A 42,230-nucleotide genomic window follows, 5' to 3' on the forward strand; every position below is an offset into this window, starting at 1 on the left:
GTACTACAGAAGGATTTGTCAACAAATTAAAGATGATTAAAAGAATGTGTTATGGACGAGGAAGCATAGAACTACTCAAAAGAATGATGATTTGTGTATAAGGCAGCAAAAGTGAACAAGACCCAATGAATTTTCCTGCAAGGGTAATATTTTTTAATAATCTTATATATACTATAACGCTGATTGTCAACACTCTTTAAATAAGCCGTTTTTGAGGGGGATATTGTCGGTTTTAACAATTCGGAAGGGGCAAGGCAAAGGTGGCTTTCGGTTGTTTTTATATATAAATGGAACAATTTATTATTCATATTGACCTTTCCGAGGTTGCCTCGCCGGGATAATTTTGCCTTTAAATAAATACACTTAAATTATGAAACGGATTTATTTGATTTTAGCAGGCATTCCCTTGATATTTTTTATTTCTTGTGCCCGGCCGGAGAAGGGGACAAAGGAGTTTCAGACAGTCAAGACCGATACGGTCGTTTCCGCCAGCGGCCAGACCGCCCTCCAGTTTCCGGGAAAAGTGAAGGCGGCGCAGGATATCAGCCTGGCCTTCCGTGTGAGCGGGACAATCCGTAAAATATATGTGGAAGACGGCGCCCGCGTGCGGGAAGGACAACTGCTGGCCGAGTTGGATCCGGCGGATTACCAGGTGCAGCTGGATGCTACGGAAGCCGAATACAAGCAGATCAAGGCGGAAGCCGAACGTGTCATGGCGCTTTATGAAGAAAACGGGACGACGCCTAACGCCAACGATAAAGCCGTGTACGGCCTGAAACAGATCACCGCCAAATATCAGCACCACAAAGACCAGTTGGAATACACCCGGCTGTATGCTCCTTTCGGCGGTTTCGTACAGAAAAAACTGTTCGATGCGCATGAGACGATCGGAGCGGGTATGCCCGTGATCTCGATGGTCAGCGCCGGCATTCCGGAGGTGGAGATCAACCTTCCGGCAGCCGACTATATCCGGCGGGACCGGTTCGATGGCTACCGCTGCACGTTCGACCTCTATCCGGGAGAAACTTATCCTTTGAAATTGATCAGCGTCACTCCGAAAGCCAACGCGAACCAGCTGTACACGATGCGCCTGCAAATGGTTCCCGGCAAGTTGCCGCTCCCTTCGCCGGGAATGAATACGATGGTCACGATCTATTGCAATGAGGGCGATTCGCAGCCGGTTTCCGTTCCGGGCGGGGCACTTCTGCAAAAGGATGGCAAAACGTATGTGTTTGTCTATGATCCGTCCGCGGGGAAAGTCCATAGCCGCGAGGTGACGGTTCTGCGCCTGTTGTCCGACGGACGTGCGATGGTCGTTTCCGATACGCTGCATGCCGGTGAAATCGTGGTTGCTTCCGGCGTGCATCATATTGAAGATGGAGAAAATGTCCGGCCTTTGGCTACCGGTTCTAAAACGAATGTAGGAGGATTGTTGTGATGGATATAAGTAAATGGGGATTTCAGAACCGGAACCTGGTCTATTTCCTGGTTGCGGTTTTGCTGGCGGGCGGAGCTTTGGCCTGCTATCAGATGAGTAAGCTGGAAGATCCGGAGATCAAGGTGAAGCTGGCGATGGTGGCGACGACCTATCCGGGCGCCTCGGCCCATCAGGTGGAGCTGGAAGTGACGGATGTGCTCGAAAAAAGCATCCGTAAGATGGACAATGTCGATAATGTCGAAAGCTATTCGTTCAACGATCTGTCCCTGATCCAGGTCGAACTGCTGACGACCGTCAAGGATGACGACGTGGAGCAGCATTGGGACCTTCTCAGGCGGAAAGTGAACGATGCCTCCGCCTTGCTTCCTTCCGGAGCCGATAGACCGATCGTACAGGACGATTTCGGCAAGGTGTTCGGTATGTTCTACGCCTTGACGGGCGATGGCCTGTCCGATCGCGAGATGTCTGACTACGCCGAGTTGATCAAACGGGAAGTTGTCGAAATAGAAGGAGTGGACCGGGTGGATATTTATGGCGAACGCCCCGAATGCATCAACATCTCCCTGCTGCAGGACCGCATGGCCAACCTCGGCGTGAAACCGGCCGAAGTCCTGGCCACCTTGAACGGACAGAACGAGACGACCTACAGCGGCTACTACGATAACGGGGACAACCGTATCCGCGTGACGGTGAACGACCGTTTCAAGACCGTGGACGACATCGGCAAGATGCTTATCCAAGGCCATGACGACGACCAGTTGCGCCTGCGCGACATAGCCCTGATCGAGAAGGGGTATGAAGATCCTACCCGTAACGAGATGTTCTATAACCGGGAGCGGTCGATCGGTATTCTGGTAGCCGCTTCGAGCGGTTCGGATATCGTGAAGGTCGGCAAAGCCGTGGAAACGAAGCTGGCGGAATTGAAAGACAACCGCCTGCCGGCCGGAGTGGATTGCCATAAGATATTCTATCAGCCCGAACGTGTGGGAGATTCGCTGGGGACGTTTGTCGTCAACCTGATCGAATCCGTCGCCATCGTCGTGTTTATCCTGATGCTGGCGATGGGGTTCAAGAGCGGCCTGATCATCGGCGTCAGTTTGGTGGTGACTGTTTTCGGATCATTCCTTTTCCTGCAATACGCCGGGGGAACGATGCAGCGCGTCTCTCTGGCGGCTTTCGTGCTGGCGATGGGGATGCTGGTGGACAACGCCATCGTGATCATCGACGGCATATTGGTGGACTTGAAAGCCGGGAAAGACAAGATGGAGGCGATGACCGCTATCGGGCGGCAGACGGCGATGCCGTTGTTAGGGGCGACCCTGATCGCCATTATCGCCTTCCTGCCGATCTATATGTCGCCGGATACGGCAGGGGTTTATACGCGCGACCTCTTCATCGTACTGGCGGTTTCGCTGCTGCTGAGCTGGGTGTTGGCATTGCTCCACGTCCCGTTGATGGCCAACCGGCAGTTGCATCCGGCGGTGGAAGCCGGCAGTTCCGGCAAACGTATATATAAAGGTAAGATATACGCAGTGCTGCGGGCTGCTTTGCGTTTCGGATTGTCGCACCGACTCGGCTTCACGCTGGCGATGGTCGCTTTGTTGCTTTTGTCCGCCTACAGCTACCGGTTCCTGCGCCAGGGATTCTTCCCCGACATGGTGTACGACCAGCTGTATATGGAATACAAACTTCCGGAAGGCAATAATTCTACCCGTGTGGCGAATGACCTGAAAGAGATAGAATCCTACCTGAAAACCCGGAAGGAGATCACGAACGTGACTGCTTCCATCGGTGGGACGCCGGGACGTTACAACTTAGTGCGGAGCATTGCCAATCCTTCGCTGTCCTACGGGGAGCTGATCATCGACTTTACATCTCCCGGCGAGCTGGTCAAGAATATAGACGAGATACAGGAGTACCTGACCCGGCAGTATCCGGATGCCTACGTCAAGTTGAAACGTTATAACCTGATGTTCAAGAAATATCCCATCGAGGCCCAGTTCTTAGGACCCGATCCTGCCGTCCTGCACCGTTTGGCGGACAGCGCACGGCACATTATGGAGAATACGCCGGAAGTCTGCCTGATCACGACCGACTGGGAGCCGCAGGTCCCGGTCCTGACAATCGAGTACGACCAACCGGCCGCCCGTGCGTTGGGATTGAGCCGTAGCGACGTGAGCCTTTCGTTGCTGGCGGCTACGGGTGGTATCCCTATCGGTTCTTTCTACGAGGGCATCCATAAAAACAACATCTACCTGAAATGCCTGGACGGGCAGGGGAAACCGATCGAGGACTTGGGGAACACGCAGGTCTTTTCGACGCTCCCTTCGCTGAACGGCCTGCTGAACGAAGAAAACATGGTGAAACTGACAGCCGGGACACTCTCGAAGGAGGAACTGATCGAAAGCCTGATGGGCAGCATGCCGCTGAAACAGATCAGCAAAGGAATCGACGTGCGCTGGGAGGACCCGGTCGTCCCTCGTTACAACGGACAGCGCAGCCAGCGCGTGCAATGCTCTCCCGTTCCGGGTGTCGAGACGGAAAAAGCACGGTTGGCGGTCGCGGAGAAGTTGGAGCAGATCGGACTTCCCGAAGGCTATTCGCTGCAATGGCAGGGAGAGAAGAACGCCAGCGACCAGTCCATGAAGTATCTGTTCAAGAATTTCCCGCTGGCCATAATCCTGATGATCGCGATCCTGATCATGCTGTTCAAGGATTACCGCAAGCCGGCTATCATCTTCTGCAGTATCCCGATGGTATTTGTCGGAGTGGTGATGACGATGCTGGTGACCGGCAAGACGTTCAACTTTGTCGCCATTGTCGGGACATTGGGGCTGATCGGAATGATCATCAAGAACGGCATCGTGCTGATGGACGAGATCACTTTGCAGATCGGGCAGGGGACGGAGCCGGTCACCGCCTTGATCGACAGTGCCCAAAGCCGTCTGCGTCCGGTGATGATGGCGGCCCTGACCACGATCCTGGGGATGATCCCGTTGCTGACCGACGCCATGTTCGGTTCGCTTGCAGCTTCCATCATGGGCGGCCTGCTGTTCGGCACGGTGATCACACTCGTTTTTATTCCTGTCCTATACGCATTATTCTTTCATATTAAACATGTAGACTGATGAAGAAAATATCGATTATCCTGTTGTCTCTTCTCTGCCCGTCGTCTCTTTTCGCGCAGGAGACGTTGAGCTTGCAGCAGTGCCGGGAAATGGCGTTGCAATATAATAAGGAAATGGCGGCATCGGTGAAGCAGACCGAAAGCGCCCTGTACACGATGAAAAGCTATAAGGGGAATTTCTTCCCGAACTTCACCGCCGGCGGAACGGGCCTCTACAGTACGGCAGACGGCGGATTCGGGATTGAAGGCGGCAACCTGCCCGTTATCCTGCCTGATGTTGCCGGAAATTTTATGCCGACGGGCACATATGCTTATTTCCCCGGCATCAATCTCGATTATAAGGTCGGGACGGTCTATACGGGCGGCATCCGGGTCGAGCAGCCGCTTTATATGGGCGGCAAGATCCGGGCGGCCTACCGGATGTCTGTCTTGGGAAAAGAGATGGCCGAGATGAACGAGGTACTGACGGCGACGGAAGTGATCCTGAAAACGGACAAAGCCTATGCCCTCGTCGTGAAAGCGCAGGAGATGAAGAAAGTGGCGGATAAATACAACGCCGTGCTCCGGGAACTGCTGTCGAATGTCGAGAGCGCTCACAAGCATGGCCTGAAACCGAAGAACGATGTCCTGAAAGTGCAGGTGAAACTGAATGAAAGCGAACTCTCGATCCGTAAGGCGGAGAACGCCCTGCGGCTGGCGACCATGAACCTTTGCCATCTGATCGGCAAACCGCTTGTCTCCGACATCCGTATTTCCGGCGACTATCCGGCGGTCGGAAAGGGGCTGGATGTCCGGGTTTCCGATATCAGCACCCGTCCCGAATATGCCATCCTGGACAAACAGGTCGAGATCGCCGGGCAGCAGGTGCGGCTGAACCGTAGCGAACTGTTGCCCAAAGTCGGCATCATGGGGTCTTATGATTATGTGCACGGTTTCGAACTGAACGACCAGATGTTGATGGACAAAGGCAGTTTCTCCGTCTTGTTGAACGTGAGCATCCCGCTTTTCCATTTCGGCGAGCGGAGCAACAAGGTACGTGCCGCCAAAGCCAAGTTAGTGCAATCCCGCCTGGAACAGGAAAACATGAACGAACAAATGATGCTGGAACTGACACAAGCCGCCAACAACCTCGACGAAGCCCGGCTGGAAAGCGAACTTTCCGACCGTTCGCTCCTCCAGGCCGAAGAAAACATGAAGGTCAGCAAAAGCCAGTACGAAGTGGGCCTGGAGACGCTCTCGGACTATCTCGAAGCGCAGGCTTTGTGGCAGCAGGCTTATGAAACGCAGGTCGATGCGCGTTTTCAGTTCTATTTGAATTATGTCGGTTATCTCAAGGCGGCAGGGGCTTTATATGATTCCGTCCCTTCCCTGCCGAAGAAAAAATGACAAATCGGGAGCCATGTAATAAATATTACCTATCAGTTGATCGATAAACCTTATCCTTGCATCCGGTGTTAGTATATAATAAATGCTTACATTGCACAAAACTCATTTAAACCGGATATTCCATGAAAGAGAAAATCGATCAGTTAGCGGCTCTTAACCACCAGGCAGAATTGGGTGGGGGAGAAGACCGGATCGCCAAGCAACATGCGGCAGGAAAATTGACTGCCCGTGAACGTATTGAACTGCTCCTTGAAAAGGGAAGTTTTGTCGAAGTAGACAAGTTTGTCACCCACCGTTGCACCGAGTTCGGACTGGAAAAACAGCGTCCGTTGGGCGACGGGGTGGTTACCGGCTACGGGATGATAGGTAAACGCACGGTTTTTGTCTTCGCTCAAGACTTCACGGTCTTTGGCGGCGCCCTCTCCGAAACGTATGCGCGTAAGATTTGTAAGATTATGGATATGGCGATGCAGTTGGGAGCTCCGGTGATCGGTCTGAACGATTCGGGCGGGGCACGTATCCAGGAAGGCGTCCGTTCGCTCGCCGGGTATGCGGAGATATTCCTGCGCAACTCGCTGGCTTCGGGTGTGATCCCGCAGATCAGCGCCATCATGGGCCCGTGTGCCGGAGGAGCCGTCTATTCGCCTGCGCTGACCGACTTTATCTTTATGGTGAAAGATTCCAGCTACATGTTTATCACAGGTCCCGAAGTAGTCAAGAGCGTGACGCAGGAAGAGGTGACCATGAACGAACTGGGCGGATCGGAAGTGCACAGCACGAAATCGGGCGTCGCCCATTTCACCGCCGACAACGACATGGAATGCATCCTGAAGATACGCGAACTGATGTCCTTCCTGCCGAACAACAACATGGAGGAACCCCCGTTCGTCCCGACTACCGACAGTGCGAACCGCATCGACGAAAACCTGAACAACCTGGTCCCGACCAATCCGAACCAACCCTACGACATGCGCGAACTGATCCTTTCGGTGGCGGACGACAACAACTTCTTCGAAGTACAGGAAGAATACGCCCGCAACATCCTGATCGGCTATATCCGCCTGAACGGGAAGACGGTCGGCGTCGTTGCCAACCAACCGGCCGCTCTCGCCGGGACGCTCGATATCAATGCGTCGGTCAAGGCCGCCCGCTTCGTCCGTTTCTGCGACGCGTTCAACATCCCGTTGCTGACATTCGTGGACGTGCCGGGATTCCTTCCGGGCGTGAACCAGGAATATGAAGGCATTATCCGCCACGGGGCCAAACTGCTCTACGCCTATTGCGAGGCGACCGTCCCGAAAGTCACGGTGATCACGCGCAAGGCCTACGGAGGCGCCTACGACGTGATGAGTTCCAAGCATATCCGCGGCGATATCAATTTCGCCTATCCGACGGCCGAGATCGCCGTGATGGGGCCGGACGGCGCCGTCAACATCCTTTTCCGCAAAGAGCTGAAGAAAGCCGAGGATGTGGACAAGAAACGCAAGGAGTTGCAGGACGATTACCGCGAGAAATTCGCCAACCCTTACCGCGCCGCCGAGTTGGGATATGTCGACGAGATCATCGAACCGTCCGTTACCCGTCCGCGCCTGATCCGCAGCTTCGAGCTGCTGGCCAACAAGCGGCAGTCCAACCCGCCGAAGAAACATTCCAATATCCCACTTTAAAACGCAGCCGTTATGATTAAGAAAGTATTAGTAGCCAACCGCGGCGAGATCGCCATGCGTATCTTTCGTACCTGCCGCGTGATGAATATCCCCACCGTCGCCATCTATACCCATGTCGACCGTGGCGCCCTGCATGTCCGGTATGCCGAAGAAGCCTACTGCATCTCCGAGGATGCGGCCGACACTTCCTACCTCAAACCCGAACTGATCCTCTCGATCGCCAAGAAAACGGGAGCCGCCATCCATCCCGGATACGGTTTCCTGTCGGAGAATGCCGATTTCGCCCGCCGTTGTGAGGAAGAAGGCGTGATCTTTATCGGTCCGAGCGCCGACGTGATCGCCCGCATGGGAGTCAAGACCGAAGCGCGTAAGATCATGGCGGACGCCGGTGTCCCGATCGTCCCCGGAACCAAGGAACCCGTTGCCGGCCTCGAAGAGGTCCGCCGCGTGGCAGCCGAAATCGGTTACCCCATCATGCTGAAAGCCCTTGCCGGAGGCGGTGGAAAAGGAATGCGCCTGGTGCGCGACGAGGCAGGGCTGGACGAAGCCTTCCGCCTTTCCCGTTCGGAAGCAGCCAACTCGTTCGGCGATGATGCCATCTATATCGAGAAATACATCGAACATCCGCACCATATCGAGGTGCAGGTCCTGGGCGACAAATACGGCAATGTGATCCATCTCTACGACCGCGAATGCTCCATCCAGCGCCGTAACCAGAAAGTGATCGAAGAGGCCCCGTCGCCCTTCGTCAAGGAGGAGACGCGCCGGAAGATGTTGGAGGTTGCCGTCGAAGCCTGCAAGAAGATCGGCTACTACAGTGCCGGGACGCTTGAATTCATGATGGACAAGGACCAGAATTTCTACTTCCTCGAAATGAATACCCGTCTGCAGGTCGAGCATTCCGTGACCGAAGAGTGTACCGGTGTCGACCTCGTGCGCGACATGATCCTCGTGGCCGCCGGAAATCCGCTTCCCTATAAGCAGGAAGACATCGAGTTCCGCGGCGCCGCCATCGAATGCCGCATCTATGCCGAGGATCCGGAGAACAACTTCATGCCGTCGCCCGGCGTCATCAAGGTGCGCGAAGCTCCCGAAGGGCGCAACGTGCGTCTGGACAGCGCCGCCTACGCCGGTTTCGAAGTCTCCCTCCACTACGACCCGATGATCGCCAAGCTGTGCGCCTGGGGACGTAACCGCGAGTCGGCCATCTCCAACATGGTGCGTGCCCTCCGCGAATACAAGATCCTGGGGATCAAGACGACGATCCCGTTCCACCAGCGTGTGCTGCACAACGCGACCTTCCTCTCCGGCAACTACGACACGACCTTCATCGACACCAAGTTCGACAAGGAAGACCTGAAACGCCGCCAGAGCAATGATCCGCTTGTAGCCGTGATCGCTGCCGCCATCAAACATTTCGAGCAGGAGAAGGAAGCAGCCGCGCGGGCGACGACCGTCCCGCTCGTCGGAGAATCCCTGTGGAAGTATTACGGCAAGTTACAAATGACTGCCAATAATTATTAGGAGGAACTTATTATGTCAGCAAAAGCATTAGCGACCTATTTCGCAACAGTAAACGATATCCCCGATACCGAATTCAAAGTGGAAATTCTCGAAGACGGCCCCGTAAAGAAGGTCTCCGTCAACGGCAAGATCTACGAAGTGGACTACAACATGGGAGGAGATACGATCCATTCCATCATCCTGAACCACAAATCGCACGGTGTCCAGATTTCAAACGTAGGCAACGACATTTACGAGGTGAAGAACAAAGGTGATTATTTCCAGGTCCAGGTGATCGACGAATTGAAGAAAATGCGCCAATCCCGCATCCGTTCCGCCGCCGCCGGCCGCCAGGTGATCACCGCACAGATGCCGGGCGTGATACTCAAGGTTCACGTCAAGCCCGGCGAAGAAGTCCAAGCCGGGACTCCGCTCTGTGTCCTCGTCGCCATGAAGATGGAAAACGAGATCCGCAGCCCGATCGACGGCGTCGTCAAAGAAGTGTATATCAACGACGGCGACAAAGTTTCCGTAGGCGATAAAATGTTGGTTGTAGAATAGTTTTTTGTTCTTTTTGTGGTTTTCATGATGGTGAAAGGGAGGGTCTGAAAAGATTCTCCCTTTTGTTCGTTTTATTTTGTTTTGATCATTTTAAATCATTAACTTGCGCGCAGTTTGATATAGTTTAATAATTTAAAATGTGTATTATGAAAAAGAGTTTATTCTATTTAATGGCCTTATTTTGTGCCTTAAATCTTTTTTCATCTTGTGGAGACGACGATAATAAAGATGAACCAACACCGGAGGACACAACTTGGAAAGCTGTTGCTGGTTCGTATACCGCAGACAAACTTAAGTTGACTTATAATGGTCAAGAACTTAGTAATCAATCGGTCACGGTAGAAGCCGTTTCAGCAGAGAAAGCAACTGCTATTTTAAAAGGGATGGTTGCAGGTGTAGACGAAGTGAAAGTCGATCTTATTATGTCGAAAGCTACAAAAGCGGAAGAAGTAATTGCCAATTATAATCTGGAAGGAACTGCAACAGTGGAAGGTAGCCGTACAGTGTCTGTCACTGGAAATGTGAATGCAGGCGTCCTGACATTAGCCGTTGCCATCAAGGTTGATTCTCCCCTTGTTGGTACGTGGATATTCCCGTCTTATGTTCCGTCTGATGTAAATGGAGATGGTAAAATTGATGCAAATGATTATAATGTAATGGGAGGTAGTTTCTTCATGAACCTGGCTGCCGAATCAGGAGAGATAGCGTTTGGAGGACAAACTATTCCGGACTATCAATTCTGTGCGTTTGTCGATCAAAAAGCTGAGGCGGCTATTGCCGAAGTCGCACCGGAGATTACATTCCTTGAAAACGGCAATATAACAATTTCCTTTACGAAAGATGGAAAAGCAACTAAGTTAGAAGGTCTTATGGGGTATTACGTAAAAGATAAAATGTTATATGTAACCCTTGACATTACTGCATTGATGGGAATGCTTAAATCAGAAAACAATACATTGGCAGAGCTTATAGCGATGGCTCAAAATGGTATTCCTTTAGTTCTTGAAGAAGAGGATGGCGAATATAGTATTTTGATTAATAATACGCTCGCAACATCTTTGGGTACGCAACTGGCTCCTGTAATGGAATTAATAGCCGGTTTTATGCCTGACAAAGCAGAGATGATCGGTCAAATCGGAGCTTTACTTCCTGTTATTATGGCTGACAAAGATTTTATGGTAGGAATCAATTTGTCTAAAAAATAATCATACTATAATTGATCCAATATTATTGATTGAATTGTCTATTTTTATGATAACGCCGGTTATTGTTTCGGAATAACCGGCGTTAACTTTTTTGTGTTGTTTGTCTCATTCGGATTACTTACCTTCGCTCCGTTTTTATGTATAATTTAAAAAGAAGATTATGAAGAAAAATCTATTTTTTGTGTTTACGATGCTTTGTGCATTGAGTTTTTTCACTGCTTGTAGTGATGATGATGACAATAAGACTGATGACAGTTGGAAGACTATTTCTGCGACTTATACAGCGGAAACGTTGAATTTAAAGTTGGGTGATGCCGAAGTGACAGGCCAATCTGTAAAAGTAAATGCAAGTTCGGCTGAGCAAGCGGTTATTACATTAGCAAATCTTATTCCGGGTGAAGCAGAGGTGACGATTGATACAAAGATGGTGAAAACAGGTGAAAACTATACATTGGAAGGTAACAATGCGAATGATTTGCGTACTGTATCTGCTAAAGGTACTGTTGAAGCGGGAGTTCTGACTTTGGATGTGACTTTTAAAATCACAGCTCCTATTGCGGGAACTTGGAAATTAGCTGAAGTAGTTAAAGATGAAAACGAAACTTTTGTGTCGGGCCCTGTGTCTATGGTTTGGGAAGCTGCTGAAGGAACTATGCTTGGATTCTTGCCTGTGACTTCTATTCCTGCAATGGTTGAGGGCTTTGGGAGTGTAGCTTTGGTACAGGTTCTTCAGAGTATTACGTTTCAAGAAGATGGACAGATTGTAGCTTCTATTTCTAAAGCAGGAATGGATTTGACTAAACCGGTCACACCTGTTTGGGAAACGTCGGAAGCCGGATATGCTTCGTATAATGTGACAGATAAGCAAATCCTTGTCTTTTTGGATATAACGAAGATCATGGGAGGCCTAAAGAGCAAGGCTGGTATAGAAGATCTTCCGTTAGAACAAATTATGACTTTATTACAAAATGGTATTCCTGTTAATTATGAAATTGGTTCTGATGGTAAATCTGCTCGTGTGTATATTGATAAAGCGTTAGTAAGTCAGATTGCTCCTTTATTGCCTATATTGGCAGAACTTATCGGTGATGATGCTTTAGGAGGAATGGGACAATTAGTTAAGACAATGTTGACAGCTTTTCCCGAAGCGATGGAAAAGACAACAAAATTTGAAGTTGGATTGAAATTGGTAAAATAATTCATTAGTTTATAATGGGGGTGTGTCATTAATCTGTATATTAGAACACAGATAACACAGATGAGACGAATTCACACAGATTGATTATAAATCAATAAAATAAAAACCTGCGGTTATCTGTTGAATCTGTGTCATCTGCGTTCTATTTTATATTTTGACACACCTTCATTTATAATACGTCTTTTTATTGGGTTTAAAGGAATAAGCAGGGAGAACCAAACCAATAGGCACTCTTTTGTTTTGCGATAGGCAGCGGATTACCGAGCAGTCGGCATTCTTTTCTCCATACGGTATTTGAAGTCGGATTCCAGAAAAGCTATATAAACTGTAATAATTATTCCCGCTCCAATTTGAAGTGGGTTTCTGTAAGATAAATATATATTATGGGGGTAAATGTGTGATTTATAGTGATTTGATTTTTGTATTTGCAATTTGCCTTTATCTGACTTCCCTTTATCATGAATGTTTCACGGACAAAATATTTTTATTCACTATAAATTCAACATAAATGGGAGAATTTTGTCCATGAATAAGGAGAAAAAGTTTTAATAATTAGTTGTTTTTTGTTTGTAATTATTTAATTATCAGTTTATTGAGTGCATGTTCCATAAGGTGCGCACTCAAATTAAAGCGGTGGAAGATTTGGAGGTTTTTACAACTTTCAGTTCCGGTCTCTTATCTCGGTGCCTTCCGGTACAAATAAATCGCGATAAACGTGTACAGTATATTCGGAATCCAGGCGGCCATGGCGGGGCTGAGGCTGCCGTTGATGGCGAAGGTCGATGTGACGGTGGTGAAGAGGATGTAAGAGAAACTCAGGGCCAGTCCGATACCGATGTTCAATCCCATGCCGCCTTTGATCTTGCGGGAAGAGAGCGAGGCTCCGATGGAGGTCAGGATGAAGGCGGCCATGATGGCGGCAAAACGTTTGTGGTATTCGATCTGGAATGTCTGGATATTGCCGATCCCCCGTTTCTTCTGGCGGTCGATATAGGTGGACAGTTCGGGAGAAGTCATCGTCTCGCAGTCATTGACGGAGATCAGGAAGTCCGAAGGGACGATCGTCAACGTGGTGTCCTTGCGGCTTCCCTCGGTGATATGCTCGCGCATCCCGTCGAAATCGCGGATCATGTAGTCGATCAGGGTCCAGTTGTAGAGCGAATCATATTTGATGGAGTTTGCCGTGAGGCGTGAGATCATCTTCTTGTCCTCGAAGTGTTCCAAGGAGAAACGGTATCCCATTCCGGAACGCGCATCGTAGCGGTCGAAATAGGCGATTACGCCCGGCTCGATCTCCAGTTGGGCGGAACGGACATAGTCTACCTTCTTATTCTTGATATATTTGTTTTGAAAGTCGATACGCGTGGCGTTGGCAGGCGGAATGATATAAGCGTTCAGCGCAAACGTACTGAGCGCAATGATCCCTGCCGAAATCGCATAGGGCAGCATCAGCCGCCGGAAACTCATCCCGCTCGCCAGCATTGCGATCACTTCCGAATTGTCTGCCAACTTCGAGGTGAAGAAGATAACGGCAATGAAAGTAAACAACGGACTGAACAGATTCGCGAAATACGGGATGAAGTTCATGTAATAGTCGAAGACGATCGCTTTCAACGGCACGTCCGGACTCAGGAACTTGTCGATCTTCTCATTTATATCGAAGACAACCGAGATGGCGATGATCAGGGCAATCGCAAAGATGTAAGTGCCCAAGAACTGTTTGATGATGTACCAGTCTATCCGTTTCAGTTTGAATTTCATGTGACAGTTTGCTTATAACCGGTTTGATAACTGACGGACCATCTCACTCTTCCAGGTCGTGAAATCGCCGGCAATGATATGTTTGCGTGCCTCTTTGACGAGCCACAGGTAAAACGCGAGGTTATGGATCGATGCCAGTTGAAGTCCCAACATCTCGTTCACTTTGATCAGATGGTGCAGATACGCCTTGCTGTAGCGCGTGTCGATAGCCGAATGGGCGTCCGGATCGATAGGGGAGAAGTCGTTCTCCCATTTCTTATTGCGCATATTGATCGTGCCGAAACGGGTAAACAACTGTCCGTTGCGCCCGTTGCGCGTCGGCATGATGCAGTCGAACATGTCGACGCCCCGTTCGATCGCCTCCAAGATGTTGATCGGCGTGCCGACTCCCATCAGGTAGCGGGGCTTGTCTTTCGGCAGGATTTCGTTGACTATTTCGATCATCTCGTACATCTTCTCGGTCGGTTCGCCTACAGCCAGGCCGCCGATCGCATTGCCGTCCGCACCTTTTTCGGCTACATTCTCGGCTGCTTTCCGGCGCAGTTCCGGATAGACACAACCTTGTACGATCGGGAAAAGGCTTTGCCGGTAACCGTATTTCGGTTCCGTGGCGTTGAAACGTTCGAAACAACGGTCCAGCCAACGTTCCGTCAGGCCGAGGGATTTTTTCGCGTATTCGTAATCGGCATCGCCCGGACAACATTCATCGAAGGCCATGATGATATCCGCTCCGATGATCCGCTGGATATCCATCACCTTCTCCGGGGTGAACAGATGCTTCGAGCCGTCGATGTGCGAACGGAACATGGCGCCTTCCTCATGCAACTTGCGGTTTTCGGAAAGGGAGAAAACCTGGAAACCGCCGCTATCCGTCAGGATCGGACGGTCCCATGTATTGAATTTGTGCAGTCCGCCTGCCTGTTCCAATATTTCCAGTCCGGGACGGAGGTACAGATGGTAGGTGTTTCCTAAAATGATTTGTGCGTTGATATCTTCCTCCAACTCGGTCATGTGGACACCTTTAACCGTGCCTTGCGTGCCGACCGGCATAAAAATAGGCGTTTCGATTGCTCCATGATCAGTGGTAATCAGACCCGCCCTTGCATTTGATTTTGTGTCGTTATGTTGTAATTCGAATTTCATGGCTGCAAAGATAAAGAAAAGGCCTTACTTTCACAAATAAGGCCTCATAATATAGTCGGTTACAATCGTTAATCAGAAACCGAAATCGTCGACCTCGACTTCTTTGACTTCCTCTTCTTTAGGCTTCTCGACGAATTTGTGTTCGACGTTCGGTTTGACGATAATGGCACGCATCGGACGTACCGGGCAGATCGATTCGCATCCGCCGCATCCGATACAGAGGTCGGGATTGATCTGCGGGATTGTCAGTGTCCCTTTGTAGGGAACCATGTGCACGGCCTGTGTCGGGCAATGCTCTGCACAAGCGCCGCAATCTTTCTCTTCCGTATTAACGACACAACGGCCTTTGAAGAAAGTGGCGATGCCGACCTGTGTCGTCGTCTTCTCTTCGACAGTCAGAGGCTTGATCGCACCGGTGGGACATACGTCGGAACAAACCGTGCACTCGTAATTACAGTAACTGCTGATATAGGCCAGACGCGGTTTCAACATATAATCCAATCCGTATTCCAGTCCTGTCGGGCGCAAAACCTGGCTCGGACAGCGGACGACACATATCTGGCATCCCGTACATTTATCTTTGAAACGTTCCAGGCTGATAGAACCCGGAGGCGTGAGGGGAGGCCATTTTTTCCTGCCTTTTCTGTTCATTTTCCCTTTTCCGCCTCCGGCAATCGCGGATGCGACCGGCAGCGAGGCGGCAACGGTTGCGCTTGTGGCCAGGAATGTACGGCGGCTCTTGGCGACCGTCGGCTGGTCGGAACGCGATGCGCCCGGAAGTTGCAGGCGATATTGCAAGCCGCCTTTGGCGCAGGAAGAGACACAATTGAAACAATCTACGCAACGGGACGTATCGACCGTCAGGTTCTTGCTGTCGATCGCTTCCGCCTTGCAGGTATGTTCGCAGTTCCCGCAATGCGTACAGGCTTCCTTGTCGAAAGTTATGCGGAAGAACGAGTAGCGCGAGAAGAGGCTCAACAAGGCTCCGACGGGGCAGATCGTATTACAGAACAGGCGTCCGCGAAAAACAGTCATGACAATGAAAACAAGCAACGCGATGGCTGCCGCGGTCAGACCGGAAACCGTCACGGTGCTGATCGTCACATGGAACAACGAGTAGTTGTCTGCTTTCATCAGCAGGTCGGCGAGTATGTTATTCCCCCACATCACGACCGGACGGAACAGGCTTGCCGCAATACGTCCGAAGTTGCTGTACGGGTCCAGAAGCAGGCACAACCCGCTGAAACCGAAGACTGCCATGACCGCCGTGATCGCCAATAGCACGTAGCGAAGCCGGTTCATCGGCTTGTGGTAGGTAAAACGGCGGCTTCCTTTCTTCTTTTTCTTGCCGATGCAAAACAGGCGGTTGATGATATCCTGGAATACGCCTGCCGGACATATCGTGGAACAATAAATACGTCCGAATACCAGTGCCAGCAAGAGCTGGAACACGATCAGGCCGACCATCCCGCCCAACAAAGCCGGCATCAGTTGCAGGTGCAGCAAGCGGTGTACGCTATCCGGTAAAACTCCCGAAAAGTCTACGAAAAACAAAAGTATGGGTACAAAAAAGAGGATTGCGAGCAAAACTCTCAATCCCTTTAGGTAATTTCGTTTCTTCATCAGATCTTAATGCGTTTGATGTTTATTTTTTTCAGATCGGTAGAGCCTAATTTAAGCGCTTCCCCTTTGCCCAGATGCCCGACGGCGGCCAAATCCAACTTCTTTACCTGGTTGAACAAAGCGAGGGCGGCCGTGTCGACGGCGACGATATTCGGAGAAACGATCATCGACTTCAACGTGGCCACGTCGGCTGCGCTTTTTCCCTGCGGACCGTTCTGGTGCATCATACGGTAGGCGTCTACGATGTTCAGTACCGGCTTCTTCTGCCAGGTACAGATATCGGCGATACATTGCTGCAAGTCGTTCTGGTGGAAGAAGCGACGGTCCCAGACGATCCCCATCATGTTCTTCATCGCACATGACAGCTTGGCTCCCCCGTGGTTTTTCAGGATGGGAACGTTGATCCAGGCATCCGCTTCGATCAGCGACTCGTGTATCTTGGCCTTTTTCAGTGTCACGCCGCCGGGAATGTCTACTTCCTTGAAGTATTTCTCGTCGTTACCCGGCATGATGATACCGCCCGCTTCCTTTACGGCGGCGGCGATACCGCTTGTCTCGTAGCATTTCTGCCAGTTGTCGCACGTGTGGTCGAATACCGTCACCTTTTCGGCTCCAGCTTCGAAACATTTCTTTACAAGGGCCTTTATCAATCCCGGATTCGTATTGCCGGCCAGTTCCGGTGTACGGTCCCATCCGATATTCGGCTTGATAACGACTTTTTGTCCTTTCTTGATATATTTGCCGATGCCGCCAAGCGCTTCTAACGCCTTGTCGAGCATAACTTCCGGTTCGCCACCCATTACTGCTACCAGATCGGGCGCTTGTTCTACTGCAACTGTATTTGAAGAGAGGGCTGCCTGTAGTCCTTCAAAATTCAGAGATAAGGCTGCACCTGCTACAACACTGGTCTTAAGGAAATCACGACGTTTCATTTTGTTTTATTGGTTTTATGTAGTTTATAAAAGTTTTAACAAAGGTAGAGATTCTCTAATATAAAATGTATATTTGACCTCCAAAAAAATCATAATAAAGTATGGATTTATATTCCTATGTTTCAATAGAATCCTTTGTCCGCGGATGCAAAGAGACAAAGACGCCGGGAACTTTCACCTTGCGTGTTCCTAATTTGCTGTATGTCAGGCCGGACGAAGTGACCGGATATGGTTTGTCCCTGCTTCGCCGTTCGATCGTGTTGCATGAAGAGCAAAATGGCATCGGGCCGGAGTTTAGTAAACAAAATATTCCTTTTTTCCGGGAGAACCGCCGGATGCTTATCGGGCCGGAGATGGAGATGTACGCCCTTTCCCTTTACCAGAATCCGGAAATCCCTTCCGGCGTGGAGGAAGGGAAGGCTTCCTGTTTGCGGCTGGCTTTCGATTACGGGGCGTTGGGTGAATATAGTTTGTCGGGAGATAAATATTTGCTTCGCTGCAAATATGATGAGGAGGAGAACCTGAACGCGTTTGTCTCGCAGATGAGGCGGGAATATGACAAATTCTTTTATGATGAAGAGCATACCGGGTTCAAGCGGGATTCACGTTTCTTCTCGATGCTTTGCAATGCTTGCCTGGAAGTGCGGGAACCTCGTTGGGCCTCCGAACAGGAATGGCGGCTTGTGCAATTTTGTGGTCCGGCAGAGACGGGGTATGATTTTATAGGGGGTAGCCTGGTTCCTTACGTGGATTATGCGATCCCGTTCGAGTGTCTCCGCCGGATCGCCTTGACGGATCTGACGGAGAATCGTTTGACGTATAGCGCCCTGGCAGGATTCCTCCAGAGCATAGGGCTGGCTCCCGACCGTTATTTGGAAGGGATGTTGGAGGAGTAATTAATGTTGATTAACGTTATTTCGCTAAACTATTCGGGGGATGGTAGTGTTCACCATTCGAAGCGAAAGAATCATTTGGCTTTCTGAAAAAGTGGTGAGGAATAATATTATATCAAATAAGTGAGGTGCTATGACTAAGAATGATGTTGTTTCAGAGGCCGGTCAGATCTGGTCTTTGTTATCAGAAAGAAAAATTTTGTCAGTGAAGAGGATTGGGGAAATGACTCACTATCATGAGTCCTTTGTCTGTTTGGCTTTAGGATGGTTAGTAAAGGAAAATAAAGTCCGTCTGTTTGAAAAAAGCGGTGTACTGCATGCGGAGCTGAATACTTCGATTCCTGAAATGTATTATTAGGCAGGTGAAAATCCCAAGGCAAGTCTATGTTTTCCTTGGAATCGTAAAAACCCTCCGGTTATTTAAGTCAGCCGGAGGGTTTTTACTAATGCTTTATTTGATATGTAAGAAAGTTTCAACTTTTTTCTTTGGGTGAAAATTTATTTTCATGCCGAAGAAAATTTATTTTCCCGCGGGAGAAAATTTATTTTCATGCCTGGGGAACTTTTTTTCCCCGGTGAGGGATCTTCTGCTGCGTCGCGAACCTTTCCCTCTTTCTTCAGCAGCCCTTCCCGCCATCGGCATTGGAATACGGGGGGACGATAAACAGGTGCAAAATACTTATATCGGGGAAGGGCTGCCGGTTACGGGTGAAAAACGGAAAAGATCATAAATCCCCGGTTTGGATAATTCGTTAGCTATTTCATTCTTAGTCCGATAGCCTTCTGCATACGATGTAATTTTTTGTATTAAAGAGCGGAATACTAACATTTTCTTTAAATAAAATGGAAAGTTTAGCTATTGTGCTATAATTACTTTTCGTATCTTCACCGAAAAATAAATTTGCTTCTACGTTTTTTTAATTATTAAGTTGCTGAAAATATGGTAATAGCTTATTTAAGAGTAGGAACTTCAAACAAAGAGCTTCTGGAAGAACAGAAAAATGAGATTAAACGCTATGCTTCGGATCATGATATAAATGTCGATAAGTGGGTAACGGATATCACTGTCGACAAAGGGAAGGAAGATGAACGTAATCTTACTATGGTACTGGATCGTATGGAAAAAGGCGATAGCCTGATCTTGTCAGATATTTCCCGTTTGGGACGAACTTTGTCGGAAGTCATGGAGATTATGGGGCGCTGCATGGAAAAAGGCGTTCAAATCTATAGTATAAAGGATCGGTATATCCTGGACCGGACATTGAATCTCCCGGTTATGGGTAATGTGTTCAAGTTGGTAACGGAGATCGAACACAGTTTGATGTCCACCCGTACCAAAGAGGCCTTGAATCATAAGAAGAGCACGGGAGGTCCGTTAGGCCGTCCGAAAGGATCGGCTGCCAAACAGTCTTTCCTTGATGCGAATAAAGAAGAGGTGATCAGCATGCTTGAACGCGGCGACACCGTTATGGAGATTTGTAAACGTTTTAATGTTTCCAGAAATACCTATTATATGTTCAAACGGAACTACGGACTCTAAAACCGGTCCTTCTTCCGCATGTATAGCCCGGTCGGGATTGCTATCAGCAATATAAGTGACCGGGCTATACATGCGGGTAACGGTGTCTTGTTTGTTTTTATTCGAGTTCCACTACCGTAATGCCGGCGCCTCCGAACTGGACATGCTCGTCGTGATACTGGCGGACGCCCGGAACGGTGTGCAGGTAATCGCGTATCAGTTGGCGGAGTATGCCTGTCCCCGTCCCGTGCAGGATGCGGATACGTGCGGCACCTACCTGGATGGCATCGTCCACAAAGTAGGTGACGGCTTGTAAGGCTTCGTCTCCTCTCATTCCTCTGACATCTATCTCTTGCTTGAAGTTCAATCTCTTTTCATGCATGTCGTCTGCTGTCTGGACGCTGACGAAAGTACTTTTCTGGATCTCTTTTTTGATCTGGCCTTTGCTGACCTTTTCCAGTTGTTCCAACTTGACGGTGCTTTTGATCATGCCGAATGCGACGACTGCTTGCTTCCCTTGAACTTCCATGACGGTTCCGGCTGAAACCTGCCCTTTGAGACGGACATTGTCGCCTACTTCTATGACATCGCGGTTGAAGATCTGTTTGGAGGCCGGCGCGTTTTGTTTCTGTTTTTTACGTTCTTTGCGCTCCTGCAACTTCGCCATTTTGCGGGCGATCTTGTCGTCTTCTTCTTCGGCTGCTATCACAGAGGCCTTGAATTCTTCCAGGGCTTTACGGGCGAGCTTGGTCTGTTCCTTTTCTGCCTGCGCCTCTTTGATTTCGCGGATCGTGTTTTCGATCTTTGCGTTGGCTTCGGAAAGGATGCGTTGTGCCTCTTCCTTGGCGTTGCGCATGATCTCTTTCCGCTGTTTGTTCACGGCTTCCAGATCCTGCTCGTAGCGGGCGGTAATATCTTCCAGCTTCTTTTCCTGCTGGCGGATGTTCTGGCGTTTGCTTTCCCAATAGCGTTTGTCCCGAACGATATCCTGAAGATATTTATCCATATTGATATAATCGGAGCCGACATTGGCAGAGGCATCGGCAATAACGTCTTCCGGCAGGCCGATCTTGCGGGCAATCTCGACGGCGAAGGAACTTCCCGGATTACCGATCGACAGTTTAAAGAGCGGTTGCATCAGGTGGCGATCGTAAAGCATGGCTCCATTGACGATCCCTTCCGTGTCTTCTGCAAAATGCTTCAGGTTCTGGTAGTGGGTCGTGATAACGCCGTAGCTATGATTCCGGTTGAAACGGTCCAACAGGGCTTCGGCGATCGCTCCTCCGATCTGGGGTTCCGTACCGCTACCGAACTCATCGATCAGGATTAAAGTCTTGTTGTTGCAGTTCTTGACGAAAAACTTCATGTTCGTCAGGTGTGAACTGTAGGTACTCAGGTCGTTTTCGATGCTTTGTTCATCTCCGATGTCGATAAACAGGTTCTCGAACAATCCGGTTTTCGAACTTTCATATACCGGGATCAACAGGCCGCATTGCAACATATATTGCAGCAAGCCGACCGTTTTCAGGCAAACGGATTTACCACCTGCGTTCGGCCCGGAGATGATCAGCAGACGCTTTTTTTCTTCCAGGAGAATATCCAGCGGGACGATCTGTTTGTTTTGTTTCTTCAACGAGAGGAAGAGCAGGGGATGTGCGGCGCGTATCCAGTCGATCTGCTGTTTGTTTTCGACTACCGGTCTGATCCCGTTTACCTGTTCGGCAAACAAGGCTTTGGCACGGATAAAGTCGATCTCGGCCAGGAATTCGTATGATTGCAGGATGTCGGGGACTAACGGGCGGACGAAATTTGTAAATTCCGTCAGTATCTTCATGATCTCCCGGCGTTCGTCACCTTCCAGTTCACGGATCCGGTTGTTTGCCTCCACAACGACTTCCGGCTCGATGAAGACGGTTTTGCCGCTGGCCGATTCATCGTGCACGATCCCTTTGATCTTTCGCTTGAAAGCCGGAGCTACCGGGATCATCAGGCGTCCGTCACGCATGGTAGGCGTGATATCTTTGTCCACGACTCCTTCCGATTGTGCGGCACGCAGTATGGATTGCAAACTGCGGGAGATGCCGCTCATGGTGGCCGTGATCTCTTTTCGTATCTGCGCCAGGGCAGGAGAGGCATTGTCTTTCACATGTCCGAACTTGTCGAGTATGGAGTCGATCTTTCCGATCAGTTGCGGGAATACCAGAATATCGCCGGCAAGGGCGGTCAAGGCCGGGTATTTGATCTCTTCTCCTTCTTCCGAGGAAGGGCGGAAGAAACGGATAATATCGTTGATTGTCTGGAGTGAGCGCTTCAGGTCGAACAGTTCTTTTTCATCCAACCAAGTCCCTTCGGGGCGTATCCGCTTCAACGAATAACGTACATCGAAAAAATAACTGGCGGGAAACTCGTCTTCTCCATGCAGGATTCGGACAAACTCGTCTGTCTGTTCCAGACGTTGGGTTACGGTTTGATAATCGGCAGAGAACCCCATCTCTGCTACCCGCTCTTCTCCGAGCGGGCTTAAACATTTTTCTGAAATTAAACGGCGGACTTTATCGAAGCCCGTTTTCTGTTCGAAATTTTGCGGGTATATCACGTTCTTGTAAATGCTTTATTTTACTTCGACCGTCACGGACCGGCGAATGGTCGGACGGACGATGATTTCCATTTTGTTTTTCCCCCTTTTGATATCGAACGTACAGGCATTGTTGCCGGACGGGTTGATATAGGGAGCGTAGTAATATAAATAAGAATAGGCTGCTTTATTTCCGGATTTCTGGATCGCATCGGCTACCTGCGGGTATTTGAATGTGTCCCAGAACATACACCGTTTGAAACCGTTGGCATCCGTAAACTGGGTTTTCGGATCGCGGTATTTCATCGTGTTGGTAATAAATCCTTTGTAAGCGGCGGAGAACTCTTCAGCCGTATGATCCATCTTTTGATTGTTGATTTTCTCTACAATATCGCGGGGGCGTAAGCCGGCAGCGTATGCAGGCGAGTTCTTATCGACATCGGCAATCTGTTCCATACGGTCGATGTCGTAGCTCAACCCCGTATAGTTGTAGGTTTTCTGATTGACTTTGAACGGCACGTTGCGCTGGTATTTAACGTATGGATATTGCATGCACATCAATGGGGCATGTATACGGGCATATTCGTCGAGGCGGTATGAATCTTCCAACAGTTCGTTAGCTTCGCATTCCCACAGGATGCGGCCCGGCACGTCACGCTGGTCGATCAGGCGGAAACCGAACTGGAGCAGGTATTGCGCTTCCGCTTCCGCAGACATTGAGTTCAGGAACGGGAATGTCTCCATCTTGCTGTGATTGAAGTTGTAACGATAGATCGGCTCTTTTTCGACCAGTATCTTGTTTGCTCCTTTATAGTTCGGATTCTTGTCGAAGAAATAGAAGGTCTGTACTATGATGTCGGGACGGTCTGTATCGACTGTCATCCCTTTCTTGGTCAATTCCTTTTCGATGCTTTCGTTGATGGCCGTTTCCAGTTTGCTGTTATTCTCGTCTATGGCAGAGAACGCAAAGGTTTTGAACTTGCCGAAATCTACGGGATCGGCTGTCACGGTTGTCTTGAACGGACAGACAAATTCCCGTTCGCTGGTCGTTTCGAGGCTGTACATCGAAAAAGCGGTGGCCAGTTGCTCTTCGGTAATGGCGTTCCCTTTTTTGCATTCTTTTTTGACAAGGATCTGTTTAGCCGGGTTTGCCAGATTGCCGATCGTCAGCAACACTTCGTTTTTACCGGCGGGATTCAGCATTTCTTTGATCTCTTCCGGTGAAATATCTGTCGTTTGCACACCATCGATGGCAATAATGATATCGTTGGTTTTCACGCCTGCAAGCTCTGCCGGCGAGTAAGGAATGACACTGGTAATAACCGGTTTGTTTTTCCCCCAATGGTCGCTTTGACTGATATCATATGTAATTCCTAATCGGCAGATATTCCGGTTTTGGGCAAAACCGGTAAGAAATGCAAATAGCAGTAAAACTGACAAAATCGCTCTCTTCATAATTAATTTCTTATTGTTTTATTAATCTTATATTTTGTACTATGACAATAAATCATCTTTATACTACACAAAGGTAAAGATATTTTCGTTCTATAAGAACAGTTGGCAGTATATTTGATGTTATATTGATAATTGATATCGACAAGAATAGTGCCGACAGATAGGTCGTATGACTGATATTTGGATGATATCTTATTGACAATTAGATAGTAATGAAAATATATAATTGATTATGAACAAGATGAATTTTAATAGCAAGAAGGAAACTGCTGACAAAAAAGAACGCCAGGGTGCTGATGAAGCGACAAAATTGCAGGAGGAACAGGTAAATGCGGCAGAAGAAAATGCCGCATCTGACAATGTGACGGATGAAGGCCAGGAACTGGAGGTGCTGAAGAAGAAGTATGACGAACTGAATGATTCTCATCTGCGCTTGATGGCCGAGTTCGACAACTACCGTAAACGTACGTTGCGCGAAAAGTCAGAGCTGATCAAGAACGGTGGCGAAAGTGCTTTGACTCATTTGCTTCCTGTCGTCGATGATTTCGAACGCGCTTTGCAGAACATCCGTTCGGCTGAAGATATAAAGGCCGTTACGGAGGGTGTGGAACTTATCTATTCGAAATTCATGTCTTACCTGTCTCATCAGAATGTAAAACCGATCGAAACTGTCGGCGAACCGTTTGATGCTGAAACGTCTGAAGCCGTTGCCATGATTCCTGCTCCTGAACCCGATATGAAGGGTAAGGTTCTGGATTGTGTACAGACCGGTTATACTTTGAACGATAAGGTGATTCGCCACGCTAAAGTAGTGGTAGGCGAATAATACGACAGGATAATGAGCAAATAACAACAGACAGATACGAAGATGGCTAAAAGAGATTATTACGAAGTGCTGGGCGTCGAGAAGACTGCCTCGGCAGAAGAAATAAAGAAAGCTTATCGTAAAAAGGCGATTCAGTTCCACCCTGACAAGAATCCGGGTGACAAGCAGGCTGAAGAGAACTTCAAGGAGGCTGCTGAAGCATACGATGTGCTGAGCGATCCTCAGAAGCGCCAGCGTTATGATCAGTTCGGTCATGCTGGAGTAGGAGGTGCTTCGCAGGGCGGTGGTTTTGGCGGAGGAATGTCTATGGACGATATTTTCTCCCAGTTTGGAGACATCTTTGGCGGACATTTCGGTGGCTTTGGCGGGTTCAGCGGTTTTGGCGGCGGTTCACGTGGCGGTCGCAGGGTGAATCGAGGTTCGGATTTACGTGTGAAAGTAAAGTTGAACCTGAAAGAGATCGCTACCGGAGTCGAGAAGAAGATCAAGGTTAAGAAATATGTGACGTGTTCCAAATGCCACGGTAGCGGGGCGGAGGACGATCACAGTTCCAAGACTTGTGAAACCTGTCACGGTAGCGGTGTAGTTACCCGTATCGCCAATACGATCTTGGGACAGATGCAGACACAGACAACCTGTCCGACCTGTGGAGGCGAAGGAAAGATTATCACCAAGAAATGTAGCGAGTGTAACGGTGATGGAATCGTGCGCGACGACGAGGTGATCACGATCAATATTCCGGCCGGTGTGGCAGAAGGCATGCAGCTTTCCATGAACGGAAAGGGGAATGCTGCCCGTCATGGGGGGATTAACGGTGATTTGTTAATCTTGATCGAAGAAGAACCGCATCCGGAACTGATACGTGACGAGAACGACATTCTGTATAACCTGTTGCTGAGTGTGCCTCAGGCGGCTCTGGGCGGCACGGTTGAAGTTCCGACTATCGACGGTAAGGCTAAAGTCAAGATCGAACCGGGAACTCAGCCGGGTAAAGTGCTTCGTTTGCGTAACAAAGGGTTACCGTCTATCAATAGCTATGGAACGGGAGACCTGCTTGTGAACGTAAGCGTTTATATTCCGGAAACGTTGTCCGCATCAGAGAAGGATATCATGAACGGTCTGGAGAACTCTCCTAATTTCCAACCGAAGAAATCTGTCAAGGAGAAGATTTTCGATAAGTTCAGGCATATGTTCGATTGACATTCTGTGGATTTTGGTAATAAAAGGGCTGTGTCAAGGATTTGCGACACAGCCCTTTTTATTTTTGCCGTACGGATTAGCTTCCGGTCGTAAGTGGAAAAGGCCTTGCTTCAAAACACCGGTATTTTGAAAACGAAACAGATATGCTTTGAAAAGGACTGTCACTGCAATCGCTTAAACTTGCTTTCCCATTTGATAGGCTTCTTCCATGGCGGGGTTTCCGTTGATCTCTCCTTTGTGCCAAACGCCTAATCCGAACACGGTTCCTTTTATTACGGGATTTTCCAGACAGTCCAGGAATCCCTGGAAAGTGTCGATCGTACGGAGCATTTTCTTACGGTCGTCTTCGGCTGCCGTTACGATGAAATAAAATTCCTTGTCGTTCATCTCCGTGTATCTTCCGCAGCAGCGGTCTATCAGTGTTTTCATCTGTGCGCTCATCGTGTAGAAATAGACAGGGGTAGCCATTACGATCACATCGGCATTCACCATTTTTTCGATGATTTCTGCTGCGTCGTCTTTTTGAGGGCACGGCTTCTGGTATAGGCTGCATGTGCTGCATCCCGTACAGTAATGGATTGTTTTGTCTCTCAGGAAAATCTTTTCCACTTCATGGTCGCTTTCTGTCGCACCACGCATAAATTCGTCACAAAGTGTGTCTGAGTTGCCGCCACGCCGGGGACTTGATGATAAGATCAATACTTTTTTTGCCATACTTGTATATTAGTTTAAATCGCTATTAAAAATGTTCCGGAGGAACGGATACAAAGTTACTGTGACGAGCAGATTAGGACTGTATATGAATTACAGGGATAAATACCATTTTTACAGGATCCATATACATATCGGTACTTGGTCAACGGACAGGTGTGTAGTCTATCCCGGACTCTTCATCCGTCGCTTCGAGCTTGAATATGACAGGGCGTAATCCGTCATTGCAACTGCAGATGGCAACTCCCGGTTTCCTGATCCAGTCTCCATAATAGAATACTTCTTTTCCGGCACCATGTGACAACGCGAAGGCATATTGGTAAATCGCTTTCCAAGCCTCGTCGCAAAAGCCTTCCGGCTTGGCATAATCAGCATAGAAAACCTGTCCTTCTTTCAGCATGGGGCAGGCGGTCAGTCCTTCGGCACCGTATTCGCGGGCCAGTTGTTCATCTAAAGTAGTCTTTAACACCGTAATCTTGACTTTTTTCATCTGATATGTTTTTTATTAAATGGTTTGACAATGAAAGAATCAGAACAGGAAACCGAGTGAGAAACTCATTATGTTTGTCCGTTTTTCAATGTTGAGAGTTCCCTTTGGGTTGGCCTCGTTCTTGCCTATCTCACGGAAATCGGATGCAACCTCGTTCAAGCCGAATTCATAGCTGAAGTCAAGAAACAGACGCCAGATGCTGACTCCCAGCCCGGCGGCTATACCGATCCCGAAAGGCGTGTTGTCATCTTCGAATTCGCGGGGGCTGTCCGTCATATCCGTGCTGTAGCGCGTCTTGTAGTTGTATTTGATGTTGGGACCGAACATCATGCTTAATGCGTACGGACCCTCTTTTACCAGATAATAACCGACCATCACCGGTACTTCGAGTGTAGCGGACTTATAGGTAATCCGGTTTCTGCTGATCGGGGATTGCGCTATTGTCCCGTCAAAGCTGCTTTCTTCCTGTGGTATGTTGAAACGTATGTCACCTTCCGTATATTGCCATGCCAAGCTGGGCTGGATATAGAAACGGTCGATATTGACCCGTGCAAACACGGCTGCCTGATAACCTACCTTATATTGCAGGCGTATGTCTTCCATCTCCTGGTTGTCTATCGTCAACGATTTGACAATCGGGAATGCGGCATTGACTCCGATTTTTCCTCCCCAATTGAATGTCTTGTCTTCGATCTTGATAAACTTCTGGGCAACCACCGGGAAACAGAATGGAAGTATCAGTAATATAAGGCAAATTTTCTTCATGACTATTTTTTCTTTCTGACCGACCAGCCGAACTTACCGACGAAGTCGCCCAATCCGTAATATTTGCCATGCGAATAAGCCAGCAGGTCGGCACGCTGCATATCGAAAGCTCCTGTTTCCGGGTCCAGATATTTGTCATCGGCCTGCACGTTTACCACATCGGCGATAAACATGTCATGGCTACCCAATGCCATAACCTCTTTTACCCGGCATTCGATGCAGAGTGGGCACTCTTCGATGATCGGGGCGCTTACGACCGAGGCTTTTCCCGGCGTTAACTTCATCTCCTCGAACTTGGCATGGTCTTTCCCTGAGTTGACACCGCACCAGTCGGTAGCATATGCCAGCTCGCGGGTTGTCAGGTTAATCACAAATTCCATATTCTTTTTCAGGATCGGATAGGAGTGGCGCTCCGGACGGACGGATATATAACACATCGGTGGATTGGTACAGAGCGTACCCATCCACGCGACAGTTATAATATTGTATTCTGAAGGCTCAGAGCCGCAACTAACCATTACCGCAGGCAGCGGATAGATCATCGTGCCGGGCTTCCAGTCGTGTTTCATATCGGATTATTTAACGATGATGTCTTCCTTGTTGATCTTGCGTTCGCAATAATGGCATCTGATCGTACCCTTCTCTTTGTCGATTACATCGAAACGGGTCGGCATCGGTTCATTATTGGTGATACATTTCGGATTGTTACATTTTACGAGTCCTACCAGTTCGTCCGGTAAGGTAACGGTCTTTTTCTCTACCACTTCGTAATCGCGGATAATGTTCAGGATCACGTTCGGTGCGATCAGGGCGATACGGTTGATCTCTTCGTCACAGAAGAACTTGTCGGAGATCTTGATCACGCCTTTGCAACCCATTTTATTGCTGTGGAAATTGTTGCCGATCGTAATCGTATTGTTCATGTTTTCCAGTCCCAGTAATTTGGCTACTTTGAACAACTGGCTGGGGGGAATATGATCGATGGCAGTACCGTTTTCTAAAGCGGCGACCTGCAATTCTTTTTTCTTTTCTGCTGACATAACTTTTGATAATTGAAAATTGATAATTGAAAGTTGAAAATCTGGAAACGGGATTCTTAATCTTCAACGGAAATGCCCAACACTTCGCAGATGATGGCCTGACGGGCGAACAGTCCGTTGCGTGCCTGCTGGATATAGTAGGCTTTCGGATTATCGTCCACATCATAAGCTATTTCGTTCACACGAGGCAGCGGATGCAGGATGCGCAGGTTCTCGCGGCTGTTTTTCAGCATGTCATTCTTCAGGATATACACATTCTTCACACGTTCGTACTCTTCCAGGTCGGTGAAACGTTCGCGTTGCACACGGGTCATGTACAGAATATCCGTCTGGTTGATGATGTCTTCCGTAAATTCGGTATATTCGTTGTATTTGATGCCATGTTTGTCGCAGAAGTTCTTCTGTTCGTCCGGCATGTGGAGTTCGTTCGGTGCGATAAAGTTGAATGTCGGGTTGAAATGAGACATACCCACTATCAGCGAGTGCACGGTACGTCCGTATTTCAGGTCGCCGACCATCGTGATGTTGAGGTCGGTCAGTTTGCCTTGCGTCTTTTGGATGGAATAGAGGTCCAGCATGGTTTGGGAAGGATGCTGGTTCGCTCCGTCGCCGGCATTGATGATAGGCACGTCTGTGACCTCCGAAGCATAACGGGCGGCGCCTTCCAGATGGTGGCGCATAATGATAAGATCGACGTAGTTGCTTACCATCAGGATGGTATCTTTCAGTGTTTCGCCTTTAGAGGAACTGGTCGTGGAAGCGTCGGAGAAACCGATCACACGGCCGCCCAACCGATTCACCGCAGTCTCGAAACTCAGGCGGGTACGGGTGGAAGGTTCGAAGAACAGGGTCGCTGCAACTTTGCCTTCCAGCACTTTACGGTTCGGATTTGCTTCAAACTTCCTGGCGTTATCCAGAATACGAAGAATGTCCTCTTTGGAACATTGATCGATAGAAACTAAACTTTTACTTTTCATTGTTGTGTATATTCTGTCTTATGCCCACAAAAGTATAAAAAAATGCATAGACAATGTCATGGCTCCGCTTATTTTTCACTCGATAAAAAAGGACCTGTTTCGTCGAAGTTTGAATACTTTTCTGAAACAGGTCCTATGGAATAGGTAAAAGGTCCGGTTTAAAAGGTTTTTGGCTTTTATGGATAAAAAATGTTTTCTTATTCTCTACCGCCGCCTAAAGCTTGATAAAGGTTGATCACGCTTTGTATCTCGGTGAACCGGTTAGCCGTTTGCGACAGTTGTGCGCTCAACAAGGACTGGCGGGCGGTCAGCACTTCCAGGTAGGTAGTCGTACCGTGCTCCATCAGCAACGCTGTGCTTTCCAATGCCTTTTCCAAGGATTGGATCTGCTTTTCGAACAAGACGGTCTTTGCCTTGCTTGTCTGGCAGGCGACCAAAGCATCGTTGACTTCGCTGCCGGCATTCAGCAAAGCTTGCTGGAAAGCCAGGCTTGTTTCTTCCTGCTGCGCTTTGGCGATGCGGTATTGAGCCATGATCTGTCCTTTGTTGAACAACGGCTGTGTGAGCGAGCCGACTGCCGAAGCCAGGAATTTGCCCGGATTGACGATCATGCTCCCTGCCGAGTTGGTCCATCCGGCACTTCCGCTCAGTACGATGGAAGGATAGAAAGCAGCGCGAGCCTGGTTGGTTGCGTAAAAAGCCTGTTCCAGCGAACGTTCGGCAGCACGCACATCGGGACGGTTCGACAACATTTGCATCGGTACGCCGACTGCCACGTCTTCCGGGAACTGCTGGTCGGCCAGTTTTCCACGTTCGTAGCGGTGCGGGGTTTCTGCGAGCAATAGGGCGAGACTGTTTTCGACTTGGTTGATCTGCTCTTTCAGGTCGAGAATGGAAGTCTGCACGCTGTAATAAGCCGCTTCCATTTGGGAGGTAGCCGCCTCGTTGGCTAATCCGGCATCCATCAATGCACGGGTAGAAACCACCGTCTCTTTCCAGGCTTCTTCCGTCTGTTGCGAGATGGCTAACTGCTCATCCAGCATCAATAAGGTGTAGTACACGTTGGCGATCCCGGCTATCAACTGGGTACGCACAGCCTGCTGGTAGTCCTGGCTTTGGGCATACAGCGCTTTGGCCTGTTGCTTGGCATTGCGCAGACGTCCGAAGATGTCCAATTCCCAACTGGCTGTGACAGGCAGTGTGTATGTCTTTGTCGCTTTTCCTCCGTCGAAACTGCTGATCGTTCCTTGCGGGGAAAGTGCGAACGAAGGTAGGAAAGCGAGCTTCGCCGACATTAGCGCTGCTTCCGCTTCCTCGATCTGCAATTGGGCGGACCGGAGGTCGGTGTTGTTTTGTAGCCCTTGTTCGATAAGAGCCTGCAACTGCGGGTCCGTAAAAAGTTCCCGCCAGTTCACATTACCGAAATTGGTCGTATCATCGACAGCCACCTCTTCTCCGTACAGGTGGTCCGGAGTCTTTTCGGCCGGTTGATATTTGGTGTATATGCCGCAACTGCTCAACAGGGCGGTTGCGGTTGTCAATACGATTATTTTCTTCATACCTTATTTATTTTCATTGTTTAAACCGTCACGTTCAATTTGGCTCTTTTGCTTTTCCAACGCAACTTGCATATCGGTTTCCACTTCCATCGGCGGACGGATTTTTTCTTGCATGTATTCGAAAATGATGTAGAATACCGGCACGACGAACAGCAATGCCAATGTCCCGACTGCCATACCGCCGACAACACCTGTTCCTAATGAGCTGTTACCGTTGGCTCCGGCTCCGGATGCGAACATAAGCGGAAGCATACCGAAGATCATCGTAAGTACGGTCATCAGAATCGGACGCAAACGGGCTTGTGCGGCCGAATAAGCCGATTCGACGATCCCCATCCCTTTACGGCGGCGTTCGATGGCGAATTCGGTGATCAAAATCGCCGTTTTGGCCAAAAGTCCGATCAACATGATGACACCGGTCTGCAAGTAAATGTTATTTTCCAATCCGAACAGTTTGGCGAACAGGAACGAACCCATCAAACCGAACGGAACGGACAGGATAACGGCCCAGGGAACAAGGAAACTTTCGTACAGACAAGCCAAAATCAAGTAGATAAGCAAGATACAGACCGCATAGATAAAGAGTGTTTGCGAGCCTCCGGTATTGGCCTCTTCACGTGCCATACCGCCATACTCGTACCCGTATCCTGTCGGCAGCATCCGGGCGGCCACTTCCTCGATGGCCTGTTGTACTTCTCCTGTGGAATATCCCGGTGCCGGGTTCACGTTGACCGTGATACAGCTAAAGAGGTTGAAACGGTTGGCCACTTCAGGTCCGAGTACCCGTTTCAGGGTTACGAACTGACTGATCGGAGCCATTTCCGTCCCGTTACGGACAAACATATTGTTCAAGGCTTGCTCGTCAAGGCGGTATTCCGGTGAGGCTTGCGACATCACGCGGTATACTTTTCCGAATTGGTTATAGTTGGAAACGTATGCGCCACCACAATAACTGCCCAGTACGTCGAGAACCGTCGAAGGTGATATTCCGGCCCGTTTACATTTGGCTGCGTCCACATCGACCGATATCTGCGGGAAGTTCATGGCATAAGAAGTATAGGCCATCGCCACTTCAGGACGCTGGTTCAAAGCTCCGATATATTGCATGGCGTTGCCGTAGAAGGTACCCATATCTCCGCCAGTACGATCCTGCAAGTTCAACTCGATGGAGTTACCCAGACCGTAGCCCGGAATCATACCCGGCTGGAAGCAGAAAATCTGCGCCTCTTTGATTTGGGCGAATTGTGCGTTCAGACGGTTGACCACTGCATCGGAAATATGTTCGGCTCCTTTTCTTTCATCCCAGTTTTTCAAACGGATGATCGCCATACCGTAGGAAGTACCTTGGCCTGCCAGGAAGCCGTAACCGGCTACACGGGAGTAATGTTCTACTTCCGGCGTGTTCTTCAGGATGTTTTCTACCTTGTCCAGTACTTTGCCTGTCTCTTCCAGCGTACTACCCGGGGCAATGGCCACATTCGCCATAATGACCCCCTGGTCTTCTTGCGGAACAAGACCTGTTTTAGTATTGCTGATAAGCCAGCCCAGCAGGATAACGGAAGCGATCAGTCCGGCCCATACCATCCAACGATGATGGATAAAGAACATGACGCCTTTCTTGTATTTGCCCAACACGGCGTTGAAAGAGGCATTATAGGCGGCACGCACACGGCCGTTAATGCTTTTGGCACTCTTGTTCCCATCGCTCGGACGCATCATCATGGCACATAGGGCGGGGCAGAGCGTCAATGCACAAATCATGGAAAGACCAACTGAGGTCGCCATCGTCACACCGAATTGCGTGTAAAAGATACCGGAAGTCCCTCCCATGAAAGTCACCGGTATGAACACGGCCATGAACACGCAGGTACAGGAGATAACGGCCATCGTCACGTCGCCCATCGCATCTTTCGTTGCCTGGTAGGACGAGGTGTAGCCCGCATCGAATTTTGCCTGTACGGCTTCCACCACCACGATCGCGTCGTCCACCACCGTACCGATGGCAAGCACCAAGGCAAACAGGGTCAGGATGTTAATCGTGAATCCGGCGGCTGTCAGGCAGGCAAATGTACCGATCAGCGAAACGATGATCGAAATAGACGGGATCAGCGTACTCTTTAAGTCCTGAAGGAAGAAATACACCACAAGGATTACGAGGATGATCGCCACGATCAGCGTTTCAACCACATTATATATAGAGGCGAAGAGGAAGTCGTTGGAGCTCATCATCGTGATAAATTCCGTCCCGGTAGGCAATTCCTCTTTCATCTTCTCCAATTCGGCGGCAATACGTTCGTTTACTTCCGTTGCGTTGGAGCCGGCTACCTGGTAGATCATGAAGGTCACAGCCGGTTTACCGTCCATCTGGCTGTCGAAACCGTAGCTCAATGTTCCCAACTCGACCTTGGCGACATCTTTCAGGCGTAATACGGAACCGTCTTCCTGGGCCCGGACAACGATGTTCTGGAATTCTTCCACGCTCTTCAAACGTCCGCGGTATTTCATTGTGTATTGGAAAACGTTTTTCGAGTTTTCACCCAGCGAACCGGTCGGAGCCTCGATGTTCTGTTCTCCTAATATGGAAGTCACGTCCGAAGGAACCAATCCATATTGGGCCATTCGTTCGGGGTTCAGCCAGATACGCATACTGTAGGTATCGCCCAACTCCATCACGTCGCCTACGCCTTCGATACGTTTGATACGCGGGATGACGTTGATGTCGAGGTAATTTCCGAGAAATGTCTTGTCATAACGTCCATCGGTACAGACAAGTGCGTCGATTTGCAAGAAACTGGTCTGACGTTTCTGGGTGCTGACACCGATACGGGTTACTTCGGCAGGCAATAGACCCTGCGCTTTCGTTACACGGTTCTGTACGTTGACAGCCGCCATGTCAGGGTCCGTCCCTTGTTTGAAATATATTTCGATACTTGCCGAACCTGCATTGGTGGAAGTGGAAGTCATGTACATCATGTTTTCCACACCGTTGATACTTTCTTCCAGCGGCATGATGACACTGTTCATCACCGCGTCGGCATCCGCTCCGGTATAAGTGGCCGATACGTGGACCGTAGGCGGCGCAATGTCAGGGTATTGCTCGACCGGCAAGGTAAAGAGCGAAATCAATCCGATCGCCAAAATAAGAATGGAGATGGAGATGGCCATAACGGGCCGTTTGATAAAAATATTTCCTTTCATACTTCGATCCTTTATTTAACTTGCGTTCCTTCACGTACTAATCCGGCTCCTTCGGATACGATTTCTTCGCCCACCTTCAATCCGTCGAGTACGATGTATTCACGGCCGTCGCTGATTTCTGCCACGGTAATCAATGTGGAAACAGCTTTGCCGTCCACTACTTTGTAGACAATCGTCTTGTCCTGCAAACGGACCGTTGCGCCTTGAGGAATAATGATACAGTCTTTATAGGCCTGCGGTATGAGCACGTTGCCGGAAGCTCCGCTATGAAGCAGGCGGGATTCGTTGGGGAATACGGCACGCACGCCGACTGTCCCGGTCTTCCGGTCGATCACTCCGCTGATCGATTCGATCTTTCCTTTCCGGTCGTAAATAGACTGGTCATTCAGTTTTAACGACACTTCCGGCATGTTTTCCAATGCTTCGTCCATGCTTTTGTACTGGCGGCTCATGGCCAGTAATTGATTTTCGGTCATGGAGAAGTAAACATACATGTCCGAATTGTCGGAAACCGTTGTCAACGGTTGGGGAATGCTGGCGCTGACCAATGCCCCGGCGCGGTAAGGCAACATGCCGACAACTCCGTCGGACGGACTCTTGACTTCCGTATAAGACAGGTTGTTGCGGGCGTTCAGCTCCTGGGCTTCTGCCTGTGCCAGCTGCGCTTTGGCGGTCAGATAATTATTTTCACTTGTTTTCAGGTTAAAAGCCGAGACGACCTTTTTCTCAAACAGTTCCTTCGTGCTGCTATAGTTCAGTTCGGCTGTAGCCAAAGCCGCTTTTGCCACTTCCACGTTTGCCTGGGCCGTCTTCAAAGCCGCCTTGTAAGGAACCTGGTCTATGACGAAAAGTAATTGCCCTTTCCGTACGACCTGTCCTTCTGTCACACAAAGCCGCTCGATAGTTCCTGATACTTGCGGATAAATGTCGATATCCTGGCGACCGCGGATCGTGGCCGAATAAGGTGTTGTCAGTTCTTTGTCTGCCGTAGAAACTTTCATTGTCGCGTAAGATGCTTTCATCTGCGCATCCGGTGCATGTTTGCAGGATGCCATCCACATAGTCGTACAGCCGATAACTGCCATCAGCCGTATCCATTTTGCATTTGCTCTTGTCATATTCGTTTATTATTTAAAAATGACGCAAATGTATTTCAAAAAGATCGGTCTTATTTGTCTGAAAGTCTATATAAGTCTTCCATATTGATACTGTATAGATATTTTAAGAAAAGAATGATTGAAAAAAAACAAATAACTATAACTGTTGCTATGTGGTTTGTAAATCGGGCGTTTAGACAGAGGAAGCCAGTTCATGAAGGTTCATAAAGTTTCATAGTCCTGTCTTGCGGCCCGAAACCGCAATGACAGGACTATGAAGGCTGATATATTGTCGTCTTTATTTTTATTGCAGATATTCTACCAGTTTGGCCGGCAGATAGAATGTGTTGTTTTTGTCAACATATACGATTACCGAATTCAGGCGGATTTCTTCCCGGCCTTTCTTTCCGACCGTCACGATGTTGCTGAACGGCGTGATATTGATTTGTTTCTTTTTGTTCTTTACAACCAATGAAGGAGAACCTTTTTCGTCTTTAGCCGGAACGATTTCACATTTGAAATCTTTGAATACTTCCGTGTGAGGAGCGAAGTTTTCGGCTGTCAGTTCTTCCAGCGTGTCGTGCGTCATGCCGAACAGGGCGCAAAGATAATGGTTCAGTTCGATATTCGTGTGCATACCGACAGGCAGGCTTGCACGGTCAGGATGGTAAGCAGCGAGGAACACCTCTTCGCCCGTGTGGCCTCCGGTTGTGAAACCGAAGCAAGTGTGTGAACTCAGCAATTGAGACATGAAAGAAGTCAGGGAACCGCTGTATAACGAACCTTTGCCTTTGGTCGAACGTTCGTTTTCCGGTATCGGACTGTTCTTATAGTCTTTGCAATGGTTCAAGGCATCCAGTTCTTCCGGTGTCAGTTCGAAACCGGCATATGTGCGGAATACGTTCTGTACTTCGGAGGCCGGAACGCTGTTCACCTTCTTGGCGAAACCTTCGGCAGTCAGCTTATACAGAGAGAACTGGTGGAACAGCTGTTCCTTGCTCAGTTTGTCGTAACCTTTGCAGTCGCGACGGCCGATGCTGATACCGCTGTTGCCGTGGTCGGGAACCATGATGACGGCAGTTTCGCCATTCTGGCGGGCAAATTCCAAAGCCGCACCGCAAGCACGGTCATAAGCCAGGAAGTCTGTAGCCATGCCGACCGGGTCGTTTGCATGGGCAGCCCAGTCAACCTTGCTGCCTTCCACCATCAGGAAGAAGCCGTTCGGGTTCTGGGACAATTTTTCGATCGCTTTGCGTGTCATCTCTTCTAAGGAAGGCTGTTGGGCCGGGTCGCGGTCGATGTCGTAGGCCATTTCCCTGTCGCCGAACAAAGCCCACATATTATTGCCTTTGTAATTGCGCATACCGTCGATGTCATTTTTGAAGACACCGTATCCATTCCCTTTCAGATAGGCTTCACTCTCGTCGGGAAGCAGGCTGACGCCACCGCCGATCACCACGTTCAGGTCGTTGTGGGCCATCTGCGGGGCGATCCACTCATATTTGCCACGGTTGTAGCTGTGGGCGGAGCAGTCGGCCGGTGTCGCATGCGGAAATTCGCAGGTGAAAACCAGTCCCGTTGATTTGCCCTGTTTTATTTTGGCAGCTTCCAAGACAGTTGTCAACGGTTGGAAAGCACGTGCCGGATCGGTCGGGTAGATATCGTTGTCGCCGTCGTTCTCCGGGTAAGTGGAAACATAGCCTGTACGGCTGGGCTGTCCCGTCATGTAGCAGGAAGTGGTAGGAGCCGAGTCGCCGATCGGGGCATTCGAAGAATGTGTGCGGACCGTTCCGCAGAGATACGGGTCGAGGTTCAATTTCGGCTTGTCGGGATTGGTGTACCATTGCAGCCAACGCGCCATGGAAACTGTAGCCAGTGATGTCCCGTCCGGGATCAGGAGGATGACATTCTTCACCGGCTTTACGTTTTCTACGTCTTGAGCCTTTACCGGCACGAAGATGACTGCCAGTAACAGGAGAAGTGAGATTGTTCTTTTCATTATGATTTATGATTTATGATTTTTTGTCTAATTGTATGATGTCTTCTGTGAAGTGCGTGATCTTCTCCAGTCCGGTTTCCGTAACCAGGAAGCTGTTTTCGATGCCGACGGCTCCGACACCCGGTATCACGTATTTCGGTTCGAGCGCAAATACCATATTCGGCTCCAGCAGTTCTTTCGAGCGGGGCGTAAGTACCGGAAGCTCGTTTATCTGGATGCCGATGCCGTGCCCTACGAATTTGGCTTGTTGCTTGGTCCCCATGAAATAAGCGCCGAGTCCCTGGTTTTCGGTGATCTTGGCGGCTATCTCGTATAGCTCGGCACAAGATGTTCCCGGCCGGGCGATATTCTCGATTTCGCTTTCGATAAGGAGGGCTGTCTGATGCGCCCGGTAAGCGAGTCCGGTCAGGCGGCCGACGGAGAACACACGCGTCATATCCGTCATATAAGCCGTATAGTTTCCCGCCATGTCCACCATGATGGCCGTCCCTTCTCTCAGGACCGTTCCGTTTGCACCTAACGGGCAGGACGCATCGATACCGCCGCCGCCCAAGGCAAAGTCGAAAGGCGAGGGGATTTCAGCGTTTTCTCCCGCCAGGATACTTCCCATAAAAATATCCATATTGGCACCGAAAGCACGAAACAGCCCGATGGAACCGTTCTTGCGCATCCGTTTTTCTATTTCGTACTGGAATTCGAGATCTGTCATTCCGGGACGGAAACATTCGGGAATTTCAGCGTATGTCTTGGCATGGCGTTCGGCCGAGATACGGAACATGGCGATCTCGTGCGGAGTCTTTATCCGGCGCAGGTTGCGCATCATCGTAGTTGCATTGGCCGTTTCCTTCGGATTGAAGATTGCTTGCAGGCGAATGTAGTCGTTGTAGGTCAGTTCGTCTGCTTCGAGCAACAGTTTTTCGGGCATTTTCAAGCCGTGGGACGCAAAGAACTCAGCCATTTGTTCCGGTTTGCGGATGTATTCCACATGATCGCCAGCCAGCCCGTTCGGCCGTTTCACGAAGAACCAGGGAGCACCTTCCGCCGGAAGATAGAAATAGCCGCTATAGATACGTCCGGTTGTATAATACAGATTCACGTCCACGGTGAGCAGGCATCCGTCGGCATTAATCTTCTGCATCGCCTGCTGCATGCGATCCCATTTCAGCTTGAGATCGCCAATCAATTCTTTTTGTATCATTTCCAACACTTATTTTTATCCGGCACCAAAGATATTAAATTAATGCCGTGGTTGGAATGATTTTGGAGATTAATTCTTGATTAAATTTAGAATTGTTCGAGCACTTGTATCCGCTTTTCGATGGGCGGATGGGTGGCGAAAAGCCCGCTTAAACCGCTCAGTGCGCTTTTGGCTTGTTTGCCCGGATGCTGGATGAAAAGCTGGGCTACGTCTTCGCGCTTGACGGCTTCGATGTCGGGATCGGCCGATATTTTCCGCAGGGCGCTGGCGAGGGCGAGCGGATTCTTGGTCATCTCGGCGGCCCCGGCGTCGGCCAGGTATTCCCGTTTGCGCGAGATGGCGAAACGCATCAGCATGGAAAAGAAATAACCAATGGCTGCAACGATCATGATTAAGACGATGATGATTGCTGTGTTGTTTTTCTCGTCTCTCCTGCGGCTCATCGACGAGTAGTAGACGGAGCGCATGGCCATCTGTGCGAGCATGGCGAAGATGCCGACAAAGACAATCGATACGATCATCAGGCGCACGTCCTTGTTGCGGATATGCGACAGTTCGTGTGCAATGACCGCTTCGAGTTCTTGGTCATCCAACTTGTCGATGATCCCCCGCGAGAGGCTGACGGTGTAGGTCCTTTCGTTGATGCCGCTTGCAAAAGCGTTCAGCGAATCGTCGTTGATGATATTGATCTTGGGCATTTTCATCCCCTGGCTCATGCACAGGTTTTCCACCAAGTTATATACCCTTTTGTTTTCCATTCTCGACAAAGGTTCGGAGCCGGTTGCCGCGTTGATGATGCTCGTATTGGCAAAGTAGGCGATGATGAACCAGATGAGTACGCCGCCCAGCACGTATGGCGCCAGATGGATGAACATTCCGGTGGAATATCTTAATATCTCGGCCCCCGTCATGCCGTCGTCGTTCATCGCCAACAGGTGGAACAGGTAGCAGAACGCGAAAAGCAATCCCATTACCAGGCAGGGAAACAAGCAAAGCAGGAGCAGGGATCGGAAATTGTTCCTGCTCTGTTGGGTCTGTATACCGACGTATTGCATCCTTAGAACTTGATTTTAGGTGCTTCTTCGAGTGTAGTGCGTTGTTCGCCCAGGTCGAACATCACTTCCTTCTTGAAACCGAACATGCCGGCGATCAGGTTGGATGGGAATGTCTCGACCGCGTTGTTCAACTCTTTCGTAGCCGAATTGAAATAGCGGCGTACGGCAGCCAGTTTGTTTTCCAGGTCGGAGATTTCTTCCTGCAACTGCAAGAAGTTCCGGTTGGCTTTCAGATCGGGATAGGCTTCGAGCGTGATCTTCAATCCGGCCAGTGCGGAAGTCAGTGCGTTTTCAGCCACGATCTTGTCATCGATCGTCTTGGCGCTGATCGCCCCGTTGCGGGCGTTGATGACGCGTTCCAGTGTCTCTTTTTCGTGCGAGGCATAACCTTTGACCGTTTCGACCAACTGCGGGATAAGGTCATGACGTTGCTTGAGCTGTACGTCGATGTCGGCAAATGCGTTCTCGCGGTTGTTACGTAATTTCACTAACGAATTATACAAGGAAGCGATCCAGATGGCCAGGATCACGATCACTGCTATTAAAATGATTGCTGTCATTGTCTATATTATTATTTTTAGGTTATGCCTGCAAACATACGAATTAATTTACAATATTGTTTCTCCTGAATCCTAAAACAGGTCACTATGTGATCCATTTTGTTGCGAAAAGGTCTCTTTTGGGCATAAATGTTTGCTTTCCGCCGGATCTGTGTGTACTTTTGTATAATATCAAATAAAACAATACCATGTTAAAAAAATTAGATTATTCTTTAGTTCCGGACGATTTTGCTCTCTGCCTTGAAAAGAACTGCCTGCATGCTTCCACCTGCCTGCGTTTCCAGGTGTCGCGGTATATCCCGAAAGAACGCTGGGTGGTGAAGGTGGTCAACCCTGAGCGCGTTGTTCCCGATGGCGATTGTCCCGGATTCATGGACGACAGCCCGTTGAAAAACGCCTATGGGATGGAACATTTGCTGGATAATATCCCTTATCGCCAGGCAAAAGAGATACGGCGGGAGATGAGGGAATATTTCGGGACCACTCATTTTTACCGCTTGAAACGCAAAGAGCGTTGTTTTACTCCCGAAGACCAGCAATACGTACGCGACCTGCTCCGTAGGTACGGCATCGAAGAGGAACCTGTCTTCGACCGGTATGAAGAGAATTTCGGTTGGGAATAATATCCTGATACCCTTGCATGAAAAATAAGTTTCCATCGCACGAAAATAAATTTTCCATAGCGGGAAAATAAATTTTCATGCGGTGGAAAATTTATTTTCACTGTTTGGGGAAAGGTGAAACATTTTCACATATCCGGAAAGATCCGGTCTTTCTTCTAAGTTGCTGATGCGGAAAAAGGATCTATATTTATAAATTTAATAGATAAGGTTCATTCGATTTTGTCCTTTCGTTTACAATAGTTCTAATCGTTGAATAGTTGCAATATTTGTTTTTTGTTAAATATTATTATTTATGTGATATTTTTTTGATTTTCTTTTGAGTGTATGGTTCTTTTGCATACCTTGCTGGCATTAGTCCGTAAGCATCGATGATGCTTTTGTATAAATGATATAAAATACTGTTACATGAAAAAGCATATATTGACATTCTGTCTATTGGTTTATTCAGTCACTATGGCAATAGCGAATGTTATTCCCATGCATTCATCCCTCTTCAGTTTGGAATGGAAAGAGACAAAGACTTCGGAAATATCCGTCCCGGAAAAGCTCAAAGGCAGAATTATGACCAAAGAGGGTTCTCCGATTCCATATGCCATTATTGCTGAATTAATAGACATACATTGCGACAATATGATCCAATGTGACAGCATGGGTTGTTTTGAAATAACCGTGAGCAATCATTCTACTGCCTTAGTCGCGTCAGCCATCGGCTATCTTCCCCGCGAATTGCAATCCTCTGAATTTATGGGCAAAGCAAATGTGGACATTCAATTGGAGGAGAACCCGGATTACACCCTGAAAGAAGTGGAAATTTCAGCCAAAAGACGAACTATCGTTACAACTCCTACCGGACTTGTCTACAACATGAACGACAATCCCTTAAAGAATAATGATGCCTTCGAAGCCTTGAAAATGGTCCCGATGCTAACTGTGCAAAATGAGATGA

General features: G+C 49.1%; 35 protein-coding genes. 16 read left to right on the forward strand and 19 right to left on the reverse strand.

Annotated features, from left to right (window positions below; genetic code table 11):
* Nucleotides 1-370 precede the first annotated feature (370 nt).
* The 8 genes from ACW6QF_RS16665 to ACW6QF_RS16700 all read left to right on the forward strand — a co-directional run bounded on the left by ACW6QF_RS16665 (nucleotide 371) and on the right by ACW6QF_RS16700 (nucleotide 12,085).
* The gene (locus tag ACW6QF_RS16665; RefSeq protein WP_456088638.1) at nucleotides 371-1,438 is read left to right on the forward strand and encodes an efflux RND transporter periplasmic adaptor subunit; all 1,068 of its coding nucleotides are present in this window, start codon (nucleotides 371-373) and stop codon (nucleotides 1,436-1,438) included.
* The gene (locus ACW6QF_RS16670; protein WP_456088639.1) at nucleotides 1,438-4,566 is read left to right on the forward strand and encodes an efflux RND transporter permease subunit; all 3,129 of its coding nucleotides are present in this window, start codon (nucleotides 1,438-1,440) and stop codon (nucleotides 4,564-4,566) included. Before ACW6QF_RS16665 ends, ACW6QF_RS16670 begins: the two co-directional genes overlap by 1 nt.
* Nucleotides 4,566-5,951 (forward strand): TolC family protein, encoded by a 1,386-nt coding sequence (locus ACW6QF_RS16675; RefSeq protein ID WP_456088640.1) that lies wholly within the window; start codon nucleotides 4,566-4,568, stop codon nucleotides 5,949-5,951. The genes ACW6QF_RS16670 and ACW6QF_RS16675 overlap by 1 nt, the downstream gene beginning before the upstream one ends.
* Before the next feature lie 122 nt (nucleotides 5,952-6,073).
* Nucleotides 6,074-7,618, forward strand: a complete 1,545-nt coding sequence (locus ACW6QF_RS16680; protein ID WP_298547951.1) for an acyl-CoA carboxylase subunit beta — start codon at nucleotides 6,074-6,076, stop codon at nucleotides 7,616-7,618.
* A gap of 12 nt (nucleotides 7,619-7,630) precedes the next feature.
* Nucleotides 7,631-9,142, forward strand: a complete 1,512-nt coding sequence (gene accC / locus ACW6QF_RS16685) for an acetyl-CoA carboxylase biotin carboxylase subunit (protein ID WP_298547948.1) — start codon at nucleotides 7,631-7,633, stop codon at nucleotides 9,140-9,142.
* Nucleotides 9,143-9,154: 12 nt separating this feature from the next.
* Nucleotides 9,155-9,682: a biotin/lipoyl-containing protein gene (locus ACW6QF_RS16690; protein ID WP_301705610.1), complete on the forward strand. Its 528-nt coding sequence runs from the start codon at nucleotides 9,155-9,157 to the stop codon at nucleotides 9,680-9,682.
* A 146-nt stretch (nucleotides 9,683-9,828) separates the two neighbouring features.
* Entirely contained in the window at nucleotides 9,829-10,887 is a 1,059-nt protein-coding gene (locus tag ACW6QF_RS16695; protein ID WP_456088641.1) for a DUF4925 domain-containing protein, read from the forward strand.
* A gap of 160 nt (nucleotides 10,888-11,047) precedes the next feature.
* Nucleotides 11,048-12,085 (forward strand): DUF4925 domain-containing protein, encoded by a 1,038-nt coding sequence (locus tag ACW6QF_RS16700; protein ID WP_456088642.1) that lies wholly within the window; start codon nucleotides 11,048-11,050, stop codon nucleotides 12,083-12,085.
* 675 nt (nucleotides 12,086-12,760) lie between these two features.
* On the opposite strand, the gene ACW6QF_RS16705 is transcribed toward ACW6QF_RS16700, so the two are convergent.
* The 4 genes from ACW6QF_RS16705 to ACW6QF_RS16720 all read right to left on the reverse strand — a co-directional run bounded on the left by ACW6QF_RS16705 (nucleotide 12,761) and on the right by ACW6QF_RS16720 (nucleotide 17,544).
* Nucleotides 12,761-13,846, reverse strand: coding sequence for an LptF/LptG family permease (locus ACW6QF_RS16705; RefSeq protein WP_298547940.1), 1,086 nt, complete (start codon nucleotides 13,844-13,846; stop codon nucleotides 12,761-12,763).
* Nucleotides 13,847-13,858: 12 nt separating this feature from the next.
* Entirely contained in the window at nucleotides 13,859-14,989 is a 1,131-nt protein-coding gene (gene tgt / locus ACW6QF_RS16710; protein ID WP_456088643.1) for a tRNA guanosine(34) transglycosylase Tgt, read from the reverse strand.
* A gap of 72 nt (nucleotides 14,990-15,061) precedes the next feature.
* Nucleotides 15,062-16,612: a 4Fe-4S dicluster domain-containing protein gene (locus ACW6QF_RS16715; protein WP_456088644.1), complete on the reverse strand. Its 1,551-nt coding sequence runs from the start codon at nucleotides 16,610-16,612 to the stop codon at nucleotides 15,062-15,064.
* Nucleotides 16,612-17,544: a DUF362 domain-containing protein gene (locus tag ACW6QF_RS16720; RefSeq protein WP_298547934.1), complete on the reverse strand. Its 933-nt coding sequence runs from the start codon at nucleotides 17,542-17,544 to the stop codon at nucleotides 16,612-16,614. Before ACW6QF_RS16720 ends, ACW6QF_RS16715 begins: the two co-directional genes overlap by 1 nt.
* Before the next feature lie 101 nt (nucleotides 17,545-17,645).
* Between ACW6QF_RS16720 and ACW6QF_RS16725 the strand changes: the two genes are divergently transcribed.
* From ACW6QF_RS16725 to ACW6QF_RS16740, 4 genes are all read left to right on the forward strand, one after another.
* The gene (locus ACW6QF_RS16725) at nucleotides 17,646-18,440 is read left to right on the forward strand and encodes a hypothetical protein (protein ID WP_456088645.1); all 795 of its coding nucleotides are present in this window, start codon (nucleotides 17,646-17,648) and stop codon (nucleotides 18,438-18,440) included.
* A 130-nt stretch (nucleotides 18,441-18,570) separates the two neighbouring features.
* On the forward strand, nucleotides 18,571-18,795 hold the full coding sequence (locus ACW6QF_RS16730; RefSeq protein WP_298547929.1) for a winged helix-turn-helix domain-containing protein: 225 nt from the start codon (nucleotides 18,571-18,573) through the stop codon (nucleotides 18,793-18,795).
* A gap of 148 nt (nucleotides 18,796-18,943) precedes the next feature.
* On the forward strand, nucleotides 18,944-19,168 hold the full coding sequence (locus ACW6QF_RS16735) for a hypothetical protein (protein WP_456088646.1): 225 nt from the start codon (nucleotides 18,944-18,946) through the stop codon (nucleotides 19,166-19,168).
* Nucleotides 19,169-19,377: 209 nt separating this feature from the next.
* Nucleotides 19,378-19,977: a recombinase family protein gene (locus tag ACW6QF_RS16740; protein ID WP_298547926.1), complete on the forward strand. Its 600-nt coding sequence runs from the start codon at nucleotides 19,378-19,380 to the stop codon at nucleotides 19,975-19,977.
* A gap of 97 nt (nucleotides 19,978-20,074) precedes the next feature.
* Here the strand turns inward: ACW6QF_RS16740 and ACW6QF_RS16745 are convergent, their stop codons facing one another.
* Together ACW6QF_RS16745 and ACW6QF_RS16750 are read right to left on the reverse strand one after the other, a co-directional pair.
* A complete protein-coding gene (locus ACW6QF_RS16745) occupies nucleotides 20,075-22,552 on the reverse strand; it encodes an endonuclease MutS2 (protein WP_456088647.1) in 2,478 nt (825 codons plus the stop codon).
* A 15-nt stretch (nucleotides 22,553-22,567) separates the two neighbouring features.
* Nucleotides 22,568-23,986 carry a PDZ domain-containing protein gene (locus tag ACW6QF_RS16750; protein ID WP_456088648.1) on the reverse strand — a complete coding sequence of 473 codons (1,419 nt, stop codon included), beginning with the start codon at nucleotides 23,984-23,986 and terminating at the stop codon, nucleotides 22,568-22,570.
* Between the two features lie 232 nt (nucleotides 23,987-24,218).
* On the opposite strand from ACW6QF_RS16750, the gene ACW6QF_RS16755 reads away from it, so the two are divergent.
* Both ACW6QF_RS16755 and dnaJ read left to right on the forward strand, forming a co-directional pair.
* On the forward strand, nucleotides 24,219-24,812 hold the full coding sequence (locus ACW6QF_RS16755; protein WP_456088649.1) for a nucleotide exchange factor GrpE: 594 nt from the start codon (nucleotides 24,219-24,221) through the stop codon (nucleotides 24,810-24,812).
* Between the two features lie 42 nt (nucleotides 24,813-24,854).
* Nucleotides 24,855-26,012, forward strand: a complete 1,158-nt coding sequence (gene dnaJ / locus ACW6QF_RS16760) for a molecular chaperone DnaJ (protein WP_298547916.1) — start codon at nucleotides 24,855-24,857, stop codon at nucleotides 26,010-26,012.
* A gap of 174 nt (nucleotides 26,013-26,186) precedes the next feature.
* On the opposite strand, the gene ACW6QF_RS16765 is transcribed toward dnaJ, so the two are convergent.
* From ACW6QF_RS16765 to ACW6QF_RS16825, 13 genes are all read right to left on the reverse strand, one after another.
* Complete coding sequence (locus tag ACW6QF_RS16765) at nucleotides 26,187-26,726, reverse strand: flavodoxin family protein (protein WP_298547913.1); 540 nt, start codon at nucleotides 26,724-26,726, stop codon at nucleotides 26,187-26,189.
* A gap of 142 nt (nucleotides 26,727-26,868) precedes the next feature.
* Complete coding sequence (locus ACW6QF_RS16770; protein WP_298547911.1) at nucleotides 26,869-27,213, reverse strand: TIGR04076 family protein; 345 nt, start codon at nucleotides 27,211-27,213, stop codon at nucleotides 26,869-26,871.
* A gap of 39 nt (nucleotides 27,214-27,252) precedes the next feature.
* On the reverse strand, nucleotides 27,253-27,978 hold the full coding sequence (locus ACW6QF_RS16775) for a porin family protein (RefSeq protein WP_298547909.1): 726 nt from the start codon (nucleotides 27,976-27,978) through the stop codon (nucleotides 27,253-27,255).
* A gap of 2 nt (nucleotides 27,979-27,980) precedes the next feature.
* Nucleotides 27,981-28,547, reverse strand: a complete 567-nt coding sequence (locus tag ACW6QF_RS16780; protein WP_456088650.1) for a flavin reductase family protein — start codon at nucleotides 28,545-28,547, stop codon at nucleotides 27,981-27,983.
* Between the two features lie 6 nt (nucleotides 28,548-28,553).
* The gene (gene pyrI, locus ACW6QF_RS16785; protein WP_217802875.1) at nucleotides 28,554-29,018 is read right to left on the reverse strand and encodes an aspartate carbamoyltransferase regulatory subunit; all 465 of its coding nucleotides are present in this window, start codon (nucleotides 29,016-29,018) and stop codon (nucleotides 28,554-28,556) included.
* A gap of 56 nt (nucleotides 29,019-29,074) precedes the next feature.
* Nucleotides 29,075-29,995 (reverse strand): aspartate carbamoyltransferase, encoded by a 921-nt coding sequence (gene pyrB, locus ACW6QF_RS16790; protein ID WP_119216223.1) that lies wholly within the window; start codon nucleotides 29,993-29,995, stop codon nucleotides 29,075-29,077.
* 197 nt (nucleotides 29,996-30,192) lie between these two features.
* Nucleotides 30,193-31,554, reverse strand: a complete 1,362-nt coding sequence (locus ACW6QF_RS16795) for an efflux transporter outer membrane subunit (RefSeq protein ID WP_456088651.1) — start codon at nucleotides 31,552-31,554, stop codon at nucleotides 30,193-30,195.
* 3 nt (nucleotides 31,555-31,557) lie between these two features.
* The gene (locus ACW6QF_RS16800; protein WP_298547894.1) at nucleotides 31,558-34,752 is read right to left on the reverse strand and encodes an efflux RND transporter permease subunit; all 3,195 of its coding nucleotides are present in this window, start codon (nucleotides 34,750-34,752) and stop codon (nucleotides 31,558-31,560) included.
* 11 nt (nucleotides 34,753-34,763) lie between these two features.
* Complete coding sequence (locus ACW6QF_RS16805) at nucleotides 34,764-35,870, reverse strand: efflux RND transporter periplasmic adaptor subunit (protein WP_298547891.1); 1,107 nt, start codon at nucleotides 35,868-35,870, stop codon at nucleotides 34,764-34,766.
* Between the two features lie 283 nt (nucleotides 35,871-36,153).
* On the reverse strand, nucleotides 36,154-37,848 hold the full coding sequence (locus tag ACW6QF_RS16810; protein WP_456088652.1) for an alkaline phosphatase: 1,695 nt from the start codon (nucleotides 37,846-37,848) through the stop codon (nucleotides 36,154-36,156).
* Nucleotides 37,849-37,861: 13 nt separating this feature from the next.
* Complete coding sequence (locus ACW6QF_RS16815; protein ID WP_456088653.1) at nucleotides 37,862-39,046, reverse strand: M24 family metallopeptidase; 1,185 nt, start codon at nucleotides 39,044-39,046, stop codon at nucleotides 37,862-37,864.
* 86 nt (nucleotides 39,047-39,132) lie between these two features.
* Nucleotides 39,133-39,957, reverse strand: a complete 825-nt coding sequence (locus ACW6QF_RS16820) for a M48 family metallopeptidase (RefSeq protein ID WP_456088657.1) — start codon at nucleotides 39,955-39,957, stop codon at nucleotides 39,133-39,135.
* A gap of 146 nt (nucleotides 39,958-40,103) precedes the next feature.
* The gene (locus ACW6QF_RS16825) at nucleotides 40,104-40,661 is read right to left on the reverse strand and encodes a LemA family protein (RefSeq protein ID WP_456088654.1); all 558 of its coding nucleotides are present in this window, start codon (nucleotides 40,659-40,661) and stop codon (nucleotides 40,104-40,106) included.
* Nucleotides 40,662-40,849: 188 nt separating this feature from the next.
* Here ACW6QF_RS16825 and ACW6QF_RS16830 point away from each other — a divergent pair, with 188 nt between their 5' ends.
* The gene (locus tag ACW6QF_RS16830) at nucleotides 40,850-41,284 is read left to right on the forward strand and encodes a DUF6078 family protein (RefSeq protein ID WP_456088655.1); all 435 of its coding nucleotides are present in this window, start codon (nucleotides 40,850-40,852) and stop codon (nucleotides 41,282-41,284) included.
* 405 nt (nucleotides 41,285-41,689) lie between these two features.
* Nucleotides 41,690-42,230, forward strand: a 541-nt coding sequence (locus ACW6QF_RS16835) for a hypothetical protein (protein WP_456088656.1), incomplete at its 3' end; no start/stop codon positions are given.

Source organism: Parabacteroides sp. (genome assembly GCF_977054455.1).

Excerpts from the sequence above, each read along its gene's own strand:
- ACW6QF_RS16665 (WP_456088638.1), top strand. The coding sequence starts at position 371 with ATGAAACGGATTTATTTGATTTTAGCAGGCATTCCCTTGATATTTTTT.
- ACW6QF_RS16670 (WP_456088639.1), top strand. The coding sequence starts at position 1,438 with ATGGATATAAGTAAATGGGGATTTCAGAACCGGAACCTGGTCTATTTC.
- ACW6QF_RS16675 (WP_456088640.1), top strand. The coding sequence starts at position 4,566 with ATGAAGAAAATATCGATTATCCTGTTGTCTCTTCTCTGCCCGTCGTCT.
- ACW6QF_RS16680 (WP_298547951.1), top strand. The coding sequence starts at position 6,074 with ATGAAAGAGAAAATCGATCAGTTAGCGGCTCTTAACCACCAGGCAGAA.
- accC (WP_298547948.1), top strand. The coding sequence starts at position 7,631 with ATGATTAAGAAAGTATTAGTAGCCAACCGCGGCGAGATCGCCATGCGT.
- ACW6QF_RS16690 (WP_301705610.1), top strand. The coding sequence starts at position 9,155 with ATGTCAGCAAAAGCATTAGCGACCTATTTCGCAACAGTAAACGATATC.
- ACW6QF_RS16695 (WP_456088641.1), top strand. The coding sequence starts at position 9,829 with ATGAAAAAGAGTTTATTCTATTTAATGGCCTTATTTTGTGCCTTAAAT.
- ACW6QF_RS16700 (WP_456088642.1), top strand. The coding sequence starts at position 11,048 with ATGAAGAAAAATCTATTTTTTGTGTTTACGATGCTTTGTGCATTGAGT.
- ACW6QF_RS16705 (WP_298547940.1), bottom strand. The coding sequence starts at position 13,846 with ATGAAATTCAAACTGAAACGGATAGACTGGTACATCATCAAACAGTTC.
- tgt (WP_456088643.1), bottom strand. The coding sequence starts at position 14,989 with ATGAAATTCGAATTACAACATAACGACACAAAATCAAATGCAAGGGCG.
- ACW6QF_RS16715 (WP_456088644.1), bottom strand. The coding sequence starts at position 16,612 with ATGAAGAAACGAAATTACCTAAAGGGATTGAGAGTTTTGCTCGCAATC.
- ACW6QF_RS16720 (WP_298547934.1), bottom strand. The coding sequence starts at position 17,544 with ATGAAACGTCGTGATTTCCTTAAGACCAGTGTTGTAGCAGGTGCAGCC.
- ACW6QF_RS16725 (WP_456088645.1), top strand. The coding sequence starts at position 17,646 with ATGGATTTATATTCCTATGTTTCAATAGAATCCTTTGTCCGCGGATGC.
- ACW6QF_RS16730 (WP_298547929.1), top strand. The coding sequence starts at position 18,571 with ATGACTAAGAATGATGTTGTTTCAGAGGCCGGTCAGATCTGGTCTTTG.
- ACW6QF_RS16735 (WP_456088646.1), top strand. The coding sequence starts at position 18,944 with ATGCCGAAGAAAATTTATTTTCCCGCGGGAGAAAATTTATTTTCATGC.
- ACW6QF_RS16740 (WP_298547926.1), top strand. The coding sequence starts at position 19,378 with ATGGTAATAGCTTATTTAAGAGTAGGAACTTCAAACAAAGAGCTTCTG.
- ACW6QF_RS16750 (WP_456088648.1), bottom strand. The coding sequence starts at position 23,986 with ATGAAGAGAGCGATTTTGTCAGTTTTACTGCTATTTGCATTTCTTACC.
- ACW6QF_RS16755 (WP_456088649.1), top strand. The coding sequence starts at position 24,219 with ATGAACAAGATGAATTTTAATAGCAAGAAGGAAACTGCTGACAAAAAA.
- dnaJ (WP_298547916.1), top strand. The coding sequence starts at position 24,855 with ATGGCTAAAAGAGATTATTACGAAGTGCTGGGCGTCGAGAAGACTGCC.
- ACW6QF_RS16765 (WP_298547913.1), bottom strand. The coding sequence starts at position 26,726 with ATGGCAAAAAAAGTATTGATCTTATCATCAAGTCCCCGGCGTGGCGGC.
- ACW6QF_RS16770 (WP_298547911.1), bottom strand. The coding sequence starts at position 27,213 with ATGAAAAAAGTCAAGATTACGGTGTTAAAGACTACTTTAGATGAACAA.
- ACW6QF_RS16775 (WP_298547909.1), bottom strand. The coding sequence starts at position 27,978 with ATGAAGAAAATTTGCCTTATATTACTGATACTTCCATTCTGTTTCCCG.
- ACW6QF_RS16780 (WP_456088650.1), bottom strand. The coding sequence starts at position 28,547 with ATGAAACACGACTGGAAGCCCGGCACGATGATCTATCCGCTGCCTGCG.
- pyrI (WP_217802875.1), bottom strand. The coding sequence starts at position 29,018 with ATGTCAGCAGAAAAGAAAAAAGAATTGCAGGTCGCCGCTTTAGAAAAC.
- pyrB (WP_119216223.1), bottom strand. The coding sequence starts at position 29,995 with ATGAAAAGTAAAAGTTTAGTTTCTATCGATCAATGTTCCAAAGAGGAC.
- ACW6QF_RS16795 (WP_456088651.1), bottom strand. The coding sequence starts at position 31,554 with ATGAAGAAAATAATCGTATTGACAACCGCAACCGCCCTGTTGAGCAGT.
- ACW6QF_RS16800 (WP_298547894.1), bottom strand. The coding sequence starts at position 34,752 with ATGAAAGGAAATATTTTTATCAAACGGCCCGTTATGGCCATCTCCATC.
- ACW6QF_RS16805 (WP_298547891.1), bottom strand. The coding sequence starts at position 35,870 with ATGACAAGAGCAAATGCAAAATGGATACGGCTGATGGCAGTTATCGGC.
- ACW6QF_RS16810 (WP_456088652.1), bottom strand. The coding sequence starts at position 37,848 with ATGAAAAGAACAATCTCACTTCTCCTGTTACTGGCAGTCATCTTCGTG.
- ACW6QF_RS16815 (WP_456088653.1), bottom strand. The coding sequence starts at position 39,046 with ATGATACAAAAAGAATTGATTGGCGATCTCAAGCTGAAATGGGATCGC.
- ACW6QF_RS16820 (WP_456088657.1), bottom strand. The coding sequence starts at position 39,957 with ATGACGGGGGCCGAGATATTAAGATATTCCACCGGAATGTTCATCCAT.
- ACW6QF_RS16825 (WP_456088654.1), bottom strand. The coding sequence starts at position 40,661 with ATGACAGCAATCATTTTAATAGCAGTGATCGTGATCCTGGCCATCTGG.
- ACW6QF_RS16830 (WP_456088655.1), top strand. The coding sequence starts at position 40,850 with ATGTTAAAAAAATTAGATTATTCTTTAGTTCCGGACGATTTTGCTCTC.